59 protein-coding genes (2 of these 59 running past the window's edge) are annotated in these 54,927 nt (G+C 65.1%); 23 read left to right on the top strand and 36 right to left on the bottom strand.

The genetic code is table 11. The features are described from left to right. The 3 genes in view from M4578_RS17235 to M4578_RS17225 are tightly spaced (at most 39 nt apart) and all read right to left on the bottom strand, a layout consistent with a single transcriptional unit that may run on beyond the window. Positions 1 to 365, bottom strand: partial view of a carbon-nitrogen hydrolase family protein gene (locus M4578_RS17235; protein ID WP_258094535.1) — the 5' portion only. It extends 469 nt beyond the left edge of the window; the window shows 365 of its 834 coding nt (coding positions 1–365); it begins with the start codon at positions 363 to 365; the stop codon falls past the left edge of the window. After that, entirely contained in the window at positions 365 to 622 is a 258-nt protein-coding gene (grxC, locus tag M4578_RS17230; RefSeq protein ID WP_258094534.1) for a glutaredoxin 3, read from the bottom strand. The genes M4578_RS17235 and grxC overlap by 1 nt, the downstream gene beginning before the upstream one ends. 39 nt (positions 623 to 661) lie before the next feature. After that, the gene (locus M4578_RS17225; protein ID WP_258094533.1) at positions 662 to 1,390 is read right to left on the bottom strand and encodes a ComF family protein; all 729 of its coding nucleotides are present in this window, start codon (positions 1,388 to 1,390) and stop codon (positions 662 to 664) included. Positions 1,391 to 1,404: 14 nt separating this feature from the next. Here M4578_RS17225 and M4578_RS17220 point away from each other — a divergent pair, with 14 nt between their 5' ends. Together M4578_RS17220 and hemH are read left to right on the top strand one after the other, a co-directional pair. Then, positions 1,405 to 2,226, top strand: coding sequence for a methyltransferase domain-containing protein (locus tag M4578_RS17220; RefSeq protein ID WP_258094532.1), 822 nt, complete (start codon positions 1,405 to 1,407; stop codon positions 2,224 to 2,226). Between the two features lie 59 nt (positions 2,227 to 2,285). Continuing rightward, positions 2,286 to 3,347, top strand: coding sequence for a ferrochelatase (hemH, locus tag M4578_RS17215; protein ID WP_258094531.1), 1,062 nt, complete (start codon positions 2,286 to 2,288; stop codon positions 3,345 to 3,347). Between the two features lie 117 nt (positions 3,348 to 3,464). On the opposite strand, the gene M4578_RS17210 is transcribed toward hemH, so the two are convergent. Beyond that, the gene (locus M4578_RS17210) at positions 3,465 to 3,659 is read right to left on the bottom strand and encodes a ferrochelatase (protein WP_258094530.1); all 195 of its coding nucleotides are present in this window, start codon (positions 3,657 to 3,659) and stop codon (positions 3,465 to 3,467) included. 146 nt (positions 3,660 to 3,805) lie between these two features. Further along, a complete protein-coding gene (locus M4578_RS17205) occupies positions 3,806 to 4,396 on the bottom strand; it encodes a L,D-transpeptidase (RefSeq protein WP_258094529.1) in 591 nt (196 codons plus the stop codon). A gap of 193 nt (positions 4,397 to 4,589) precedes the next feature. Between M4578_RS17205 and dalA the strand changes: the two genes are divergently transcribed. After that, positions 4,590 to 5,153 (top strand): divisome-associated lipoprotein DalA, encoded by a 564-nt coding sequence (gene dalA / locus M4578_RS17200; RefSeq protein ID WP_258094528.1) that lies wholly within the window; start codon positions 4,590 to 4,592, stop codon positions 5,151 to 5,153. 21 nt (positions 5,154 to 5,174) lie between these two features. Here the strand turns inward: dalA and M4578_RS17195 are convergent, their stop codons facing one another. The 9 genes from M4578_RS17195 to hslO form a co-directional block, all read right to left on the bottom strand. Further along, positions 5,175 to 5,666 (bottom strand): L,D-transpeptidase family protein, encoded by a 492-nt coding sequence (locus M4578_RS17195; RefSeq protein WP_258094527.1) that lies wholly within the window; start codon positions 5,664 to 5,666, stop codon positions 5,175 to 5,177. Between the two features lie 81 nt (positions 5,667 to 5,747). After that, positions 5,748 to 6,971 carry a class I SAM-dependent RNA methyltransferase gene (locus tag M4578_RS17190; protein ID WP_258094526.1) on the bottom strand — a complete coding sequence of 408 codons (1,224 nt, stop codon included), beginning with the start codon at positions 6,969 to 6,971 and terminating at the stop codon, positions 5,748 to 5,750. After that, positions 6,931 to 7,506, bottom strand: a complete 576-nt coding sequence (locus M4578_RS17185) for a P-loop NTPase family protein (RefSeq protein WP_258094525.1) — start codon at positions 7,504 to 7,506, stop codon at positions 6,931 to 6,933. The genes M4578_RS17190 and M4578_RS17185 overlap by 41 nt, the downstream gene beginning before the upstream one ends. Next, the gene (locus tag M4578_RS17180; protein ID WP_258094524.1) at positions 7,503 to 9,338 is read right to left on the bottom strand and encodes an ABC transporter ATP-binding protein; all 1,836 of its coding nucleotides are present in this window, start codon (positions 9,336 to 9,338) and stop codon (positions 7,503 to 7,505) included. Before M4578_RS17180 ends, M4578_RS17185 begins: the two co-directional genes overlap by 4 nt. Continuing rightward, complete coding sequence (locus M4578_RS17175) at positions 9,335 to 11,179, bottom strand: ABC transporter ATP-binding protein (protein ID WP_258094523.1); 1,845 nt, start codon at positions 11,177 to 11,179, stop codon at positions 9,335 to 9,337. The genes M4578_RS17180 and M4578_RS17175 overlap by 4 nt, the downstream gene beginning before the upstream one ends. 43 nt (positions 11,180 to 11,222) lie before the next feature. After that, the gene (locus tag M4578_RS17170) at positions 11,223 to 11,807 is read right to left on the bottom strand and encodes a LysE family translocator (protein ID WP_258094522.1); all 585 of its coding nucleotides are present in this window, start codon (positions 11,805 to 11,807) and stop codon (positions 11,223 to 11,225) included. Further along, the gene (locus M4578_RS17165) at positions 11,804 to 12,952 is read right to left on the bottom strand and encodes a CCA tRNA nucleotidyltransferase (RefSeq protein ID WP_258094521.1); all 1,149 of its coding nucleotides are present in this window, start codon (positions 12,950 to 12,952) and stop codon (positions 11,804 to 11,806) included. Before M4578_RS17165 ends, M4578_RS17170 begins: the two co-directional genes overlap by 4 nt. Beyond that, on the bottom strand, positions 12,949 to 13,512 hold the full coding sequence (locus M4578_RS17160; RefSeq protein ID WP_258094586.1) for a CoA pyrophosphatase: 564 nt from the start codon (positions 13,510 to 13,512) through the stop codon (positions 12,949 to 12,951). The genes M4578_RS17165 and M4578_RS17160 overlap by 4 nt, the downstream gene beginning before the upstream one ends. A 38-nt stretch (positions 13,513 to 13,550) precedes the next feature. Beyond that, positions 13,551 to 14,528, bottom strand: a complete 978-nt coding sequence (hslO, locus tag M4578_RS17155) for an Hsp33 family molecular chaperone HslO (RefSeq protein ID WP_258094520.1) — start codon at positions 14,526 to 14,528, stop codon at positions 13,551 to 13,553. A gap of 77 nt (positions 14,529 to 14,605) precedes the next feature. On the opposite strand from hslO, the gene M4578_RS17150 reads away from it, so the two are divergent. Further along, positions 14,606 to 15,043, top strand: a complete 438-nt coding sequence (locus tag M4578_RS17150) for an NUDIX hydrolase (RefSeq protein ID WP_258094519.1) — start codon at positions 14,606 to 14,608, stop codon at positions 15,041 to 15,043. A gap of 5 nt (positions 15,044 to 15,048) precedes the next feature. Here the strand turns inward: M4578_RS17150 and M4578_RS17145 are convergent, their stop codons facing one another. Further along, entirely contained in the window at positions 15,049 to 16,302 is a 1,254-nt protein-coding gene (locus tag M4578_RS17145; RefSeq protein WP_258094518.1) for a PP2C family protein-serine/threonine phosphatase, read from the bottom strand. 147 nt (positions 16,303 to 16,449) lie between these two features. On the opposite strand from M4578_RS17145, the gene M4578_RS17140 reads away from it, so the two are divergent. Next, complete coding sequence (locus tag M4578_RS17140) at positions 16,450 to 16,785, top strand: Hpt domain-containing protein (RefSeq protein ID WP_258094517.1); 336 nt, start codon at positions 16,450 to 16,452, stop codon at positions 16,783 to 16,785. A gap of 4 nt (positions 16,786 to 16,789) precedes the next feature. On the opposite strand, the gene ilvA is transcribed toward M4578_RS17140, so the two are convergent. Together ilvA and M4578_RS17130 are read right to left on the bottom strand one after the other, a co-directional pair. After that, positions 16,790 to 18,016, bottom strand: coding sequence for a threonine ammonia-lyase IlvA (ilvA, locus tag M4578_RS17135; RefSeq protein WP_258094585.1), 1,227 nt, complete (start codon positions 18,014 to 18,016; stop codon positions 16,790 to 16,792). 37 nt (positions 18,017 to 18,053) lie between these two features. After that, the gene (locus tag M4578_RS17130; RefSeq protein WP_258094516.1) at positions 18,054 to 18,785 is read right to left on the bottom strand and encodes a hypothetical protein; all 732 of its coding nucleotides are present in this window, start codon (positions 18,783 to 18,785) and stop codon (positions 18,054 to 18,056) included. A gap of 132 nt (positions 18,786 to 18,917) precedes the next feature. On the opposite strand from M4578_RS17130, the gene M4578_RS17125 reads away from it, so the two are divergent. Together M4578_RS17125 and M4578_RS17120 are read left to right on the top strand one after the other, a co-directional pair. After that, a complete protein-coding gene (locus M4578_RS17125) occupies positions 18,918 to 20,138 on the top strand; it encodes an argininosuccinate synthase (RefSeq protein WP_258094515.1) in 1,221 nt (406 codons plus the stop codon). 166 nt (positions 20,139 to 20,304) lie between these two features. After that, complete coding sequence (locus M4578_RS17120) at positions 20,305 to 20,718, top strand: DUF1810 domain-containing protein (protein ID WP_258094514.1); 414 nt, start codon at positions 20,305 to 20,307, stop codon at positions 20,716 to 20,718. Between the two features lie 113 nt (positions 20,719 to 20,831). On the opposite strand, the gene M4578_RS17115 is transcribed toward M4578_RS17120, so the two are convergent. The 3 genes from M4578_RS17115 to M4578_RS17105 all read right to left on the bottom strand — a co-directional run bounded on the left by M4578_RS17115 (position 20,832) and on the right by M4578_RS17105 (position 22,960). Further along, a complete protein-coding gene (locus M4578_RS17115) occupies positions 20,832 to 21,245 on the bottom strand; it encodes an IS66 family transposase (RefSeq protein WP_258094513.1) in 414 nt (137 codons plus the stop codon). A gap of 105 nt (positions 21,246 to 21,350) precedes the next feature. After that, entirely contained in the window at positions 21,351 to 22,067 is a 717-nt protein-coding gene (locus M4578_RS17110) for a sulfotransferase-like domain-containing protein (protein ID WP_258094512.1), read from the bottom strand. Next, a complete protein-coding gene (locus M4578_RS17105; RefSeq protein WP_258094511.1) occupies positions 22,064 to 22,960 on the bottom strand; it encodes a D-amino acid aminotransferase in 897 nt (298 codons plus the stop codon). Before M4578_RS17105 ends, M4578_RS17110 begins: the two co-directional genes overlap by 4 nt. A gap of 132 nt (positions 22,961 to 23,092) precedes the next feature. Here M4578_RS17105 and msrA point away from each other — a divergent pair, with 132 nt between their 5' ends. Further along, positions 23,093 to 23,740 (top strand): peptide-methionine (S)-S-oxide reductase MsrA, encoded by a 648-nt coding sequence (msrA, locus tag M4578_RS17100; RefSeq protein WP_258094510.1) that lies wholly within the window; start codon positions 23,093 to 23,095, stop codon positions 23,738 to 23,740. Positions 23,741 to 23,743: 3 nt separating this feature from the next. Here the strand turns inward: msrA and M4578_RS17095 are convergent, their stop codons facing one another. Both M4578_RS17095 and M4578_RS17090 read right to left on the bottom strand, forming a co-directional pair. Next, positions 23,744 to 24,622, bottom strand: a complete 879-nt coding sequence (locus M4578_RS17095) for a ribokinase (protein ID WP_258094509.1) — start codon at positions 24,620 to 24,622, stop codon at positions 23,744 to 23,746. Between the two features lie 73 nt (positions 24,623 to 24,695). Beyond that, positions 24,696 to 26,951 carry an NADP-dependent malic enzyme gene (locus M4578_RS17090; protein WP_258094508.1) on the bottom strand — a complete coding sequence of 752 codons (2,256 nt, stop codon included), beginning with the start codon at positions 26,949 to 26,951 and terminating at the stop codon, positions 24,696 to 24,698. A 133-nt stretch (positions 26,952 to 27,084) separates the two neighbouring features. On the opposite strand from M4578_RS17090, the gene mutS reads away from it, so the two are divergent. Continuing rightward, positions 27,085 to 29,733: a DNA mismatch repair protein MutS gene (mutS, locus tag M4578_RS17085; RefSeq protein WP_258094507.1), complete on the top strand. Its 2,649-nt coding sequence runs from the start codon at positions 27,085 to 27,087 to the stop codon at positions 29,731 to 29,733. A gap of 81 nt (positions 29,734 to 29,814) precedes the next feature. Here the strand turns inward: mutS and M4578_RS17080 are convergent, their stop codons facing one another. Then, the gene (locus tag M4578_RS17080; RefSeq protein ID WP_258094506.1) at positions 29,815 to 30,372 is read right to left on the bottom strand and encodes a nucleotide exchange factor GrpE; all 558 of its coding nucleotides are present in this window, start codon (positions 30,370 to 30,372) and stop codon (positions 29,815 to 29,817) included. Between the two features lie 9 nt (positions 30,373 to 30,381). Beyond that, positions 30,382 to 31,452: a heat-inducible transcriptional repressor HrcA gene (hrcA, locus tag M4578_RS17075; RefSeq protein ID WP_258094505.1), complete on the bottom strand. Its 1,071-nt coding sequence runs from the start codon at positions 31,450 to 31,452 to the stop codon at positions 30,382 to 30,384. Positions 31,453 to 31,565: 113 nt separating this feature from the next. Here hrcA and rph point away from each other — a divergent pair, with 113 nt between their 5' ends. From rph to hemW, 3 genes are read left to right on the top strand one after another with little or no spacing between them, the layout of a single operon-like run. Continuing rightward, positions 31,566 to 32,279 (top strand): ribonuclease PH, encoded by a 714-nt coding sequence (gene rph, locus M4578_RS17070; RefSeq protein ID WP_258094504.1) that lies wholly within the window; start codon positions 31,566 to 31,568, stop codon positions 32,277 to 32,279. Then, entirely contained in the window at positions 32,276 to 32,887 is a 612-nt protein-coding gene (rdgB, locus tag M4578_RS17065) for an RdgB/HAM1 family non-canonical purine NTP pyrophosphatase (protein WP_258094503.1), read from the top strand. Before rph ends, rdgB begins: the two co-directional genes overlap by 4 nt. Then, positions 32,880 to 34,037: a radical SAM family heme chaperone HemW gene (gene hemW, locus M4578_RS17060; protein WP_258094502.1), complete on the top strand. Its 1,158-nt coding sequence runs from the start codon at positions 32,880 to 32,882 to the stop codon at positions 34,035 to 34,037. The genes rdgB and hemW overlap by 8 nt, the downstream gene beginning before the upstream one ends. 60 nt (positions 34,038 to 34,097) lie before the next feature. Here the strand turns inward: hemW and M4578_RS17055 are convergent, their stop codons facing one another. From M4578_RS17055 to rho, 6 genes are read right to left on the bottom strand one after another with little or no spacing between them, the layout of a single operon-like run. Further along, the gene (locus M4578_RS17055; protein ID WP_258094501.1) at positions 34,098 to 35,003 is read right to left on the bottom strand and encodes a ParB/RepB/Spo0J family partition protein; all 906 of its coding nucleotides are present in this window, start codon (positions 35,001 to 35,003) and stop codon (positions 34,098 to 34,100) included. 24 nt (positions 35,004 to 35,027) lie between these two features. After that, on the bottom strand, positions 35,028 to 35,837 hold the full coding sequence (locus tag M4578_RS17050) for a ParA family protein (protein ID WP_258094500.1): 810 nt from the start codon (positions 35,835 to 35,837) through the stop codon (positions 35,028 to 35,030). After that, a complete protein-coding gene (gene rsmG, locus M4578_RS17045) occupies positions 35,830 to 36,453 on the bottom strand; it encodes a 16S rRNA (guanine(527)-N(7))-methyltransferase RsmG (RefSeq protein WP_258094499.1) in 624 nt (207 codons plus the stop codon). Before rsmG ends, M4578_RS17050 begins: the two co-directional genes overlap by 8 nt. Next, positions 36,450 to 38,318, bottom strand: coding sequence for a tRNA uridine-5-carboxymethylaminomethyl(34) synthesis enzyme MnmG (mnmG, locus tag M4578_RS17040; protein WP_258094498.1), 1,869 nt, complete (start codon positions 38,316 to 38,318; stop codon positions 36,450 to 36,452). The genes rsmG and mnmG overlap by 4 nt, the downstream gene beginning before the upstream one ends. Positions 38,319 to 38,330: 12 nt before the next feature. After that, complete coding sequence (gene mnmE / locus M4578_RS17035; RefSeq protein ID WP_258094497.1) at positions 38,331 to 39,614, bottom strand: tRNA uridine-5-carboxymethylaminomethyl(34) synthesis GTPase MnmE; 1,284 nt, start codon at positions 39,612 to 39,614, stop codon at positions 38,331 to 38,333. Positions 39,615 to 39,633: 19 nt separating this feature from the next. Continuing rightward, complete coding sequence (gene rho / locus M4578_RS17030; protein WP_258094496.1) at positions 39,634 to 40,905, bottom strand: transcription termination factor Rho; 1,272 nt, start codon at positions 40,903 to 40,905, stop codon at positions 39,634 to 39,636. A gap of 531 nt (positions 40,906 to 41,436) precedes the next feature. Between rho and M4578_RS17025 the strand changes: the two genes are divergently transcribed. Genes M4578_RS17025 through dnaQ form a run of 4 tightly spaced genes read left to right on the top strand, consistent with a single transcriptional unit; the run spans position 41,437 to position 44,135 of the window. Next, complete coding sequence (locus M4578_RS17025; RefSeq protein ID WP_258094495.1) at positions 41,437 to 42,036, top strand: Maf family protein; 600 nt, start codon at positions 41,437 to 41,439, stop codon at positions 42,034 to 42,036. Further along, entirely contained in the window at positions 42,033 to 42,866 is an 834-nt protein-coding gene (locus M4578_RS17020; protein ID WP_258094494.1) for a shikimate dehydrogenase, read from the top strand. The genes M4578_RS17025 and M4578_RS17020 overlap by 4 nt, the downstream gene beginning before the upstream one ends. Further along, on the top strand, positions 42,863 to 43,453 hold the full coding sequence (gene coaE, locus M4578_RS17015) for a dephospho-CoA kinase (protein WP_258094493.1): 591 nt from the start codon (positions 42,863 to 42,865) through the stop codon (positions 43,451 to 43,453). The genes M4578_RS17020 and coaE overlap by 4 nt, the downstream gene beginning before the upstream one ends. Beyond that, complete coding sequence (dnaQ, locus tag M4578_RS17010) at positions 43,446 to 44,135, top strand: DNA polymerase III subunit epsilon (RefSeq protein WP_258094492.1); 690 nt, start codon at positions 43,446 to 43,448, stop codon at positions 44,133 to 44,135. Before coaE ends, dnaQ begins: the two co-directional genes overlap by 8 nt. Before the next feature lie 4 nt (positions 44,136 to 44,139). On the opposite strand, the gene secB is transcribed toward dnaQ, so the two are convergent. Next, complete coding sequence (gene secB, locus M4578_RS17005; protein ID WP_258094491.1) at positions 44,140 to 44,643, bottom strand: protein-export chaperone SecB; 504 nt, start codon at positions 44,641 to 44,643, stop codon at positions 44,140 to 44,142. Positions 44,644 to 44,701: 58 nt separating this feature from the next. Further along, complete coding sequence (locus M4578_RS17000) at positions 44,702 to 45,205, bottom strand: FxsA family protein (RefSeq protein WP_258094490.1); 504 nt, start codon at positions 45,203 to 45,205, stop codon at positions 44,702 to 44,704. Between the two features lie 103 nt (positions 45,206 to 45,308). Between M4578_RS17000 and M4578_RS16995 the strand changes: the two genes are divergently transcribed. Genes M4578_RS16995 through M4578_RS16985 form a run of 3 tightly spaced genes read left to right on the top strand, consistent with a single transcriptional unit; the run spans position 45,309 to position 47,607 of the window. Continuing rightward, positions 45,309 to 45,968 (top strand): Tim44/TimA family putative adaptor protein, encoded by a 660-nt coding sequence (locus M4578_RS16995; RefSeq protein ID WP_258094489.1) that lies wholly within the window; start codon positions 45,309 to 45,311, stop codon positions 45,966 to 45,968. 35 nt (positions 45,969 to 46,003) lie between these two features. Next, positions 46,004 to 47,011: a murein transglycosylase A gene (gene mltA, locus M4578_RS16990; protein ID WP_420854818.1), complete on the top strand. Its 1,008-nt coding sequence runs from the start codon at positions 46,004 to 46,006 to the stop codon at positions 47,009 to 47,011. Further along, entirely contained in the window at positions 47,008 to 47,607 is a 600-nt protein-coding gene (locus M4578_RS16985) for a Smr/MutS family protein (RefSeq protein ID WP_258094487.1), read from the top strand. Before mltA ends, M4578_RS16985 begins: the two co-directional genes overlap by 4 nt. 37 nt (positions 47,608 to 47,644) lie before the next feature. Here M4578_RS16985 and idi read toward each other — a convergent pair whose 3' ends face one another. Continuing rightward, on the bottom strand, positions 47,645 to 48,166 hold the full coding sequence (gene idi / locus M4578_RS16980; RefSeq protein ID WP_258094486.1) for an isopentenyl-diphosphate Delta-isomerase: 522 nt from the start codon (positions 48,164 to 48,166) through the stop codon (positions 47,645 to 47,647). 137 nt (positions 48,167 to 48,303) lie between these two features. On the opposite strand from idi, the gene M4578_RS16975 reads away from it, so the two are divergent. Continuing rightward, the gene (locus M4578_RS16975) at positions 48,304 to 48,726 is read left to right on the top strand and encodes a c-type cytochrome (protein WP_258094485.1); all 423 of its coding nucleotides are present in this window, start codon (positions 48,304 to 48,306) and stop codon (positions 48,724 to 48,726) included. 108 nt (positions 48,727 to 48,834) lie between these two features. Here M4578_RS16975 and M4578_RS16970 read toward each other — a convergent pair whose 3' ends face one another. Then, positions 48,835 to 49,953 carry a polysaccharide biosynthesis/export family protein gene (locus M4578_RS16970; protein WP_258094484.1) on the bottom strand — a complete coding sequence of 373 codons (1,119 nt, stop codon included), beginning with the start codon at positions 49,951 to 49,953 and terminating at the stop codon, positions 48,835 to 48,837. Between the two features lie 211 nt (positions 49,954 to 50,164). Between M4578_RS16970 and M4578_RS16965 the strand changes: the two genes are divergently transcribed. Next, a complete protein-coding gene (locus M4578_RS16965; RefSeq protein ID WP_258094483.1) occupies positions 50,165 to 50,776 on the top strand; it encodes a sugar transferase in 612 nt (203 codons plus the stop codon). A gap of 42 nt (positions 50,777 to 50,818) precedes the next feature. Here M4578_RS16965 and M4578_RS16960 read toward each other — a convergent pair whose 3' ends face one another. Beyond that, complete coding sequence (locus M4578_RS16960; RefSeq protein ID WP_258094482.1) at positions 50,819 to 51,487, bottom strand: YjbF family lipoprotein; 669 nt, start codon at positions 51,485 to 51,487, stop codon at positions 50,819 to 50,821. Next, a complete protein-coding gene (locus M4578_RS16955) occupies positions 51,484 to 53,592 on the bottom strand; it encodes a YjbH domain-containing protein (RefSeq protein ID WP_258094481.1) in 2,109 nt (702 codons plus the stop codon). Before M4578_RS16955 ends, M4578_RS16960 begins: the two co-directional genes overlap by 4 nt. A gap of 246 nt (positions 53,593 to 53,838) precedes the next feature. Here M4578_RS16955 and M4578_RS16950 point away from each other — a divergent pair, with 246 nt between their 5' ends. Both M4578_RS16950 and M4578_RS16945 read left to right on the top strand, forming a co-directional pair. Next, a complete protein-coding gene (locus M4578_RS16950) occupies positions 53,839 to 54,675 on the top strand; it encodes a flagellar motor protein MotB (protein ID WP_258094480.1) in 837 nt (278 codons plus the stop codon). Between the two features lie 103 nt (positions 54,676 to 54,778). Next, positions 54,779 to 54,927 carry the beginning of a flagellar hook protein FlgE gene (locus M4578_RS16945; protein WP_258094479.1) on the top strand. It continues 1,150 nt past the right edge of the window, so 149 of the gene's 1,299 nt are visible here — the first part of the coding sequence; its start codon is at positions 54,779 to 54,781; its stop codon lies off the right edge, out of view.

The raw sequence follows: 54,927 nt of genomic DNA, 5'->3' as shown, positions 1-54,927 counted from the left end.
ACCTGCACATCGAACATGTGCAGCTTGTCGTAGCGCGCGACAATGCCGCCATCGGGGCCGATCATGAAGGACCGGTTGGCAAAGCGCGTCTCGGGCGGGTCGGATTTCACCGCCAGCGAGCCGATCAGCAGCCAGACCCCCAGCCGCGCCGCCTCGTCGCGCAGCCCCGCAAGCACCGGATCGCTGTCCTCGGAGGTCAGCACCGCCTGCTGATGGCTGCGGCTGGACGAGACGCAGTTCGTCACCTCCGGCGTCAGCACAAAGCCCGCCCCGTCCGCGGCGGCGGCTTGCATCGCGATCCGCACCGTTTCAAGGTTCTCCGCCGGCGCATCCGACGAGGTGATTTGCAGCAGCGCGGCGCGCATCAGCCGGCCAGAAGCGCGTCGAGCTTGCCCGCGCGTTCCAGCGCATAAAGCTCGTCGCAGCCCCCCACATGGGTCGCGCCGATGAAGATCTGCGGCACCGTGCGCCCGCCATTCGACCGCTGCACCATCTCGGGACGGCGCGAGGGGTCTTCCATCACGTCGATCTCGGTATAGGCGGCACCCTTCGAGGTCAGCAGCCGCTTGGCCGCGTGGCAATAGCCGCAATAGGGCGTGGTGTAGATTTCGATCGGTTGCATCTGCGGTCCCTTCGGGAAGTTCCGGGCATTTGAAGGGATTTAGGCCTCCTTTGCAACGCGCGCCAGTACGCAGACACAAACTTCGCGCGCGCCGCCCGCCAGACAGGCATCCGCCGCCGCCCCCAGGGTCGCGCCCGAGGTCATGACATCATCGACCAGCAGCACCGGCCGGTCGCGGATCAGCGCCGCGCGTTTCGGCGCCACACGGATCGCCGCATCAAGCATCGTGAACCGTTCGTTGCGGGTCTTGCCCTCCAGCGCCGGGGTGTGGCGCGCACGCTCCAGCGCATCGGGGCTCCAGCCGATGCCCAGCCCGGTCGCCAGCCCGCGCGCCAGCAACGCCGACTGGTTGAAGCGCCGCCGCAGATGGCGCCGCAGATGCAGCGGCACCGGCACCGCGATCATCCCCTCGCGCAGCAGGGGCCGCGCCCGCCGCGCCATCCAGCCCGCCGCCGCGCCCGCGATGTCATAGCGGTCGCCATGTTTCAGCATCAGCACCAGCCGGCGCCCGTTGTCGCGGTAGAGCAGCGCCGCGCAGCCCTGCGCCCAAGGGCGCGGCGTCGTCAGGCAGTCGTCGCAGACCTCTGCCTCGTCCGAGGCCCCGGGCAGCGGCACGCCGCAGCAGGTGCAACTCAGCCCGGCCAGAAACGGCGTGTCCCGCCAGCACGGACCGCACAGGCCGAAATCGGTCTCGACCAGCCCGCCGCAGATCAGGCAGCGCGGTGGATAGACAAGGCGCAGCGCCGTTTGCAACCCGGCTCGCAACACTCTAATCAGCCTCCATGTCGACCCCGGCCCCCCTCATTGACCGCACCGCCCTGCTCCGCCATCGCGCGCGCGCCGCAGGCGACCCGGCGCTGTTTCTGCACGAAGCCGCCCGCGACGAGGTGCAGGATCGGCTCATGGTGGTTAACAGAGCCTTTACAACGCCGGCTGTGGTGACGCCTTTTCCGCAGCTCTGGCAGGGTTTTCTGCCCGATGCGCGGATCGTGCCCGACGACGAGGTTCTGGATCTGCGCGACGGCAGCCACGATCTGGTGATCCATGCCATCGCGCTGCACTGGGCCAACGACCCGGTGGGCCAGCTCGTGCAATGCCGCCGGGCGCTGAGGCCGGACGGGCTTTTTCTGGCGCTGTGCTTCGGCGGGCAGACCCTGCACGAGCTGCGCGCGGCGCTAGGACAGGCCGAGATCGAGGTCACCGGCGGGCTGTCGCCCCGGGTGCTGCCGATGGGCGAGATCCGCGATCTGGGCGCGCTGCTGCAACGCGCCGGGCTGGCGCTTCCGGTGGCGGATTCCTTCACCCTGACCGCCAGCTACCCCTCGGCCCTGCACCTGATGCGCGACCTGCGCGCCATGGGCGAGACCAACGCCCTCACCGGCCGGCTACGCCGCCCCACACGGCGCGCGGTGCTGCTGCGCGCGGCGGCGATCTATGCGGCGGAATTCGGCGATGCGCAGGGCCGCGTCCCCGCCTCTTACGAGATCGTCACCCTGACCGGCTGGGCGCCCGACGACAGCCAGCCCAAGCCGCTGCGCCCGGGCTCTGCGGCGCAACGTCTCGCCGATGCGCTGAAGACGCAGGAAACGCCTTTAAAAGATTGAACTCTTCTAAAGAAGCGATACCTAACAAAACCAATCAGGGACCAACCCAGGACAGGACCATGCTCGACGCCACGACCAAGGCCGCGCGCCCAGCGCATGCCCCCGCCGATCACCCCGCCATCGCCGGCCCAAAGGTGGGGGTGCTGCTCGCCAACCTCGGCACGCCCGACCATTATTCCTATTGGCCGATGCGGCGCTATCTGAACGAGTTCCTGTCCGACACCCGCGTCATCGACTATCCGAAATGGAAATGGCAGCCGATCCTTCAGGCGATCATCCTGACCAAGCGGCCCTTCAGCTCGGGCGAGGCCTATAAGTCGATCTGGAACGAGGATCTGAACGAAAGCCCGCTGATGACCATCACCAAGCGGCAGAGCGCCGCCATCGCCGCGCGGATGAATGAGCGCTACGGCGATCAGGTCACGGTGGATTTCTGCATGCGCTACGGCAATCCCTCGACCAAGTCGAAGGTGCAGGAGATGGTCAAGGCCGGCTGCCGCAAGATCCTGTTCTTCCCGCTTTATCCGCAATATGCCGGCGCCACCTCGGCCACCGCGAACGACCAGTTCTTCCGCGCGCTGATGGAAGAGCCCTGGCAACCCACCGCCCGCGTGGTGGACCCCTATTTCGATCAGCCGAAATACATCGAGGCGCTCGCCGCCTCGGTCGAGCGCGGCTATGCCGATCTGGCCGACAAGCCCGACATCCTCGTGGTCAGCTATCACGGGATGCCGAAACGTTATCTGATGCAGGGCGATCCCTATCACTGCCAGTGCCAGAAAACGACGCGCCTGCTGCGCGAACGGCTGGGCTGGGACGAGACGCAGATCACCACGACCTTCCAGTCGGTGTTCGGCCCGGAGGAATGGCTGAAACCCTACACGGTCGAGCATGTGGCCGAGCTGGCGAAGCAGGGGAAGAGGAAGATCGCGGTGATCGCTCCGGCCTTCTCTGCCGACTGCATCGAGACGCTGGAAGAGATCAACGAGGAGATCCGCGAGAGCTTTGAGCACGCGGGCGGTGAGCAGTTCACCTACATCCCCTGCCTGAACGACGATCCCGCGCATGTGGATGCGCTGTCCTCGGTGATCGAGGAGAACCTGGGCGGCTGGCTGGCGTGACGGGCGGCGCCCGGCGTCAGGCGCGCATGGCCTGCGGTTCGGGGCCGGTCTCCGGGCAATAAAAAAGGCGGTGCCGAGGCACCGCCTTTTTCATGTTCTTTGCGACGATCCGGTGGATCAGTCGGCCGAAGCAGCTGCTGCGACGACGGCGATCAGGATCAGCGGGATCAGGATGCCAGCGGACGACGAGCTTTGCTGAGCTTCTTCCACGACCACGACGGGCTCCATGACCACGTCGTCTTTGGCGTAGGAACCGGCCATTGCGGTCGAAGCGGTACCGGCGAGCACAGCGGCGAGTGCGAGTTTCTTCATGTTATCCTCCAGATAATCGCCTGACGTGGTCACAATTCTTCCACGACAAGCACCCAAGACTTACCTCGTGAGTCTGTCTAAGCAGCTATTTCAGAGGAATGCAAACCCAACTTAGCAATCGGTTTTTCCGCGCTGCGCAGATGTCGTCAAATAAGCAACACCTGCGTGCCGACTTGCGCCATGCCGTAAAGTTGCTCGATATGCTCGTTATAAAGACCGATGCATCCGTTCGACGAACGCCGCCCGATTTTGCGCGTGTCGTGGGTGCCGTGAATGCGGTAGTAGGTCCAGCTCAGATGCATCGCACGGGTGCCCAGCGGGTTGTCCGGGCCGGGACCGACATAGTCCGGCCACTCCGGATTGCGGATCTTCATCGACGGCGTCGGACGCCAGTCGGGCGACGGATCCTTGAGCGTGACCCGCGTGCGGCCGCGGCGGGTGAGATCCTCGCTCAGCGGTACCGAGCACGGGTAGAGATGGTAGGTGCCGCCCTCTTCCCAGTAATGCAGCGCGCGCGAGGTGATATCGACCAGGATCGCACCGTTGTTCAGCGAGTTGAAATACGGCTGCCACTCGAGTGTGCGGAAGCTCGAGATATTGCGCCGCACGGCCTGTGACAGATCGCGCTCGATCTCGACCGTTTCCGCCCCGTTTACGTTCTGCGCCAGAGCCGGCGTTCCGATCAGCGCCGCGCCGCCTGCCAGAAAGGCGCGGCGATCAAAACCTTTTTGTGCCATCTTGGTCATGTCCTCGTTGCACAAAGCCCAAAAGCCCCTACGGGGCGGATCATGTTCCTATGTTATGGCCCTAAAGCATCAGTCGCAAATCAAACAGCCCCGAAACGGCCCGCTCACAGCGATGTGCGTTTGATTAGCAACGCCGCACGCGGTAATCGACAAAAAACGAAACAAAAGTAAAAGAGGCAGGACAATGCAAAGACGCGCGTTTCTGATGGTTGCTGCGGCGCTGGTAGCGGCATCCTGCGGCCCATCGACCTCGACACCCGCACTGGGACCCGACGGCAAACCCCTGCCGAGAGCCTACAAGATCAGCCCCGGCACCGCCGCCAAGATCGAGTACCGGATGCTCGATTCGGTGAACGCGCTGCGCCAGGCCAAAGGCGTGCCGCCGCTTGCGCTCAACGCCAAGCTGAATGCCGCCGCCGCCACCCATGCCCGCGACATGTCGGTGCAGAACCGTCCCTGGCACTTCGGTTCGGACGGCTCTTCGCCGATCGACCGGGTGCAGCGCGTGGGCTATACCGGCCGGCTGGTGGGCGAGAACATCTCCGAGACCTACGAGACCGAGCTCGAAACCCTCGCCGCCTGGATGGAGGACGAGCCGACGCGCAACGTGATCCTCGATGCCTCGGCCCGCGATCTGGGCTTTGCCTGGTATCAGGAAGACAACGGCAAGATCTGGTGGACCCTGGTCACCGGCGCGCCTGACATGGCCCCGATCCCGGGCCTTGGCGCAACCGCGGCCCCGTCCTGACGGAGCCGCCCGGCGGCGCGGTCACGGGGCGATGCTGATCGGCGTGCCGTTGCGCACCATGGCATAGATGTCTTCCATCTCGCGATTGGTGACCGCGATGCAGCCCGCGGTCCAGTCGCGCCCGCCCTTGCGGTCCTTCCAGGGACGCCCGTGGATGAAGATGTCACCACCCGGGCTCTTGCCCAGATCCGCGGCAGCCATGCGGTCCACCGGATTGGGATAGGAAATCCCGATGCTCAGGTGATAATTCGAGTTCGGGTTGCGCCGGTCGATGAAATACATCCCCTCCGGCGTCTTGCCGTCGCCCTCGATCTGCTTGTGACCCTCGGGGGCAAAGCCCAGCCCGATGTCATAGCTCTTGAGCACCTCCTGATTGTGCAGGAGATACATCCGCCGCTGACTTTTCTGCACGACGATCTGAGTGACCTCCGGACCGTCGTAACTTTTGAACTTGCTGCACGCCGTGGCGCTGACCGCCACCGTGAGCACGAGAATTACCCTGAGAAACCGCATCTGTCCGCTCGTTGTTTTTTGTGACCTATACCGCAAAACGGGTCTTCGGAACAGATCTGCGATGCGCTTGCGGCGACCCGTTCACCGATCCGTGAGCGTCAGGCTTGCCACCAGCTCCACATGGGTCGACCAGCGGAACTGATCGACCACGCGCAACCAGTCGAGCGTGTAACCCGCCAGATCAAGCGCCGCCGCATCGCGTGCAAAGGTGACCGGGTTGCACGACACATAGGCGATGCGCGGAATGCCGGCGCGGGCCAGCTCGGCCACCTGCGCCTCGGCGCCCGCGCGCGGCGGGTCGATCACGGCGGCATCGAAGCGTTTCAGCTCGTCGGGCAGCAGCGGGTTGCGGAAGAGGTCGCGCGCCTCATGCGTCACATGGCGCAGCCCTTCGGCCATGCGCCAGCCCTTGTCCAGCGCCGCCATCATCGCCCTGTCGCCCTCGACCGCATGCACCCGCGCGGTTTCCGCCAGCGGCAGCGCAAAGGTGCCGCAGCCAGCGAAAAGATCGACCACATGCGCCGCATCGCCGGTGATCTCGCGCACGCCGGACAGCAGCGCCGCCTCGCCCTCGGGCGTGGCCTGAAGGAAAGCGCCGGGCGGCGGCACCACCTCGGCGCGGCCCATGCGCTGGGTCGGCGGACGGCGGGTCAGCGCCACCTCGTCGCCCCAGGCGATGCGCGCCACATCATGGGCGCGGGCGAGATCCGCCAGATCCGATTGCAGCGCCGGATCGAGCGGCTTGCCCCCGGTGACCGCAAGATCCAGCCCCATGAGACTCACCGTGACCAGCACCGACAGCGCGCCCTTGCGGCTGGCCCCCAGCACCGCCAGCTCCTCGACCAGCGGCAACGCGGCGGCGAGTTTCGGATCGACCAGCAGACAATCGGGCACCGGAACGATCACGTCCGAGCCCTTCATGTGGAACCCCGCCAGCGCCCCCTTCTTGGTCCGCCGCACGGAAAAGGCGGCGCGGCGGCGGCTTTGCGGCTTCGAGGTGGAACAGGGTCGAAATTCGGTCTCCAGCCCGTGCGCCGCCAGGGCCTGCCGCACAACATCCTGCTTCCAGCCCGCGACAAAATCGTCGCGCGCGTGCTGCAACTGGCAACCGCCACAGCCTTTCGCATGACGGCAGGGCGCGCGCACCCGCATTTCCGACGGCGTGAGAATGCGCGCGTCGCGCATCACCCCGCCGTCGATCTCGCCCTCTACCAGCTCGCCCGGAAGCGCCCCCGGCACAAAGACCGGCCCCGGCGCGATGCCGTCACCCTGATGCCCCAGCCGTTCGATCGTGACCTGTTCCATGCGCAGCCTCATGCCCCGAAACAAGCGCCGCGTCGAGCCCCGCCAGAAAGCGCCGCACCGCACGCGGCGAGCGCAAATGATGAACCGCCACCTCCGGCCCCGCCTGCCCGATCAGCGCGCGGTTCTTCTCCGCCCCCGTCCGGCGCGTGTCCCAGATCCATTTCCAGAACGCGGGATCGAAGCGCTCGGGGCAATTCTCCGGCAAATCGGGCCGGCTGCGCCCGTATTGGCCCAGCGTGCGCCGGAACACCCGCCAGGCGCGCAGCCACAGCGGCAGGTCGAGCACGATGAGCGTATCGGCGCGCGACAGGCGGTGCGGATAGTTTTCCGACAGCCCGCCCTCAAAGATCCAGGCGGCGCCCAACTCGACCTCGCGCGCCATCGCCAGTTTTTCCGCGCGGGGCCGCTCGACCCAACCCGGCAACCAGTGGATCATGTCCACATGCACCACCGGCAACCCAGTCCGGGCGCCCAGCTGCCGCGCCAGCGTGGATTTGCCCGCGCCGGGCTGACCCACGATCATGACGCGCTTCACTCGGCGGCCTCCTCCTCGGGGTTCACGAACCCGCCCGACTGCCGGTTCCAGTAGCGCGCATAAAGCCCGCCCTCCGCCAGAAGCGCGTCGTGGGTGCCCTGCTCGGCGATATGGCCCCGGTCGAGCACGATGATCCGGTCCATCTCGGAAAGGGTGGACAGCCGGTGCGCGATGGCCAGAACCGTCTTGCCCTCCATCACCCGCTCCAGCGCCGACTGGATCGAGGCTTCCACCTCGGAATCGAGCGCCGAGGTCGCCTCGTCCAGCACCAGAATCGGCGCATCCTTGAGGATCGCGCGCGCCAGCGCGATCCGCTGCCGCTGCCCGCCCGACAGCTTCACGCCGCGTTCGCCCAGATGCGCGTCGTACCCTTCGCGCCCCATATGATCCCTCAGCGTCAGGATGAACTCATGCGCCTCGGCCTTTTTCGCCGCCGCAATCACGTCGTCCATCGAGGCTCCGGGGCGACCGTAACGGATATTGTCCAGCGCCGAGCGGTTGAACATGGCGGTTTCCTGCGTGACCATGCCGATCTGCCGCCGAAGGCTTTCCTGCGTCACCTCCGACACGTTCTGCCCGTCGATGAAAATCCCGCCCTTTTCGGCGTCATAGAGCCGCAGCAGCAGCGCCACCATGGTGGATTTCCCGGCGCCCGAGGCACCCACCACACCGACTTTCTCGCCCGGTTTGATGTCGAGTGCGATATGCTCGACCCCGCCGCTTTCGCGGCCATAGGCGAAACCCACCTCGCGGAACTCGATCCGGCCCGCCGTCACCTCGAGCGGCGCCGCGCCCGGCGCGTCGAGCAGCGTATGCGCCGGCGTGATCGTGCGGATGCCGTCCTCGATCTCGCCGACATTGGCGTAGATCCCCATCAGCGTGAAACTCACCCAGCCAGTCATCTGCGACAGCCGCAGCGCCACCGCGCCGGTGGCAGCGATGTCGCCCGCCGATACAAAGCCCTGCGACCAGAAGAACAGCGCGCTGCCGATCATCACCACCGGCAGCGTCCCCGCCAGAGACATCAGCCAGAAACGGAAGGTCGCCGCCACATGGCCGAAGGCGATGAACCGGTCGCGATAGGTCGACATCGCGCCCAGCGCCGCCTGATCCTCGAAATCGTCATGGGCAAACAGCTTGACCGTCTTGATATTGGTCACCGTATCCACAAGCTGACCGGTCACCATCGCCCGCGCCGCCGCCCGCGCCTGCGAGCGCACGCGGATCTTGGGCATGAACACGCGGATCAGCAGCCCGTAGGCGATGATCCACAGCACCAGCCCGATGGCGATCCGCCAATCGACCGAGCCCACCAGCCACACCGACCCGATGACCGAGGCCAGCGCGAACAGCATCGCCTGCACCACCTCCGAGATCACATCGTTCAGTGCCCGCGCGGTCTGCATCTCCTTCTGCGAGATCCGTCCCGCGAAATCGTTGTCGAAGAAGGTGACGGAATGGCCCAGCGTATAGCGGTGCACGCGGCTCAGGATCAGGTTGAAGACGTTGGGCTGCATCATCACCGATTGCGTATAGGCCGAAAGCCCCAGAATCGCCGGCCGCAGCAGCATGAAGAAGCCCAGGCACAGCAGCAGGAACAGCCCGTGCTCGGCAAAGATCGTCGCGGGCGAGCCCGACAGCGCCCGGTCGATCACGTCACCCAGAAGTTTCGCGGTCAGAACCTCGGTCACCCCGCCCAGCACCGAAAACAGCGCCGCGGGCAGCAGCACCGGCCAGGCGCCGCGCAGCGCCCAGAGCGTGAAACGCCCCAGGGTCCGGGGCGGTGGCGTATGCGCGCGGGAAAAAGGGTCGATAAGATCGGATAAGGTCATTCCGCTGCCTGTGTGTCGGGATCGAGAAAGCCGCCGGACTGGCGGGCCCAGAACCCGGCATATAGGCCGGACTGCGCCAAAAGCACGTCATGGCTGCCTTGCTCGACAATGCGTCCGCGATCCAGCACGAGGATCCGGTCCATCTGCGCGATGGTCGACAGGCGGTGCGCGATGGCGATCACCGTCTTGCCCTCCATCATGCCGTAAAGCGTGTCCTGGATCGCCGCCTCGACCTCGGAATCCAGCGCCGAGGTCGCCTCGTCGAGCAGCAGCACCGGCGCATCCTTGAGGATCACCCGCGCCAGCGCGATCCGCTGCCGCTGCCCGCCCGAGAGCTTTACCCCGCGTTCGCCCACATGGGCATCGTAGCCACTGCGCCCCTCGGGGTCCCGTAGCCCGAGAATGAATTCATGCGCCTGTGCCTGTTTCGCGGCGGCGATCACCTCGGCCTCGCTGGCATCGGGGCTGCCGTAGAGCAGGTTGTCGCGCACCGAGCGGTGCAGCAGTGCGCTGTCCTGCTGCACCATGCCGATCTCGCGCCGCAGACTGTCCTGGGTGACCGTCGCGATGTTCTGCCCGTCGATCAGGATGCGCCCTTGCTCGGCATCGTAAAACCGCAAAAGCAGCTTCACGAGGGTCGATTTCCCCGCGCCCGAGCGCCCCACAAGCCCGATCTTCTCGCCCGGCGCGATGGTCAGGGAAATATCGTCGAGCCCGCCGCTGTCGCGCCCGTAGTGATGGCTGAGATGGTCGAGCACGATCTCGCCCTTTTCAAGCATCAGCGGCTTTGCCTCCGGCGCATCCACCAGCGCGATGGGCTGGGCGATGGTCTGCATCCCCTCGGCCACCACGCCAAGCTGCCGGAAGAAGGTGGTCAGCGCCCACATGATCCAGCCGGTCATGGCATTGAGCCGCAAGGTCAGCGCCGTGGCCGCCGCCACCACACCGACACTGGCGCTGCCCTGCATCCAGAGCAGCAGCGCCCAGCCCACAACACCCACGATCAGCAGACCGTTCAGCGTGACCAGCGCCACGTCCATCAGCGTAAAGAGCCGCATTTCCGCCTGAACCGTCTCGCGCGTGCGGTCGATGGCCTCTCTGGCGTAATCCAGCTCCTGCGCGTCCTGCGCGAACATCTTCACCGAGTGGATATTGGTATAGGCATCCACCACCCGCCCGTTGACGAGGCTGCGCGCATCCGACGCCGCCTTGGAGGCGGCGCCCACGCGCCGGATCGTCCAGCGCATCAGCCAGCCGTAAAGCCCCAGCCACAGGATCAGCGGGATCATCAGCCGCGGGTCCGCATCGCCCAGCATCACCGCGGCGCCGACCACATAGGCCAGCGCAAAGGCGATGGCGTCAAAGACATGGAACACCGCCTCGCCCGCCGCCGGGGGCGTCTGCATGATGCGATTGGCGATGCGGCCGGCGAAATCGTTCTCGAACCAGCCGACGGACTGGCGCAGCACCTGCGCATGCGCCCGCCAGCGGATCAGCGTGCCGAAATTCGGCATGATCGCATTGTTGAGCACCAGCACATCCAGCGCCTGCAACAGTGGGCGCAGCAACAGGACGAACAGCGCCAGCGCGATCAGCGTGGCGCCATGCGCCTCCCAGACCTGCGCCGGATCGCCCGCGAGGATGTCGACCACCCATCCCATGGCCCAGATCAGCCCGATCTCGACCAGCGCCACGACCACCGACAGCAGACCGGCCCAGACGAACAGGCGGCGGAAGGGCCGCGCATAGTCCATCAGGAACGGCAATAGCCGCGTCGGCGGATGATCCGTCGGCGGGTAAGGGGTGTAAGGGTCCACCAGGTTTTCGAAAAAGCGGAACATCGGGGCGAAATCCTCGGGGTGAGGGGGCAGTCTCACCGATTTCTTACAGGAAGACCATGACGGAAAAACTGCCCAGCGCCACGGCCATGATCCGGGTGAAGATCCGCCAGGCCGCCGGGGTGGTCAGCAGGTAGGTGAGCAACGCCCCGGCGCTGATCCACAACAGGCAGACCCCCAGATTGAGCCCCGAAAAACTCAAGCCCAGCCGCACCGCCTCGGCCCAGGGGCCGCCATCGCCGGGATAGGCCGAGGCGGCGGCCAGCTCCACCGCCCAGACCTTGGGATTCACCCATTGAAACAGCACCGCCTCGCCAAAGCGCATGGGCCGGTCGCGCTCGGCCCTGCCCCGGCGCCGCTCTGCGGTCCAGAGGCCCCAGGCCATGTAAAGCATCCACAGGCTCGCCGCGCATTTGAGCGCCAGCTCCAGCGCGGGCAGCCGTTGCAGCAGGGCAGCGATGCCGAGCCCGGTCAGCGCCGCGGTGAGGCCCACCCCCAGCACGACGCCGAAGACATGCGGCAGCGTGGGCCGGATGCCGAAACGCGCGCCCGAGGCGGTAAGCAAAATGACATTCGGCCCCGGCGAGAACAGGCCCAGAAAGACGAAACCGTAAAACGGATCGACGGTCATGCCAGCAGGTCGGCCCGGCTCAGCGTGAACCCCGAGGCGATCCAGCGCGCCTCCAGCGCCCGGAGCGCATCGCCCAGCGCTGCGCCCTGGAGCCCCGGCATCAGATCGCGCGGCCGGACCGGGAACACCGCCGCCGTCCCTTTCGCGATCTCGTCGGCCGTGTCCGGCGGCACCGGTTGTTCGAGGCTGGCCGCGCGCAGGGCGGCAATGTCCCAGGCCATCGCGGCACCGTGGCGATAGGCTGTCTCGGCCGGCCCTGCCAAATGGGAAATCAGGCTCTGATACGCCTCGAGTTGCCGTTGCCGCGCCTTCGAGAACCGCAGGGCGCGCCCGTCGAACACCCCCAGAACCGCCAGCCGGCGCATCGGGTCCGGTGCAAGGCCCAGCGCCTCTTCGATGGCGACCAGCGGCGCCAGCGACCGCGCGCTCGCTCCGGGCAGCACCCGGGCCAGCACCCCCACCTGCTCCATCACCGCGATCGAGGGCGCTGGATCGGGGGCGGAAAGCAGCCGCGCCAGTTCCTGCCCGACCCGCTCGGCCGAGAGGCTGGCCAGCCCGTCGAGATTGGCGGCAATCCCGGCAAGCGCTTCGGGATCGACGCCCATTTCGGGATCGCCATACCAGGCGGAGAAGCGGAAGAAACGCAGGATGCGGAGATAGTCCTCGCGGATACGCTCGCCCGCATCGCGAATGAACCGCACCCGCCGCGCCTCGAGGTCGGGCAACCCGCCCAGCGGGTCGAGCACCAACCCGCGCGCATCGGCATAAAGGGCGTTCATGGTGAAATCCCGCCGCATCGCGTCCTCGGCAATGTCGTCGGAATAGCGCACCACCGCCCGGCGCCCATCGGTTTCGACATCGGCGCGGAAGGTGGTCACCTCATGCCCGATGCCCTCCGCGACCACCGTCACCGTGCCATGGTCAATGCCCGTGGGCACGGGTTTCAGCCCCGCCGCTTCGGCCAGCGCCACCACCCGCTCGGGGCGCGCATCGGTGGCGATGTCCACATCGGCGACCGGCACCCCCATCAGCGCGTTGCGCACGCAACCGCCGACCACATAGGCCACATGCCCCGCCGCCTCGAGCATGGCCAGCACCTCCTGCGTGGAATCGCAGGTCAGCCAGTCTCCGGTGACCTCTGTCACGAGGCCATCCGGTCGGCGAGCGCCCGCAGCATCCGCGCCGTGGCGCCCCAGATGTAATAGGGTCCGAACGGCACGGTGTAATAGAGCCGCCACTGGCCGCGCCAGCGCCGCCGCTGCACGCTGAACCGCGCCGGATCGGTCACATGGGCAAAGGGCACGCGAAAGATCTCGGCCACCTCTCCGGGTTCGGGAACCGGAGTGAAATCGTCTCTGACAAGGCCCAGAACCGGTGTCACGAGGAACCCCGTCACCGTTTCATGCGGCGGCATCGTGCCCAGCAGCTCGACGGTCTCGGAAGGCAGCCCAACCTCTTCGTGCGCCTCGCGCAGGGCCGCGCCCGTGGGCCCGTCGTCGCCGGGGTCGACCTTGCCGCCGGGAAAGGCGATCTGTCCCGGATGATGCTTGAGCTTCGAGGAGCGCTTCGTCAGCAGCAGTTCCAGCCCGTCCCGCCCCGGCAGAAACGCCGCAAGCACGCCTGCGGGGCGCAGCTTGCGGGTCTCGGGCAGTACGGTTTCGGGGTTCAGATCGAAATCCGACGACGGCGCGCTGTCCGCCGCCATCGCCCGGCGCAGCGCCGCGATCTGATCCCCGCTGACGCTCACTTCTTCGCCTCGAACCCCACGGTCTCGGGGTCGAGCTCGTAATGGGCGCCGCAGAACTGACAATCGGCGGTCACCAGACCCTCGGGCGTGGTCATCTTCTGGATGTCCTTCGCCGAGTAGATCGACAGCGACTGCCGCACGCGGTCTTCCGAGCAGGTGCAGCCGAAGCGCACCGGCTGGGCATCGAAGACCCGCGGCTGTTCCTCGTGAAACAGCCGGACCAGCAGGTCGGTGGGCGGCAGATCGGGCCCGATCAGCTCGAGCTCGTCCACCGTATCGACGTGGAAATTCACCCGCCGCCAGTTCTCTTCCTCGTCGCCATGCACCAGATCCTCGGCGCGCAGCAGCCCACCGTCGCCCGAACCGCCGCCCTGCGCAAAGGGCGAAGCCTTAGGCATCGACTGGATCATTAGCCCGCCGGCGCGCCATTCGCCGCTGCCGTCGGCGTTCATCACCTTGCCGTAGTTCAGCGCGAACCGGGTGGGAATCTGTTCGGACTGGGCGAAATAGGCCTCCGCACAGGCGGCCAGCGAGCCGCCGGCCAGCGGTGTGATCCCCTGATAAGGGGTCGTGCCCTTGCCCTGGTCGATCAGGATCGCGAAATAGCCGCCCTCGAGCTGTCCGAAGGCCGGGGCAGAGGTCACCTTGGATGCGTCGAAACTGGCATAGGCGCGGATACGGGCCGGCTGGCCCTCTTTCTCGGGAGCGAAATAATCGGTGGCGATCATCCGCAGCGCACCGCGCGTCTGCACTTGCAGCGACAGTTTCCAGCGCAGCTTGACGGTCTGCCCGATCAGCGCGGTGAGCAGCGCCATCTCGGCCACCAGCGCCTCGACCGGTTCGGGGTAGTCGTGCTGACTGAGGATTCCGTTCAACGCCCCGTCGAGCCGCGCCACCCGGCCACGGATGTCGGAAAGGTCGAGCTGAAACGGGAGGACGGTATCGTCCCAGGCGAGTTTGCTGCCGATGGTCATGGGGTTTCCTTATCTGCCGCGCGTTGGCATACCGGCAGCATATAGAGCAGGACACGGCGGGAACCAAGGGGACCGGTATGATCGCACGCTACGGAGAACCGCCCGAGGCCGGGCGCCGCTACAGGCTGCGTCCCGGAGCCTATGCCATCCTGCCGCGCGGCGGCGCGCTGCTGCTGACGCATCAGGACGAGCCCTGGCCCGAGTTCCAGCTTCCCGGCGGCGGCATCGACCCGGGCGAATCGCCCACCGCCGCGCTGCATCGCGAGGTCTATGAGGAAACCGGCTGGCACATCGCCCGACCGCGCCGGCTGGGCGCATTCCGGCGCTTCACCTACATGCCCGAATACGATCTCTGGGCCGAAAAGCTCTGCGTCATCTACCGCGCCGAGCCGGTCTATCCGCGGGGCGCGCCCATAGAGCCGGGGCATAGTGCGCATTGGGTCGCGCCGGACATCGCCGCCGAGCTGCTGGGCAACCCCGGCGACCGTGCTTTCGTGGCGCGCCACGCGGTCTGAGCCCCTCAGCCCTGCACCCCGTCGAATTCCACCAGCGCGGCAGAGACATCGTCTTCGAGACTGGTGCCCGCGCGGGTGATCTGGCTGAGCCGCCAGTAAAGATCGTCGAGAAACTCCGTCCCGCGCGCCGCGCCGCATTGGACGACCAGCTTGCGCAGCCCCTCTTGGTCGAGCATGCGGCCGTCCTTCAGCACCGCCTCGGTGAAGCCGTCGGAATAAAGCAGCAGCCGGTCGCCCGGACCGAGCGTCAGCCGGATTTGCTCGTAAGACACGTCACCCACCAGACCGACGGGCAAACCGCCCTTGCCGATGAATTGTGTCTCTCCACCGGCGCGAATCAGCAATGGCGGCGGGTGGCCCGCCTGCACCAGCCGCACCTGCCCGGTGCCGAGATCGAGCGTGAGATAAGCCATTGTAAGGTACTCTAATACCCCAGGATCGGCGGACAGCCGGCGGTTCAGCCGGTCGGCCACCTCTTCGGGCGGGTAGAAGCCGAGCAGCCGGTCGCCACGCCGCTCGAGCGCGATGTTCTGATCGGGAAAATCCGCGCCCAGATAGCCCGCCACCCGCGCCGTCATCAGCGCCGAAGTGATGCCATGGCCCGAAACGTCGATGCTGTAGACGCCGACCCCGGCGCTGTTCGGGCTGAACATGCCGACCAGATCGCCGCCCACATGCCCGCAGGGTTTCAGCAGCAGGCTGACCCGGGCGGCGCCGAAATCGCGGCTGCGCTGGGGCACCAGCGCCTCTTGAATCGTGCGCGCCTGGCGCAGATCGCGGTCGATCGCGTCATAGGCGGCGCGCAGCCGGTCCAGCGTCTCGGTCAATTGCCGCTCCATCGACAGGATGCGCGCGCCCGCGTTGATCCGCGCGCGCAGCTCGTCGGCATTGACCGGCTTGGTGAGGAAATCGTCGGCCCCCGCATCCAGCCCGCGCGCGATCTCGCCCTTCTCGCTCTTCGAGGTGAGCAGGATGAAATAGCCATAGCTCTCGCGCGTCAGCGCGCGGAACCGCCGGCAGAATTCCAGCCCGTCCATCCCCGGCATCATCCAGTCGGACAGCACCGCATCGGGCACCACCTCTTTGCAGAGCGCCAGCGCCTCCTCGCCGCTTTCCGCCTGCCAGACCTCGACCCCCCAGCGCCGCAGCAGCGCGGTCAGGATCTTGAGTTGAACGGGGCTGTCATCCACCACGAGCACGCGCTGGACAAAAGCCGCGGACGGCGACGCGGCAGGCGTATCCACGGATTTCGGAAGCAAGCGGACTCCAGACAGAGGGACGATCTACCGGAGGGTTTAGCGGATGCTCTGTTAACGCCGCCTTTAGTCTAAAACTGTCGCCGTCTCGCGTGGCCGGAAAGACAATCTTCACCTTTGCGCCCTAGTCCTGAAAACAGGAGGTACGCCATGATCGACTGGACGCGTGTCGCCGAACTGCGCGACGAGATCGGGATCGAAGATTTCGACGAGGTCGTGGACCTGTTCCTGCAAGAGGTCGCAACAACGCTGGCCACCCTGCCCGGGCTTGCCGGCCAGCCCGCCGAGATCGAGGCCGGTCTGCATTTTCTCAAGGGCAGCGCGCTGAACCTGGGCTTTGAAAGCCTCGCGCAGCTTTGCCAGAGGGGCGAAGATGCCGCGCGCCGGGGCATGGCGGGCAGTGTCGATCTCGACGGGGTTGTACGGTCTTACGAACAAAGCCGCGCGGAATTCCTGCGCGACTTGCCGGCCCGGCTCGCCGCCTGAGCGCTCAGATCAGGAACTGCGCCAGAACCTCGTCATCGGTGATGTCGCGATAGGTATAGCCGTGGCTGTCGAGCCGGGCATAAAGCGCATCGAAATTCGCCGGATCCGAGGTTTCGATCCCCAGCAGGACCGACCCGAAGTTGCGCGCGGATTTCTTGAGATACTCGAAACGGGTGATGTCTTCCTCTGGGCCGAGGAAACTCAGGAAATCCTTCAGCGCGCCGGGGCGCTGCGGCAGCCGCAGGATGAAATATTTCTTCACCCCCGAATAGCGCTGCGCGCGTTCCTTGACCTCGGGCAGCCGCTCGAAATCGAAATTCCCGCCCGAGGTGACGCAGACCACCGTGCGGCCGCGAATCGACTGGCCCAGATCCTTGAGCGCATCGACCGACAGCGCCCCCGCCGGTTCCAGCACGATCCCCTCGACATTCAGCATCTCGAGCATGGTGGTGCAGAGCCGGTCCTCGCTGATGGCCAGCGTGTTCGCCAGCCCCACGCCCTTCAGCCGCTCGAAGGTCTGCGCCCCGATCCGTGCCACCGCCGCGCCATCGGCAAAGGTGTTCACGCTGTCCAGCGTCACCGGCCGCCCCGCCGCCAGCGCCGCCCGCAGACAGGCGCCACCCGCAGGCTCCACAAAGGTATACTGGCAGTCGTTGCCGAAATAGCTGAGCATCCCCGAACCGAGCCCGCCGCCGCCCACCGGGATCACCACATGATCCGGGGCGCGGCCAAGCTGTGTCTCGATCTCGACGGCCACGCTGGCCTGTCCCTCGATCACGTCCTCATCGTCGAAGGGCGACAGGAAATGCCCGCCCTTCTCCGCGCAAAACCCCTGCGCCGCAGCCAGCGTGTCGTCGAAATAATCGCCGGTCAGTACGATCTCGACCGCATCGCCGCCGAACATCCGGGTTTTCTGGATCTTCTGGTCGGGCGTCGTCACCGGCATGAAGATCACGCCGCGCTTGCCGAAATGCCGGCACATATAGGCCACGCCCTGGGCGTGGTTGCCGGCGCTGGCGCAGACGAAAAGCTCGGCCTCGGGGCGCTTGCGCATGGCATTGAACGCGCCGCGCAGCTTGTAGCTGCGCACCGGGCTCAGATCCTCGCGCTTGAGCCAGACATCCGCGCCGAAGCGGTCGCTCAGATGGGCGTTGCGCAAGAGCGGTGTCTCGGGGAAAACCGCGCGCATCGCCACCGCAGCGGCGCGGGCCTTGTCATGAAAACTGTCCATCCGCGAGAGTTGGCGCATCGCTTCGCACAAGGCAAGCCTAGTCGATCGACCGGCCCTCGATGAAATAGCCGTAAAGCGTGGTCAGCGTGGACACCCCGATCATCATCGCGAACCAGTCGACCACCAGCCGGTAGATCAGACTGATGACCGAGCCCGTCTCGCCGTCGATCATCGCGGGCAGGCCGATGAGGAACTGCGCCGCGATCACCAGCAGCGCCAGCACGACCAGCGCCTTGTCGTCCCGCCCGGTGGCCTCCCAGGACTCGCGCAGGCTCAGGCTTTCGCCCAGCGCCGCCGCGGGCAGGATCAGACCGACCCGGAAGAAGACATAGCTTGCCAGCCCCACCACCCCGAAGCCCAGAAGCCCGAGCAGCATCGGAACCGCCGAGATCGCGGCGGCCACAAGACCGGCCACCACCCCGATGCCCAGCCCCAGCAGCAATCCGATCATGAACGACCGCCCGAGATAGCCCAGCAGTTCCGGCCCGTGCCAGCGCGGCAGCCAGCCGTTCGGCGTCTCGCCGGTCAGCACGTAGCGGTGCCAGCCGACGGCGATCCAGAGGCTGGCGAGCAGCGTCAGAAGCGAGGCGATCATCAGATTGCCGACGCTTCCGGGAGAGACGGGCCCTTCGCCGGCGCCCTGCATGCTGAAGAACAGCATGATCTGAAATCCCGCCTGCACCATGTAGAGCAGCAGCGACACCCGCAGCGCCGCGTGAAGGTTGTCCACAACCATCCGCACCGAGTGCACAAAGATCTTCCAACCCATCACTTTGCCCGCAATTCCATCCGATATCCCGGCAGGGCTAGCACACAGCGCCCCGCGGTCAACGGGCGATCCTTGCCCCTGCGCGGAAAAGGCGATACTCCGCCCCGCAGATTTCACGTGAGGAAATGTCCGATGTCCGCGCCCAAGAAAGTCGTCCTGGCCTATTCCGGTGGCCTCGATACCTCGATCATCCTGAAATGGCTGCAAACCGAATACGGCTGCGAGGTGGTGACCTTCACCGCCGATCTCGGCCAGGGGGAAGAGCTGGAACCCGCCCGCAAGAAGGCCGAGATGCTGGGTGTGAAGGAGATCTATATCGAGGATCTGCGCGAGGAGTTCGTGCGTGACTTCGTCTTCCCGATGTTCCGCGCCAACGCGCTTTACGAAGGGCTCTATCTGCTCGGCACCTCCATCGCCCGTCCGCTGATCTCGAAACGACTGATCGAGATCGCCGCCGAAACCGGCGCCGATGCGGTCTCGCACGGGGCGACCGGCAAGGGCAACGACCAGGTGCGGTTCGAACTCTCCGCCTATGCGCTCAACCCCGACATCAAGGTGATCGCACCCTGGCGGCTCTGGGATCTGACCTCGCGCACCAAGCTCATCGACTTCGCCGAGAAGAACCAGATCCCGATCGCCAAGAACAAGCGCGGCGAGGCGCCCTTCTCGGTCGATGCGAACCTGCTGCACACCTCCTCCGAGGGCCGCGTGCTGGAGAATCCCGCCGAAGAGGCCCCCGACTACGTGCTCCAGCGCGTCGTGCCGGTGGAACAGGCGCCGAACGAGCCCGAATTCATCGAGGTGAGCTTTGAAAAAGGCGACGCGGTGGCGATCAACGGCGAGGCGATGTCGCCCGCAACGATCCTGACGAAGCTCAACGAGCTGGGCGGCAAGCACGGCATCGGGGTGCTGGATCTCGTCGAGAACCGCTTTGTCGGCATGAAGTCGCGCGGCATCTACGAGACACCCGGCGGCACCGTGCTGCTGGAGGCGCATCGCGGCATCGAGCAGATCACGCTCGACAGCGGCGCGGGCCACCTCAAGGATTCGATCATGCCGCGCTATGCCGAGCTGATCTACAACGGCTTCTGGTTCTCGCCCGAGCGCGAGATGCTCCAGGCGCTGATCGACAAATCGCAGGAGCATGTCACCGGCACCGTGCGTCTGAAGCTCTACAAGGGCTCGGCCCGCACCGTCGCCCGCTGGTCGGAGCATTCGCTTTACTCCGAGGCGCATGTGACCTTCGAGGACGACGCCGGCGCCTACGATCAGCAGGACGCGCAGGGCTTCATCCAGCTCAACGCGCTGCGGCTGAAGCTGCTGGCGGCACGGGATCGTCGGCTGAAGGGCTGAGCCTCAGGCCCTGCAAATGCATCCCCGTCGGATTTGCCTCCGGCGGGGATATTTTTTTGCCAATGGAAGAGCCATGCGCTTTCCTGTGTTTCCATTGGCCCCAAATATCCCGGGGAGTCCGCGCAACGCGCGGACGGGGCAGCGCCCCAAAAATCCGGAGAGCGGCATGGCAGAGCTTCAAGATTTCCTCGACGCCCAGAACCAGCACTGGCCGCAGATCGTGGCCGAGCTGCGCGACGGGCGGAAGGTGACCCACTGGATCTGGTACGTTTTCCCGCAGCTGAAAATCCTCGGCCGCTCCGGCATGGCACGGCATTTCGGCATCGCGGATCTGGAGGAGGCCAGCGCCTATCTGAGCCACCCCGTTCTCGGCCCCCGTCTGGAGGAGGTGGCGAGCCTTCTGCGCGCCCACGCGGGCACCGATCCGGTCGAGATCCTCGGCCCCGTGGATGCGCTCAAGGTGAAATCCAGCATGACGCTGTTCGAGGCGGTGCCCGGTGCGGCGCCGGTCTTCTCACAGGTTCTGAACAGTCTCTATTCCGGCGCAAGATGCCCCGTCACTCGGGACGCGCTGCGATGAAAAATGCCGCCCCCGCGCGAGACACGGGGGCGGCGCGAGGGCCGCGGTAAGGGTTGGAAAGACGGCCCCCGCAACTCGTTACGCAAAACGCGATACTCGCTACCGGGCAAAGCCTATTGCGCGGTGATGGTGGTCATCACGAGATTGCCGTCGACGCGGATCGGGCCGTCTTCCTTGGCGCCCAGCGTGTATTCGAAGACGCCGGTCTGCATGCCGCCCGCTTCGCCATGCACCATCAGCATGAGCATGTCGCCCGGCGCGACCGCTTCGCTCAGGATCGCGGCCACATCCATGGTCTCACCCGCGCGCAGCGGCGCATATCCGACCACCGGGCCCGGCTTCATCGCGGAATCGGTGCGGTGCACCACCAGCCAGCCGTTCTCGTCCGCCATCACCTTGGCGGCGCTCACCACGCCGTTGGCGACGCTCTGGTCCATCGCCTCGACCATCGGGCCCATGGGCTGGTTGGCAAGGGCGGTGCCCGCGCTGAGGGTCAGGGCGGCGGCGGCAAAAACAAAACGCTTCATAAGGTCTCTCCTGTCGGTTCAAAGCGACCGGGCGGCAGCCTGCCACCCGCGACACCCATAGACACGCAGGCCGGAGAAAAAGAGTTTCAGAAAAAAGTTTTCTTTTCAGATCAGTGTGCTGGCGCGCATCTTCTCGTAATGCGGCATCGCTTCACCTGCCAGATCCGCCGCCGCGCCGCTCAGCTCCGGCAGATCCCCCTCCGGCCCGGCAAAGCCGGTCGAGCGATGCACCGAGCCATACCAGTGCGGCGCCCAGACCCCGTCCTGAGCGTGCCCGCCCGCAGGCCAGGAGAGCATCGCCGGATCGAACTCCAGCCCGATCGCCGCGCAAAGCGCCCGCAGCTTGCCCTCCGGGTCATGGCGAATATCGGCGCTGTCGATCACATAAGGCGTCAGCCCCAGCGACAGCACGTAATCGTAAAGCTCCGCCTGCGCCGCAAAGCCGATGTCGGCGGCGGTGGGGTTCTCATAGCCCTTGGAAAAACTCGCCACGACCCGCGCGGGATGACGCAGCAGGAAGACATTCACACAGTGCGCCATGAAATCGCGCGGCATGCCGTCGATCATGTGCTGGCACATATGCTTGTGATAGGCATGCGGCTTGCCCTCCGGGATCGGCCCCAGCATTTGCGCCTGCACCGCCTCGGCGCTTTCGGGACGGCTGGCCTTGATCTCTTCGGCCATCGGATGCGGCAACCCGGTCCTGCGCAGATAGGGGCCATAGAACGGTTCATCCACCACATGGAAATCCGCCCGGTTGCCGAAGGCATACATCATCGCGGTGGAAAGATTCCGCGGCCCCGACCACATGGCGATCCTCATTCTGTCACCAGCTCCTTGTAAAGCGCGCGCAGGCGCTGCGTCACCGGCCCCATCTCCCCCGTGCCGATCACGCGCCCGTCGATCTCGCCCACCGGGGTCTGCGCACCGAAGGTGCCGGTCAGGAACGCCTCGTCGGCACCATAAGTATCGACCAGCGAATAATTGCGCTCGTAAACCGGGATACCGTTGGCGCGGCAAAGGTCGATGACCTTCTGCCGGGTGATGCCGTTCATGCAGTAATCGCCGGTCGAGGTCCAAACCGCGCCCTTGCGCACGATGAAGAAGTTACAGGCGTTGGTGGTGTTCACGAACCCATGCACATCCAGCATCAGCGCCTCGTCCGCCCCCGCCTTTTCGGCGGCGATGCAGGCGAGGATGCAGTTCAGCTTGGAATGCGAGTTGAGCTTGGGATCCTGCGTCATCGGCAGCCCGCGCAAATGCGGCACGGTGGCAAGCCGGATCGGGCGCGGGATCGAGGGTTTCGAATGCTCCATCAGGATCACCACGGTCGGCCCCTGCACCGAAAGGCCCGGATGCTGGAACGGCCGGGTCTTCACCCCCCGCGTCACCATCAGCCGACAATGGGCGTCGGTGACCATGCCATTGGCCTCTTGCGTCTCTGTTATGGCGGAAATGAGCTCTTCGCGGCGCATGCCGATGTCGAGGTCGATGGCCAGAGCCGCCTCGAACAGCCGGTCGAGATGCTCGCCGAGGAAAGACCAGCGCCCGTTATAGAGCCGCAGCCCCTCCCAGATCCCGTCTCCCAGCATAAAGCCGGAATCATAGACCGAAACCAGCGCCTGCGCCTTGGGCTTCAGCGCGCCATTGACCCAGATGAGGATCTCTTCGTTGCGGGCGTCTTCCGCCGCCTGATGTGTCGTGACCTTGTCCATGACCGGCACGCTAGGAATGTTTCACGGGAAACGGAAGGGGTCACGCGGGCTCACCATGCGGTGACATCGCGTTGCAGCGGATTGATCGAAGCGCCGCTCGGGCGCAGCCTTCAGACAAAAGGGAGGTGCCCCATGATCCGTAGTGTCCTGCTATCCGTTCTGATCCTCATCGGTCTCGCCGTTCAGTCTCACCGCGCCGAGGCGGGCGAGCGCCGCGACATCGTGGTCGCCGGTGGCTGTTTCTGGTGCGTCGAGGCCGATTTCGAGAAAGTGCCCGGCGTGATCTCCGCTGTCTCGGGCTATACCGGCGGCTCGGTCAAGAACCCCGGCTACAAGCAGGTGAGCCGGGGCGGCACCGGCCATTACGAGGCGGTCAAGATCACCTATGACAGCGCCCGCGTGAGCCGCGACCAGCTTTATGCGATGTTCTTCCGCTCGGTCGATCCGACCGATGCGGGCGGGCAGTTCTGCGACCGGGGCGACAGCTATCGTACCGCGATTTTCGTCTCTGATCCGGCGGAAAAGGCCGCCGCCGACAGCGCAAAGGCCGAGGCTCAGGCCGCGCTGGGGCAAAAGATCGTCACCCCGATCCTTCAGGCCGATACCTTCTGGAAAGCCGAAGACTATCACCAGAATTATTACAAGGGCGACAATATCGTGCTGACCCGCTTCGGCCCGATCAAACAGTCGAAAGCCTATAAGCGCTATCGCGATGCCTGCGGCCGCGATCAGCGGGTGCGTCAGCTCTGGGGATCTGCCGCGCCCTTCGCGGGCGGCTGAGCCTCAGCCAAAGCGCGCCGCCTGCACCTCTTTCAGATCAGGAATCACATCGGCGGTGCCGTGGCGGGTAACCATCAGCGCCCCTGCCCGGCTCGCCAGATCCACCGCCTGGCGCAGCGGCATGCCCCGGTCGAGCCCTGCCAACAGGTAGCCGGTGAACGTATCCCCCGCCCCGGTCGTATCCACCGGCGTGACCTTCGGCGTCTCGAACCGCTCCGCCTGCCAGCCATTCGCCGCCAGATGCAGCCGCCCGCCCCGCGCCCCTTCGGTGACGATGACGGTCTCCACCCCCATCCCGGCCAGATCCAGCCCCGAGGCGGCCTGAAGCTGCGCCATCTCGATGGCGTTCAGCACCAGAATATCGCTCAGCCCCAGGACCGCGCGCGCCGCCTCCGCCTCGAAAGGTGCCGCCGCATAGGCCACCCGCAGCCCCAGCTCGCGCGCCATCCGCGCCGCTTCGGGCTGCAACAGGGTCTCGTTCTGCATCAGCAGCAGATCGCCGGTCTCCGCCTCCGACAGCGCCCGGCCCAGCAGATCTTCGGGAATGGCATGGTTGGCGCCGTGGTGAATGACGATGGAATTCTCGCCCTGCGCGTCCAGCAGGATGATCGCGTGGCCCGTCGGCTCCTCGACCTCGGCGATATGGCGGGTGTCGACGCCATATTCCATCAGCCGCCGCACCGCCCAGCGCCCGTCCGCGCCAACCGCGCCGAGATGCACGACCCGCGCCGCCGCCCGCGCCGCGGCCACCGACATATTGGCCCCCTTGCCCCCCAGCCCCCGGATCAGCGAAGACGCCGCCAGCGTCTCGCCCGGCGCGGGCAGATGCGGCAGGGAATAGGCAAGGTCGACATTGATCGAGCCGAGATTCCAGATCGCCATCCCGCCTGCCCTTCTTCTCTTTGACAAATACGCCCGCCGGAGGCGGTCCCGCCCCCGGCCAGAGGCGCTGCGGTCAGCCCACCTTGCAGGCCGCCAGCACCGCCATGTTCAGAATGTCATTCGCGGTCATATTGGTCGAGCAGATCTGGATCGACTTGTCGACACCGGCGAGGATCGGCCCGATCACCGTCGCCCCCGCCATCTCCTGCATCAGCTTGACCGAGATCGAGGCGGAGTGCCGCGCCGGCACCACCAGAATATTCGCAGGCCCGGTCAGGCGCTGGAACGGATAGGCCTCCTGCGCCCTGGGGTTCAGCGCCACATCCACGGTCATCTCGCCTTCGTACTCGAAATCCACCCCGCGCTTGTCGAGGATCTCGGGCGCCACATGCATCTTCAGCGCCCGCTCCGAGACCGGGTAACCGAAGGTCGAGAAGGAGACGAAGGCCACCCGCGGCTCCAGCCCCAGATGCCGCGCCACATCGGCGGCACGCTCGGCGATGGTCGCCAGATCCTCTTCTTCCGGCCATTCATGCACCAGCGTGTCGGTGATCAGCACGATCCGCCCGTTATGCAGCAGCGCGGTAACCCCCACCGCGCCGTGATGCGCGTCGGCATCGAAGACGTGGTTGATCAGCTCCATCACATGCGCCGATTTCCGGGTCGCGCCGGTGATCAGACCATCCGCATGGCCATGCGCCAGCATCAGCGAGGAAAACACATGCCGGTCGCGCGCCGCGAGCCGGTGAATATCCTGACGGTCGTAGCCCTTGCGCTGGAGCCGCTGGTACAGGAAGTTCTTGTAGGCATCGAGATGCCGGGTGTTGGCGGCATTCACCACCTCCAGCTCGCGCACCGCATCGCCAAGACCGCTCTCTTCCAGCTTCTTGCGCACATCGTCCTCGCGGCCCACCACCAGCGCCTTGCCCAGCCCGTTGCGCTGATACATGACGGCGGCGCGCAGCACGCGCGGGTCGTCGCCCTCGGCAAAGATGATACGGGCCTGCGCCTGACGCGCCCGGTTGTTGATGCTGCGCAGGATCGGCGCGGTGGAGTCCATCCGGCCCTTGAGCGTTTCCTTATAGGCCTCCATGTCGATGATCGGCCGCCGTGCGGCGCCGGTATCCATGCCCGCCTTGGCGACGGCGGGCGGAATCCGGTGGATCAGACGCGGATCGAAGGGCGTCGGGATGATGTAATCGCGCCCGAAGCTGAGCTGCTTACCATAGGCAAGCCCCACCTCGTCCGGCACATCCTCGCGGGCGATCTCGGCCAGCGCATGGGCGCAGGCGATTTTCATCTCGTCGTTGATCGCACGGGCGTGAATATCCAGCGCCCCCCGGAACAGGTAGGGAAAGCCCAGAACGTTGTTCACCTGGTTGGGGTAGTCCGAGCGCCCGGTGGCGAGGATCGCGTCGGGGCGCACCGCATGCGCCTCTTCCGGGGTGATTTCGGGATCGGGGTTCGCCATGGCGAAGATGACCGGGTTCTCGGCCATGCTCGCCACCATCTCCTGCGTGACCGCGCCCTTGGCCGAAACGCCGAGGAAGACATCCGCCCCCACCATCGCCTCTTCCAGCGTACGCAGCTCGGTCACCGCGGCGTGGGCCGATTTCCACTGGTTCATGCCCTCGGTGCGGCCCTGGTAGATCACTCCCTTGGTGTCGCACATGATGCAGTTGTCGTGCCGCGCGCCCATGGTCTTGACCAGTTCGAGACAGGCGATCCCCGCCGCCCCCGCGCCGTTCAGCACGATCTTGCACTCCTCGATCTTCTTGCCCGACAGATGCAGCGCATTGATCAGCCCCGCCGCGCAGATCACCGCCGTGCCGTGCTGATCGTCGTGGAAGACCGGAATATCCATCTCTTCCTTGAGCCGCTGCTCAATGATGAAACACTCCGGCGCCTTGATGTCTTCGAGGTTGATGCCGCCGAAGGTCGGACCCATCAGCCGCACGGCATTGATGAATTCGTCGGGGTCCTCGGTGTCGAGCTCGATGTCGATGGAGTTCACATCGGCAAAGCGCTTGAAGAGCACCGATTTGCCCTCCATCACCGGCTTGCCGCCCAGCGCGCCGAGATTGCCGAGCCCCAGCACGGCGGTGCCGTTCGAGATCACCGCAACCAGGTTGCCCTTGTTGGTATAATCATAGGCCAGCTCGGGGTTTTCCGCGATCGCCTCGCAGGGAATGGCAACGCCGGGCGAATAGGCCAGCGACAGATCGCGTTGGGTGGTCATGGGGACGGTGGCCTGCACCTCCCATTTGCCGGGCGAGGGTTCGTGATGATAGGCCAGCGCCTCTTCACGGGTGATTTTGATCTTGGCCATGCGCAACACTCCTCCGCTTCGGCGAAATTGCTCTTAGCGCAGCGGAAAGCCCGGCTCAACAGCGCGGTTTTCGCCTTTCACCCCCCGCACCGGCTTTGATATGCCAAAGCGGAACGGGCATTCGGGGGAAAGCATGACGGCAGTCACGCCGATGATGGCGCAATATCTGGAGATCAAGGCAGACCATCCCGACGCGCTGCTGTTCTACCGGATGGGCGATTTCTACGAGCTGTTCTTCGACGACGCGGCGGCGGCTTCCGAGGCTTTGGACATCGCGCTCACCAAGCGCGGCAAACACGCGGGCGAGGATATTCCCATGTGCGGCGTGCCGGTGCACGCGGCCGAAGGCTATCTGCTGACGCTGATCCGCAAGGGGTTCCGCGTGGCGGTCGGCGAACAGCTGGAAAGCCCGGCGGAGGCGAAAAAGCGCGGCGCCAAATCCGTGGTGAAGCGCGGGGTGGTGCGGCTGGTGACCCCCGGCACGCTGATCGAGGATACCTTGCTCGAAGCGCGGCGGCACAATTATCTGGCGGCTTTGGGCAAGGTTCGGGACGAATGGGCGCTGGCCTGGGCGGATATTTCCACCGGCGCGTTTCATGTGATGCCGCTGGGCCAGGCCCGCATCGGCGCCGAACTGGCGCGGCTCTCCCCCTCGGAACTGCTGACCTCTGACACGGTCGCGGAAGAGCTGCGCGCGGTGCTGGGCGATCTCGGCATCGACCCCACCCCGCTGGGCCGCGCCTCCTTCGATTCCAGCGGCGCCGAGGCAAGGCTCTGCGCGCTTTACGGCGTGCAGACGCTTTCCGGCTTCGGGACGTTCTCGCGCGCCGAACTGGCGGCAATGGGCGCGCTGGTCGACTACCTCGACATCACCCAGAAAGGCCGGCTGCCGCTGCTGCGCGCCCCGCAGCGCGACGCGATCTCTAGGCTGCTGCAAATCGACGCGGCCACAAGACGCAATCTGGAACTGACCCAGTCGATGAACGGCGGCCGGCAGGGCTCGCTGCTTTCGGTGATCGACCGGACGGTGACGCCCGGCGGTGCCCGCTTGCTGGAACGGCGGCTCTCCTCCCCATCGCGCGAGCTGGGCGCCATCTCGCAGCGCCTGGACGCGCTGGACTGGGCCATCGAGAGCGGCCAGGGTCCGGCACTGCGCGACAAGCTGCGCAAGGTGCCCGATCTCGACCGGGCGCTGTCGCGGCTCGGGCTCGACCGGGGCGGTCCGCGCGATCTGGCCGCCGTGCGCAACGCGCTGGAGCAGGCCGAGGAGATCGCGCAGGCGCTCGACGAGGTCCCCCTGCCCGAACTTCTGACCCAGGCGCGCACCGCCCTGCGCGGACATGACGCGCTGCTCGCCTTGCTCGACGCCGCGCTGGTGGCCGAACCGCCGCTGCTTACCCGCGACGGCGGCTTCATCGCGCCCGGCTACGATACCGCGCTGGATGAGGCGCGCACCCTGCGCGACGAGGGCCGGGGCGTCATCGCCCGGATGCAGGCGCAATATGCCGAACGCGCGGGCGTCTCCTCGCTGAAGATCAAGCACAACAACGTGCTGGGCTATTTCATCGAAACCACCGCGACCCACGCGGAAAAGATGATGTCCGCGCCGCTGAACGAGGTCTTCATCCACCGCCAGACCACCGCCAATCAGGTGCGGTTCACCACCGTAGAGCTGACCGAACTGGAAACCCGCATCCTGAACGCGGGCAACGAGGCGCTGGAGATCGAAAAACGGCTCTATGCCAGCCTGAGGGGCGCCATTCTCGACCACGCCGCCACACTGTCGGAAACAGGCCTCGCGCTGTCGGAATTCGATCTGGCACTGGGGCTGGGCGATCTGGCAAAGGCGCAGGACTGGTGCCGCCCGCAGGTGGACGACAGCCGCGCCTTTGCCATCGAGGGCGGGCGCCACCCGGTGGTCGAGCGCGCGCTCCAGGCCCAAGGGTCCGGCCCCTTCATTGCCAATGATTGCGGGCTGACCACCGAAGGCGAGAGCGCCGCCATCACCCTGCTCACCGGGCCGAACATGGCCGGTAAATCGACCTATCTGCGGCAGAACGCGCTCATCGCCCTTCTGGCGCAGATGGGCTCCTACGTGCCCGCGCGGCGCGCCCATATCGGGCTGGTCAGCCAGATCTTCAGCCGCGTCGGCGCCTCCGACGATCTGGCGCGGGGCCGCTCCACCTTCATGGTCGAAATGGTGGAAACCGCCGCCATTCTCAACCAGGCCGACGACCGCGCGCTGGTCATCCTCGACGAGATCGGGCGCGGCACCGCCACCTATGACGGGCTCTCCATCGCCTGGGCCACGCTGGAACACCTGCACGGCGTCAACCGCGTGCGCGGCCTCTTCGCCACCCATTACCACGAGCTCACCGCACTGGCGGGCAAGCTCGGCGGCGTGACCAACGCCACCGTGGCGGTCAAGGAATGGGACGGCGAGGTGATCTTCCTGCACGAAGTGCGCGACGGCGCCGCCGATCGTTCCTATGGCGTGCAGGTGGCCCAGCTCGCGGGTCTGCCGAAAGCGGTGATCGCCCGCGCCCGTACCGTGCTCGACGCGCTGGAGAAAGGCGAACGCGAGCGCACGTCCCCCAAAGCGCTGATCGACGATCTGCCGCTCTTCTCCGCCGCCGCCCAGCCCGCGCCGCAACCCGTGGCCAAAGCCAGCGGGCCCTCCCCCGTGGAGGAACGGCTAGACGCCCTCCTTCCCGACGAAATGACCCCGCGCGACGCCCTCCAGGCGCTTTACGAGCTCAAAACCCTGCTCACCGAAACATAAAAGCGGCCCCCGAACCCGGGCGCCGCTCTGCATCTTCTTCTCTTTGCCAAATACGCAAATCCGGCCTTGGCCGCCCGCGCCTCAGCTTGCGGGCATCGAGCTCACGCCGACCTGCGCCGGACGCAGCAGCCGGTCGTAAAGCATGAAACCCTCGGCAGAGACCTGGATGATCTCGCCCGCCTTGGTCCCCGGCAGCGGCGCCTCGAACATCGCCTCATGCTGCTGCGGGTCGAACTTGTCGCCGACCTCGGGCTTGATCGCGGTCATGCCGTGTTTCGAGAACACGTTCAGCAGCTCGCGCAGGGTCAGCTCGATCCCCTCGATCAGCGCCGCGGCGGCGTTTTCGTCGCGTGCCGCGTTCAGCGCCCGCTGCAAGTTGTCGTAGACCGGCAGCAGATCGCGGGCGAGCCGCGAGCCGCCATATTGCTGTGCTTCGCGGCGGTCCTTGTCGGCGCGCTTGCGGGCATTCTCCGCATCGGCCAGCGCGCGCATGAAGCGGTCCTTCAGCTCGTCGCGTTCGGCGCGCAGCGCATCCAGCTCGATCGCTTCGGGGTCGAGCTCTTCCGCATCCTCTGCGTAGGCTTCGGCCTCGGCGGCTTCGATGTCATCGAGAAACTCGTCGTTCTTCGGGTCTGCCATTCTTCACCTCTAGCTCCGCTCGGCAATCAGCCTGCCGACCAGCTGCGCCGTATAATCCACAATGGGAACGATCCGGCCATAGTTGAGGCGCGTGGGTCCGATGACGCCCACCGCGCCGATGATCTTACGATCCGCGTTCATATAGGGAGAGACCACCAGAGAGGAACCCGAAAGTGAGAAAAGTTTGTTCTCGGAGCCGATAAAAATGCGCACACCATCGCCGCTCTCGGCCAGTTCGAGAAACTCGGCAATGTCGCGCTTGCGCTCCAGATCGTCGAACAGGCTGCGGATACGATCCAGCTCGTCGCTTTCCGCCTCGCCTCCCAGAAGATTCGCCCGGCCGCGCACGATCAGCCGCGCCGAGGTATCCGCATCGCCCTCCCAGGTGGCGATGCCCGCCTCGATGAGATCGGCCGCCAGGCTGTCGATCTCCTGACGGCGGCGGATAATCTCGTCGGCCATCACGCGGCGCAGTTCGGCCAGGGTTTTGCCCTCGATCAGCGCGTTGAGAAAATTCGCCGCCTCGCGCATCGAGCTGGGGGTCTGCCCCGGCGGTGGCGTGAACAGGCGGTTTTCCACATGGCCGTCGGCGAAGACGAGCACCACCAGCGCCCGGTCATGGCCGAGGCTGACAAATTCGATATGCTTGATCGGCGCTTCCTGTTTCGGGGTCAGCACCAGCGAGGCCCCCCGGGTGACCCCGGACAGCGCCGCGCCCACCCGGTCGAGCACTCCCGAGACATCGTCTCCGCTGCCACCCGGCCCCAGCGTCGCGTCGAGCTTTTCGCGATCGGTGTGGTCGAGATCGCGGACCTCGAGCAGACCATCGACAAACATCCGCAGGCCCATCTGCGTCGGGATGCGCCCGGCGCTGACATGAGGGCTGTCGAGCAGCCCGAGGAATTCCAGATCCTGCATCACATTGCGGATCGTCGCGGCAGAGACCTTTTCGCTGAGCGCGCGGGTGAGCGTGCGCGATCCCACGGGCTCGCCGAATTCGAGATAGCTCTCGACGACCCTGCGGAAGACTTCGCGTGAACGATCGTTCAATTCTTCGAGGAGATGTGTACCCTCTTTCATCCTTTTCTCTCCGCGTCCTGCGGTCATTAAAGGCGCCTGTTGCGCGCCGTCAATCGGGGTTGCGGGGATCGCGAGGCATCAGTATCCCGGTCGCAACCGAGAAAGGGGCGCCGATGAGACCGTCAGGACGAGATTTAAGCGAAATGCGGACCGTTTCAATCGAAACGGGTGTGACAAAACATGCGGAGGGCTCGTGCCTGATCAAGATGGGCGACACGCATGTGATCTGCACCGCCTCGATCGAAGAGCGCGTTCCGCCCTTCATCAAGGGCTCGGGCCTGGGCTGGGTCACGGCGGAATACGGCATGCTGCCGCGCTCGACCGGGTCGCGCATGCGGCGCGAGGCGGCAAGCGGCAAACAGGGCGGCCGGACCGTGGAGATCCAGCGGCTGATCGGACGGAGCCTGCGCGCCGGGGTCGACCGGGTGGCGCTGGGGGAACGCCAGATCACCGTGGATTGCGATGTGATCCAGGCGGATGGCGGCACGCGCTGCGCCTCGATCACCGGCGGCTGGGTGGCGCTGAAACTGGCGGTGAACAAGCTGATGAAGGCTGGCGACGTGATCACCGATCCGCTGATCTCGCCGGTGGCGGCGGTGAGCTGCGGGATCTATGCGGGCCAGCCGGTGCTGGATCTAGACTATCCCGAGGACAGCGAGGCCGGTGTGGACGGGAATTTCATCCTGCGCGGCGACGGCCAGCTCATCGAGGTGCAGATGTCGGCGGAAGGCGCTGTCTTCTCCCGGGCGCAGATGGCCGAGCTCATGGATCTGGCCGAGGCCGGGGTCGCGCAGCTTGTGGCAGCGCAGAAAGCGGCGGTGGCATGAGCCGGCGCTTCGAGGGTGACCGCCTGTTGGTGGCCACCCATAACGCCGGCAAGCTGGTCGAGATCGCCGATCTGCTGAAACCTTTCGATGTCGCGGTGGTCGGCGCCGCCGAGATGGGGCTGCCGGAACCGGAAGAAACCGGCACGACCTTTGTCGAGAACGCGCGGATCAAGGCACATGCCGCCGCGCAGGCGACAGGGCTGCCGGCCCTGTCGGATGACAGCGGCATCGAGATCGACGCTCTGGGCGGTGCGCCGGGGGTTTATACCGCGGATTGGGCCGAAACAGAGACGGGTCGCGACTTTGTCATGGCCATGGAGCGGGCGCATCGCGAGCTGCTGGCCTCGGGCCAGCCGGAACCCTGGACCGCGCGCTTCTGCTGCACCCTGGTTCTGGCCTGGCCGGACGGGCATGACGAGGTGTTCCCCGGCGTGATGGAAGGCCGCGTCGTCTGGCCGATGCGGGGCGATCAGGGGCATGGCTACGACCCGGTGTTCCAGCCGCAGGGATATGACATCACTTTCGGCGAGATGGATCGCTGGGAAAAGAACCGCATCAGCCACCGCGCCGATGCCTTCGCAAAATTCGTGACGGGCTGTTTTGGCTGAGACCTGGCGCGACGGGGGCTTTGCGCTTTATGTGCACTGGCCGTTTTGCGAGGCCAAATGCCCCTATTGCGACTTCAACAGCCATGTGGTGGCGCAGGTCGATCAGACCCGCTGGGCGGAGGCGCTGGTTCGCGATCTCGCCCGCTATGGCGAAATCACCTCGGGCCGCGTTCTGAACTCGATCTATTTCGGCGGCGGCACGCCCTCTCTGATGCTGCCCGAAACCGTTGGCGCCGTCCTGCGTGCCGCGCGGGATCACTGGGCCTGGGCCAATGACATCGAGATCACGCTCGAGGCCAATCCCCGTTCGGTCGAAGCGCGGAAATTCGAGGGCTTTGCGCTGGCCGGCGTCAACCGGGTCTCTCTCGGGGTGCAGGCGTTGCGGGCGCCGGATCTGCGGCGGCTGGGGCGTCTGCACGATGTGCGCGAGGCACTGGCCGCGCTCGACATCGCCAAATCGGTCTTTGACCGGGTGACCTTCGACCTCATCTATGCCCGACAGAACCAGAGCCTGAAGGATTGGGAAGAGGAGCTGCGCGAGGCGCTCGCGCTGGCGGGCGATCACCTGTCGCTTTATCAACTCACTGTGGAGGAAGGCACCGCCTTCTGGGACCGGGCGCAGGCCGGGAAGCTGCGGGATCTGCCCGATGAGGATCTCGCCGCGGATCTCTATCTTGCCACCCAGGAGATTTGCGAGTCCGCCGGGTTTTCGGCCTATGAAGTATCGAACCATGCCGCGCCCGGCGCCATGTCGCGGCACAATCTGGTCTATTGGCGCGGCGGCGATTACGTCGGGATCGGACCCGGCGCCCATGGGCGTCTGACGCGAAACGGCCAACGAGCCGCGACGGTGGCCTATCGCCAGCCCGGCGCCTGGCTGAGCGCGGTGGAACAGGGCTCGGGCGAGGAAAGCGCCGAGACGCTGTCGCCCGAAGACATCTGGACCGAATATGTGATGATGGGGCTTCGGCTGTCGGAAGGGCTCGACCTGGAGCGGGCGGCGCAGATCGGCGGTGAGCGAGCGGCCCGTCTGCCGCTGGAGCGGTTGCGTGAGATGGGATTGATCTGGACGACGGGTGAGCGCTTTGGCGCGACCTTGCAGGGGCGCATGGTGCTGAACGCGCTGCTTGCGGACCTTTTGTCCGAGTAAGCTCGGACTGTCCGCGCCGTGGAAGACCCCCGGCGCGGACAGATGATCAGCGGGTGGCGCTCAACGCGCCGCGCTCAGGATCATGCAGAGCGAATCCAGTTCCTCGAAGGACCCGTAGGAGATGCTGAGCGTGCCGGATTCCGCGCCCGGCTTGTGCGACACCGTGACCTTCATGCCAAGCGCGGCGGAGAGATCGCCTTCGAGCGCCTTGGTATCCGCGTCTTTCTCCATCACGAAGGAGGCCGCCGGCGTCTTGCGCTGAGGCGGCTGCGTCTCGGCGCGCAGCAGCGCTTCGGCCTGCCGCACCGAGAGCTTTTTGCGAATAATCTCTTCCGCCATGCGCTCGGGATCCCGAGCAGTCACTAGCGTCCGCGCGTGGCCGGCGCTCAGATCGCCGGCGCGCACATGTTCCTGAACCGGCTCCGGCAGGTTGAGGAGCCGCAGGAGGTTGGCGATATGGCTGCGGCTTTTGCCAAGCGCCTCGGCGATCTTTTCCTGCGTATGCCCGAAGCGATACATGAGTTGCCGGTAGCCCGCCGCCTCTTCGATGGCGTTCAGATCCGCGCGCTGGATGTTCTCGATGATCGCGATTTCGAGCATTTCCTGATCGTCTAGATCGCGCACCAGCACCGGCACTTCGTGGAGCTGCGCCATCTGCGCCGCACGCCAGCGCCGTTCGCCCGCCACGATCTCGAACTGACCCTCGCCGCCCGGCGCCGGCCGCACGATGATCGGCTGAAGGATCCCCTTGGCGCGGATCGAATCCGAAAGCTCCTGAAGCTGCTCAGGGGTAAAGCTCCGGCGCGGCTGATCCTTGTTCGGCGCCAGCTTCTCGATCGGGACCAGGCGGTCGGGCGTTTTCGGAGCGGCCTCGTCGCTTTCCGGCGCCGGGCGCATATCCACATCCGACATCAGCGCGGAAAGGCCACGGCCCAATCCTCGGCGGGTTTCCTTCTTATCAGCCATATCTGCTCTTTCTTGTTAGGTCTCTCAGGCCGCCAGGCGGGCGTTCTTGCGCAGAAGCTCGTCGGCCAGCGCGCGATAGGCGGTCGCCCCTTTGGACTGCCCGTCATAGGACAGCACCGGCATCGCAAAGGACGGCGCCTCGCTGACGCGAACGTTGCGCGGGATGACCGTGGAAAACACCAGATCGCCGAGGTTTTCGCGCGCGTCGTCCTCGACCTGGCGCGACAGGTTGTTGCGCGCGTCATACATGGTGAGCACAACCCCTTCGATCCGCAGGTTCGGATTGGCCGTCTGGCGCACCTCACGAATGGTCAGCATGAGCTGCGACAAACCTTCCAGGGCGAAAAATTCGCTTTGCAGCGGCACCAGAACGGAATGCGCCGCCACCATGGCGTTCACCGTGAGAAGGTTCAGCGAGGGCGGGCAGTCGATCAGGATGTAATCGAAGCCGAAGCGGTCCATCTCGGTCTGGCGCAGCGCATCGTGCAGGAGGAAGCTGCGCTTTTCATTGGCCACCAGTTCGATATCCGCCGAGCTGAGATCCACCGTCGCCGGGATCAGGTGCAGCTTGTCCTGATCGGTCTTCAGGATCACCTGATCGAGCTCGATGTCTTCCAGAAGCAGTTCGTAAGTGGTGAACTCGCGGTCGTCGGGTTCGATCCCCAGCCCCGTCGAGGAATTGCCCTGCGGATCGAGATCGACCACCAGGATGTTGAAGCCGCGTTCAGCCAGAGCGGCCCCCAGATTGATCGTCGTCGTGGTTTTGCCGACGCCGCCCTTCTGGTTAGCAATGGCGATGATTTTGGGGCCGCTGGGCCGCGACGGATCAGACATGAGTCAGAGCTCCGATGGTCAAAACGACTGCGTTGGGATCAGTAATGCTTGTACGCTGCGCGCAGCGAAACTTCCACGATTCCCGGGCAGCATCGAGTTCTTTTTTCCAGTTGGCACCTTTCAGGAACACCCCCTGACCGGTTGTCGCGAGATGCCGGTCGGCAAACCCCATGAGCGTGGAGAGATCGGCCAGCGCACGGGCGCTCAGCACGTCGGCATTCAGCGGATCAATCTCTTCGATCCGGCCCACGAGAACCCGCGCGCTTACCCCGGTTTCGCGCAGGACCGACCTCAGGAAGACGCCCTTGCGTTGATCGCTTTCCACCAGAACCACCTCGAGATCCGGCGCGAGCTCTTGCGCGAGGATCGCCACGACCAGACCGGGGAAGCCACCGCCGGCCCCGAGATCGGCCCAGCGCCCGCTGCGCCGGTCGGGAATCTGAAAGACCTGCGCCGAATCCACAATGTGACGGCTCCAGCTTTCGCTCAGCGTGTTGCGCGACACCAGATTGATCTTTGGGGACCACTTTTCCAACAGATCGACAAAGTGGGTGAGCCGGTCGAGTGTTTCACGTGAAACATCGAGCTCCGGCAGGCGCGGATCTATCAGTGTCATGCGGTTTTGGCCTGGCCATGACGGCGGACCCGCAGCAAGAGCAAGGAGAGCGCCGCAGGCGTCATGCCATCCACCTTCCCCGCTTGCGCCAGATTTTCCGGGCGCGCCAAGGCGAGCTTGTGTTTCAGCTCGTTCGACAGCCCTTCGATCCCCGCGAAATCGAAGCCGGTCGGAATCGTCATCGCCTCGTCTCGCCGCAGCGCTTCCACATCCCGCTGCTGCCGGGCGATGTAGTTGGCGTAGAGCGCATCGCGCTCAAGCTGCTCCGCAATCTCGAGGTCGATCTCACCGAAGCCAGGTTCGCCCGCCTTCAACGTGGCCATGGTCACATCCGGGAAGGCCAAAAGCTGGAACCCGTTCCGCTTCTGCCCATCCGGCGCAACCTGGATCCCCAGCGCGGTGACATCCTTCGGGGTAAACTGGCGCTCTTCCAGAGCGGCCCGACCGTTCTTCAGCTTGTCCATCTTCTCGTTAAACCGCGCGCACCGGTCGTCCGAAACGCAGCCCAGCGCCATCGCCTTGGGCGTCAGTCGCTGGTCGGCGTTATCCGCGCGCAGCGACAGCCGGAACTCGGCACGGGAGGTGAACATGCGATAGGGCTCGGAAACCCCGCGCGAGGTGAGATCATCCACCATCACACCGATATAGGATTCCGAGCGCCCGAAATGCACCGGCTCCGCGCCAAGCGCCTCGCGCGCGGCGTTCAGACCGGCAACCAGCCCCTGCGCCGCAGCTTCCTCGTATCCCGTCGTGCCATTGATCTGCCCGGCCAGGAACAGCCCCGCAACCGTGCGCACCGCAAGACGCAGGTCCAGCGAGCGCGGATCGACGTAATCGTATTCGATGGCATAGCCCGGCTGAAGGATCTCGGCCTTCTCAAGCCCGGCGATCGAGCGCACGTAGTCCACCTGAACATCCACCGGCAGAGAAGTGGAAATTCCGTTCGGGTAGATCGTGTGATCGTCGAGCCCTTCGGGTTCCAGGAAGATCTGATGCGAGGTCTTGTCGGCAAACCGCACGATCTTGTCCTCGATCGACGGGCAGTAGCGGGGACCGACCCCTTCGATATGTCCGCCATACATGGCGGAACGACCGAGATTTTCTCGGATAATCTCATGCGTCCGGGTATTTGTGTGGGTGATCCCGCAGCTCACCTGCCGCGCGACGGGCGCTTCCGACAGGAAGGAAAACATCACCGGTTCGTCATCTCCCGGCTGGTCTTCAAGCTGCGCCCAGTCGATGGTCCGGCCATCCAGCCGCGGCGGCGTTCCGGTTTTCAGACGGCCAAGCTCCAGCCCAAGATCGTCGATGCGTTCCGCCAACCGCACAGAAGGCTTGTCGCCAATCCGCCCCCCGGGCCGCGACTGATCGCCAATGTGGATGACGCCGCGCAGAAACGTCCCCGTCGTCAGAACCACCGCTCCGGCCGCGAGCTGCGTTCCGTCCTCGAGGACGACACCCCGAACCTGATCTCCGCTAAGCAGCAAATCCACCGCTTCGCCTTCAACCACGGTCAGGTTCGGCGTTGCGCGCATCTCGCGCTGCATCGCTTCCCGATAGAGCTTGCGATCCGCCTGCGCGCGCGGTCCTTGAACCGCCGGCCCCTTTCGACGATTGAGCAGACGGAATTGAATCCCTGCCTGATCCGCGACGCGGCCCATGACCCCGTCCATCGCGTCGATCTCGCGCACGAGATGCCCCTTCCCTAACCCGCCAATCGCCGGATTGCAGGACATCACTCCGATCCCCGCCTCGGACAACGTGACCAGGGCCGTTCTGGCGCCAAGACGGGCAGAGGCCGCAGCCGCTTCCGCGCCCGCGTGCCCGCCCCCGACAACCACCACATCGAAGTCGCGATGTTTCACGTGAAACACTCCTCACTTCCCGAGACAGAAGCTCGAAAAGATTTCGTCCAAAAGATTTTCGACATCCACCCGGCCAATCAACAGCTCCAAGCTGCGAATCGCCGCGCGAACTTCTTCCGCTGCCAGATCATACCAGTCCGGACCCCGCTCCAGCAGCATCATCGCCTGCTCCAGCCCGGCTTTTCCATCCTGAAACGCGACGCGATGGCGCTCCCGCGTCGCCAAACCGGCATTCTGTACCTTTTCGGAGAGTCGCGCACCGATCTCGGCAATCAACCGATCCATGCCCTGCCCCGTCACCACAGAGATCCCACTAGCATCCCCAGTCAGATCGGCCTTGGAGGGCAGAACCAGATCTTCCTCCGACAACAGCACATCGGGTAGCCCGCGTGCGTCCGTCAGAACCACCCGCAAGTCTGATTGCTCGGCCCGCTGCAACGCGCGCGCAATCCCGATCTGCTCCACAGGATCCTGCGTTTCCCGCAAACCTGCGGTATCGAGCAGGGTCACCGGTAGACCGGCGATTTCCATACGCACCTCGATCACGTCGCGGGTCGTCCCCGCAATATCCGAGGTAATCGCCGCATCCCGTCCGGCCAGTGCATTCAGCAGGCTCGACTTGCCCACATTCGGCGCCCCGACAATCGCCACCTCAAAGCCCGAACGAATCCGCTCCGCCGCGTCCATCCCGCGAAGCTGTTCGGCAAGCGAAGCGCTGACTTTCAACAGCAGTTCCCGCACCCGGTCCGACACATCGACCGGAACCTCTTCATCCGCGAAGTCGATGGTCACTTCCAGAAGCGACGCCGCCTCGATCAAATCCCGTCGCCAGCTTTCGACCTTTTCGCCGAGCGCCCCGGCAAACACCCGCAGCGCCTGCGCCCGCTGGCTTTCGGTTTCCGCCTCGATCAGATCCGCAAGCGCCTCGACCTGAGTCAGATCCAGCCGGTCGTTTTCCAGCGCCCGCCGGGTGAATTCCCCGGGCTCCGCCAGACGCAGCCCTTCGACCGCGTCCAGGGCGCGCAACACCGCGCGCTGGATCGCCGTGCTACCATGGATGTGAAATTCCGCAACCGGATCGCCGGTAAAGCTCGCGCCTTCGGGAAACACCAGCACAAGTGCCTCGTCCAGCACCTGCCCCATGGCATCGCGCAAATGGCGCAGAGCGGCCTGCCGCGGGGCCGGCAAACGGCCCGCCAAGGCCCCCGCCGCTTCCCAGGCTTTCGGCCCGGAAACGCGGATCACAGCCACCCCGGCTTTTCCCGGCGCGCTTGCTAGGGCAAAGATGGTATCCAACCCTGCCTCCCGGCCGGTCTTAGCTGTTCATGGAATCGAAGAATTCAGAGTTCGTCTTGGTCTGTTTCAGCTTCGACAGCAGGAACTCGATGGCATCGGTGGTGCCCATCGGGTTGAGAATGCGCCGCAGCACGAAAGTCTTCTGCAGATCCACCTTGTCGGTGAGCAGGTCTTCCTTCCGCGTGCCCGACTTGAGAATGTCGATCGCCGGGAAGACCCGCTTGTCCGCCACCTTCCGGTCCAGCACGATCTCGGAGTTGCCGGTGCCCTTGAATTCCTCGAAGATCACCTCGTCCATCCGGCTGCCGGTGTCGATCAGCGCGGTCGCGATGATCGTCAGCGATCCGCCCTCTTCGATGTTCCGCGCGGCCCCGAAGAACCGCTTCGGCCGCTGCAGCGCATTTGCGTCCACACCACCGGTCAGAACCTTGCCCGAGGACGGCACAACTGTATTGAACGCTCTACCAAGTCTGGTGATCGAATCGAGAAGGATCACAACATCTCGTTTATGTTCCACCAGACGCTTGGCTTTTTCGATGACCATTTCCGACACGGCCACATGCCGCGTCGCGGGCTCGTCGAAGGTCGAGGAAATCACCTCGCCCTTCACCGAGCGCTGCATATCCGTCACCTCTTCCGGCCGTTCGTCGATCAGCAGGACGATCAGGTAACATTCCGGATGGTTTTTCTCGATGCTCGTCGCGATGTTCTGAAGCAGCACCGTCTTACCGGTGCGCGGCGGCGCCACGATCAGCGACCGCTGCCCTTTCCCGATCGGGGCCACCAGGTCGATGATCCGGGCCGAGCGATCCTTGATTGTCGGATCCTCGATCTCCATCTTCAGCCGTTCGTCGGGATAGAGCGGCGTCAGGTTGTCGAAGGCGATCTTGTGCCGCGCTTTTTCCGGTTCCTCGAAATTGATCTTCGAGACATCCACCAGCGCGAAATACCGCTCTTCGCCATCCGGCGCGCGCATCTCGCCCTCGATGGAATCCCCCGTGCGCAGCGAGTATTTTCGGATCATATCGGGCGAGACATAGATATCGTCGGGACCCGGCAGATAGTTCGCCTCGGGCGACCGCAGAAACCCGAACCCGTCCTGAAGCACTTCCAGCACCCCGTCGCCGAAGATCTGCCAGTCCTCATCCGCCCGCTCGCGCAGGATCTGGAACATCATCTCGCCCTTGCGCATGGTCGAGGCGTTCTCGATCTCGAGCTCCTCCGCCATCGCGAGAAGATCCTTCGGGCTCTTCGCCTTCAGGTCGGCAAGGTTGAGCTTCTCTGTGCTCATACAGGAATCCTTCCGGGCCGATGCTCTGGCCCCGTATCTGGCAGTCTCTGGGAAAACGACACACCCGGACGGGCGTCGCATGTCACCTAATCATCCCGCCCGTCCGAGTCAATCTTTCTCCGGAGAAGCGATCCGGCTGGAGGAAACCATTCTTTAAGAAAGAAAGAAGAAAGATGATTTTGATATTAGGACCGGGCTTGCGCCGTGGATTATTGGTTTATGGCGGATTTGTCCCAAAGAAACAGGGATGTGGAAAATTCTGTGAGTGTTCGCGGGGGCCATGACCTGCCCCGCACAGAATACGACATGTAATCAGCGGATTGATGCCAACGAGGGGGGCCGGGAAAACATCGGGATAAGAAGCCGCTCCTCCCCGGCATCCCCAGACCGAAGTTATCCTGTTCCACAGCCGGATGATTTGTCGTGAGCCGGGCTGAACCCTGCGGGTTGTCCCCGTGCTTGCATGTCCTGGCGATTTTCCTCAGAACAATCCCCTGACAAGACCCCGCAGCTTTCGACAGGTTTTTCCACATGGTGCCGCCGCTCATCCTGGCGTCCGGGTCGCAAATCCGGGCAGAGATGCTGCAAAAGGCGGCTTTGCCTTTCCGAATCGAGCCGCCCCGCGTCGATGAATCCGCCATCCGCGAAGCGCTTGCCGCCGAAGGCGCGGGCCCGCGCGACATGGCCGATGCCCTGGCCGAATTCAAAGCCCGCCGCGTCTCGCAACGCAACCCCGGGGCCTTCGTTCTCGGCTGCGATCAGATCCTGTCCCTCGAGGGCGAGATCTTTGCCAAGCCGGAAAGCCCCGAGGAAGCGCGCCGCCAGCTTCTGCGCCTGCGGGGTGTCCGGCATCACCTTTATTCGGGTGCGGTGATCTATCAGGACGGCGAACCGGTCTGGCGCCATGTCGGGGTCGCGCGACTGACCATGCGCGCGTTCGGCGAACCTTATCTCGACGATTACATCGTCCGAAACTGGGACAGCATCCGCCACTCGGTCGGGGGCTACAAGCTCGAGGAAGAAGGCGTTCGCCTCTTTGCCCGGATCGAAGGCGACCATTTCACCATTCTCGGGCTGCCCTTGCTCGAACTGCTTGCGTTTCTGTCGGTCCGGGGGATCATTGCCGCATGACACTCTCACGTATTCCGCTGGCCGGCGTGATCGGGGCGCCGGTCGCTCACTCCCGGTCGCCCCGGCTGCACGGTTACTGGCTCGGAAAATACGGGCTTGCCGGTCATTACATCCCGATGGAGATCGCGCCGGACAAGCTCGACGCCGCGATGCGCCTGCTGCCCGATCTCGGGTTCGTCGGCGTGAACGTCACCATTCCCTACAAGGAAAAGGTGATGGAGATCGCCGATCTGGTCTCGGACCGCGCCACGCTGATCGGCGCGGCCAACACGATCATCTTTCGTAACGATGGCCGCATCCATGCCGACAATACGGATGGCTACGGGTTCATCGAAAATCTGCGCCAGGGGGCGCCGGGATGGGATCCGAAGGCTGGGCCCGCCGTGGTGCTGGGCGCGGGTGGGGCTGCCCGCGCGGTCATCGCCTCGCTGCTCGAAGTGGGCGTGCCGGAAATTCGCTTGTCGAACCGCACCCGCCTGCGCGCCGAGAGCCTGCGCGACGATTTCGGCAACCGTATCCAGGTGGTCGAATGGGTGCAGGCGGGCAATGTGCTGGAAGATGCCGCATTGGTGGTGAACTCCACCTCGCTTGGCATGGTCGGCAAAGCCGAGCTGCGCGTGCCGCTCGATGGGCTGCGCCCCGGCACCGTTGTGACCGATCTGGTCTATACGCCGCTGCAAACCCGCCTTCTGCGTGTGGCGGCGGAACAGGGTTGCACCTGTGTCGATGGGCTCGGGATGCTGATCCATCAGGCGGTGCCCGGTTTCGAACGCTGGTTCGGCCAGCGGCCCGAGGTCGACGATGCCACCCGCGCGGCCGTTCTGGGATGATCTTTCGCCTTGGCCTGACCGGCTCCATCGGCATGGGGAAATCCACCACCGCCGGGCTTTTCGCCGAGGCGGGCTGTCTGGTCTGGGATGCGGATGCCGCCGTGCACCGGCTTTACGCGCCCGGTGGCGCCGCGGTGACACCGATGCAGGAGGCGTTTCCTGATGTCATCGAGGACGGCGCGATCTCGCGCGAGCGGCTGCGCGATGTGATTGCTGCCGATCCAAGCGCCCTGCCCCGGATCGAACGGATCGTGCATCCGCTGGTCCGTCAGGACCGCGATGCCTTTGCCCATGCGCATGACGACAAGATCCTGGTCTTCGACATCCCGCTGCTTTTCGAGACCGGCGCCGAGGCCGAGATGGACGCGGTCGCCTGTGTCACGATTCCGCCGGAGCTTCAGCGCGAGCGGGTGCTGGCCCGGGGCACGATGAGCCCCGCGGATCTCGACCGGATCCTCGCGCGGCAAATGCCGAATGCCGAGAAATGTGCGCGCTCGGATTACGTGATCGAAACCGACACGCTTGAGCACGCGCGCGCGCAGGTGCATTTTGTACTGGAAGACATCGAAAGGCGGCGCCATGCGTGAAATCGTGCTCGACACCGAAACCACCGGCTTCGAACCGGATCAGGGCGACCGCATCGTCGAGATCGGCGCGGTGGAGCTGTTCAACCACGTGCCCACCGGCAACACCTATCACCAGTATATCAACCCCGAACGCTCCATGCCGCAGGAGGCGTTTGCAGTGCATGGGCTGGGCGACGATTTCCTGCGCGACAAGCCGGTCTTTGCGAAGATCGTCGATGATTTTCTGGCCTTCATCGGCGACGCCAAGCTGGTGATCCACAACGCCGCCTTCGACGTGAAATTCCTCAATGCCGAGCTGGGCTGGACCAACCGCCCGCTGCTGCCCCGGGATTGCGCCATCGACACGCTCGAAATCGCACGGCGGCGGTTTCCCGGGTCGCCGGCTTCGCTGGATGCGCTGTGCCGCCGCTTCGGCATCGACAATTCGTCGCGGACCCTGCACGGCGCCTTGCTCGACAGTGAAATCCTGGCCGAAGTCTATCTGGAGCTGATCGGTGGCAAGCAGCCCGATCTGGTATTGAGCCCGGTCCGCCAAAACCGCGGCGGCGGTGAGGCGGATGAAAGCTGGCGCCCGTCCCGCCGGCCTGTGCCGCTGCCGCCGCATATCACCGAAGAAGAAAAGGCGGCTCACGCCGCCTTTGTCGAAAAAATCGGGGAAAACGCCCTCTGGAACCGGGGCTGAGCGCTCAGGCGTCGAGCTTCTGCTCGCCGCCGGCCGAAGCCTGCTGACGGCGCGCCAGCTCGGCGCGGTACAGCGCGACGAAGTCGATCATTTCCAGATTCAGCGGCGGGAACCCCCCATCGCGGGTCACGTCCGAGATGATCCGGCGCGCGAAGGGGAACAGCATGCGCGGGCATTCGATCAGCAGGAAGGGGTGCATCTGCTCGTCCGGCACGTTTTCGATGTGGAAGACGCCGGCATAATCCATCTCGAGCAGGAACAGCATCGAGTCCGAGCCCTTGGATTTGGACTCGACCTTCAGCTTCATCACCACTTCGTACTGATGTTCGGCGGTCCGTTTCTTGGCGTCGAGATTGACCTGCACCTGAACGTCGGGCTGCACCTCGCCCGCGCTGCCCTTCTGCGCGAGGATGTTTTCGAAGGACAGATCGCGCACGAACTGCGCGAGCACGTTCATCTTCACCGGCGCCGGCGCTTCGCTCGCGCCGTTCTGGGGGGTATCTGCCATGATTTTCTCTCTCCTGGACACGAGGTTTGCACTGCCATAGCAGCCCTACCCCCGCGCCTCAATGCTTCGTCCAGCCGGAACCGGGATGATTGGGCTTCTTGCCCTGGGGCAGCTCGGTAAACTCGCCCTCGATGACATCGCTATCGCTCCTGTCACGCGGATCGGGCCGCATGTCGGGCCGCGGCGGCATTTCGCGGCCCATCTCGAACCGCGCCACTGTCACCCGCCGCGACATATAGCGCATCACTGCCAGCCGCACCGGCGGCGCCAGCAGTGCGAAGCCGACGGCGTCGGTGAAAAATCCCGGCGTGAGCAGCAGCGCGCCGGCCAGCAGGATCATCGCACCATGGGCCAGCGGCGCCGTCGGATCCTCGAGCCGTGAAAACGACCCCTGAAGATCGCCCAGCGCCCGCAGCCCCTGCGAGCGTACCAGCCAGGTGCCGAGGATCGCGGTCAGCATCACGATGGCCAGCGTCGGCCACAGGCCGATCAACCCGCCGACCTGAATGAACAGCGCGATCTCGATCAGCGGCACCATGAGGAATAACAGAAAAAGCCACATGACGGGTCTCCCTTGCGTCCGGGCGCCGGTAGACTTGCCCGTGCCCAGCCCCTACATAGGGTTGCAACAGTGAAACTTCCACGTATGCACGCATGAGGTGCCGATGAACACGCCGATCGTCCAGCTTCTGGTCCTTGCCGGGATCGCGATTTTCCTGATCCTGCGCTTGCGCAGCGTTCTGGGAACACGTGACGGGTTCGAAAAACCCCCGGTCCCCGCTCAAAGCCGGCGCGACGACACCAAGCGCGATTTCGAAGTGATCGAGGGCGGGCCCGACCGCGACATCATCGACCACGTCCCCGAAGGCAGCCCCGCCGCCGAGGCGCTGGCCAAGATGAAGCGCGCGGAACCGTCTTTCAGCGTCAGCGAATTCCTCTCGGGCGCGCGCGGCGCCTATGAGATGATCCTGATGGGGTTCGACAATGGCCAGATCGAGGATCTGCGGCCCTTCCTCTCCGAAGAGGTCTATGAGAGCTTCGAACAGGTGCTTCAGGCGCGGGCCGAACAGGGCCTGACCATCGAGGCGGAATTTGTCGGCGTGCGTGAGCTGACGCTGGTCGATGCGACTTTCGACGATGATCAGCGTCTGGCCGAGATCACGGTGAAATATGTGGGCGAGCTGACCTCGGTGGTGAAGAATGCCGAGGGCGAGATCGTTGAAGGCAGCGCGACGACGGTCAAGCGCCAGAAGGATGTCTGGACCTATGGCCGCAACATGGGCAGCGACGATCCGAACTGGCAACTGGTCGCGACCGACGAGTAATGCGGAAGGCGATCCGTGTCGCGCTTGTGGCAGGCATGGCAATGGCAGGCACCATGAGCGCGGCGGAAACCGAAACCACTTACGAGATCCTCGATTTCGCCGATCTGGATGGATGGGCGGAAGACGATCACGCCGCCGCCCTGTCGGTGTTTCTGGAAACCTGCGGCGACATGCGCGAGCCCGATTGGGTTAGCCTTTGCGCCGTTGCCCGTGAAACCACCGACGCGCGCGGCTTTTTTGAACTGTTCTTTCGTCCGGTGCAGATCGGCGACGGCAAGGAAGGGCTTTTCACCGGCTATTTCGAGCCCGAGCTCGACGGGTCGCTGTCGCCCAGCCCGCGTTACCGCTATCCGATCTACCGGATGCCCTCGGAGGCGCGCGATACGCGGCCCTGGTTCACGCGGCGCGAAATCCTGACGTCGGGCGTGATGGAGGGGCGTGGGCTCGAAATCGCCTGGGTCGATGATCCGGTTGAGCTGTTTTTTCTGCAAATTCAAGGATCTGGACGTATCCGCCTGCCAGATGGGCGCCATCTTCGCGTGGGCTATGGCGGCGCCAACGGGCAGCCCTACCGCTCCATCGGGCAAGAGCTGGTGCGGCGCGGCACTTTCGACGCGCATCAGGTCTCGGCGCAGCGGATCAAGAGCTGGGTGCGAAGCAACCCCTTCGACGGGCAGGAGCTGTTGTATCACAACCCCTCTTACGTGTTCTTCCGCGAGGTGAACGAGGTTCCGGCGGAAAAAGGCCCGCTGGGTGCGATGAACCGGTCGATCACCACGTTGCGGTCGATCGCCGTGGATCCGGCCTATACGCCGCTCGGGGCGCCGGTCTGGATCGAGAAGGCGGGCAAGACGCCGTTGCACCGGCTGATGATCGCGCAGGATACCGGTTCGGCCATCAAGGGCGCGCAGCGGGCCGACATCTTTTTCGGATCCGGAGATCAGGCGGGGCGGCAGGCCGGGCGGTTGAAAGACCCCGGGCGGCTTGTGGTCTTCCTGCCGATCCAGCGCGCCTATGCGCTGTTGCCGGAATCGGTCTTATGAGCAAACGCCGCTTGCGGCCGGACGAGCTGGAACTCTGGCAGCAGGTGGCGAAGACCGCCAAGCGCCTGCCGGGCGGACACAAGACCGCCGCCCCGCAAGCCAAGACGCCGCCGGAGCCGGTGATACGGGCGGCGCAGCCCCCCAAGCCGCAGCCGCTGTCGCCCTTCTCGCTTGGTGCCGGCGCGCGCCCGGCCCCGGAAAGCCACGATTTCCTTGGCACGACCTCGGATCGTCTGGCGCGCGAGCCGGTGTCGATGGATGCCAAGGCTTTCACCCGGATGAAACGCGGCAAGCTCGCCCCCGAGGCGCGGCTCGATCTGCACGGGATGACGCTGGATCAGGCGCATCCGGAGCTGGTGCGTTTCATCCTGACCTCACAGATGCGCGGGCTGCGGCTGGTGCTGGTGATCACCGGCAAGGGCCTACGCGAAGATCCGCACGATCCGATGCCCCGGCGGCGCGGTGTGCTCAAGACGCAGGTCCCGCAGTGGCTGCGCATGCCGCCTGTGGCGCAAGCGGTGCTGCAAGTGAGCGAGGCGCATGGCAAGCATGGCGGCTCGGGCGCGTATTACGTCTATCTCCGGCGCCGGCGCTGAACCGGCAGGCACCCGCTTTCCCGAAACTCGGAAACGCCTAGCGCCCGGCCAGGATCTGTGGCGCGTGGTCGCTCAGATAGATGCGCAGCCAGGGGGTGAAGCGTTCCGGATCGCGCGCCGTCTGCGCCGCCAGATCGTCCAGAGAGATCCAGGCCACATCCATGACTTCCGCAGGGTTCGGCTCGATCTTCAGGCTTTCCGAAGCCTCGGCGACGAAGATGTCGACCAGCTCGTGTTCGGTCATTCCGCCACCCACCTCGGCGCGGTATTCCACCTGTCCGCGCGGTTGCAGCGCGAGGCCACGGATGCCCAGCTCTTCCTCGAGCCGCCGCTGGGCACAGTGTTCCGGTGTTTCCTCCCAGTGCGGATGGGTGCAGCAGGTATTCGCCCAAAGCCCCGGTGTGTGGTACTTGCCCAGTGCCCGGCGCTGGATCAGCACACTGTCTCCACGCAGCACAAAGACCGACACGGCCTTGTGGCGCAGGCCGCGCAGATGGGCGTCGATCTTGTCGACCGGGGCAAGGGTTCCGTTCACCCAGGCGGGAATGGTGCTGTTCATGGCGCCTGTTTCTCTTCAAGCCGCGCCAAGGTCAAGAAACCCTCGTCATATGGTCGCATGTGAGGGCCCTGACTATTGTTGACACGCGCGTCGTTGCGCTAGTTTTCAGAACGGAGACGTGTCACGGGAGACAATAGATGAAATTCAAGATAGCCATGGCGATCGCCGCAGTGACTCTTGCGCAGTCGGCCTATGCTCAGGACGCCGGCGAAGGGGAGAAGATCTTCAAGAAGAGCTGCCGGTCCTGCCACATGATCGTGGACGATGCCGGCGAAGCCATCGTCAAGGGCGGCAAGACCGGCCCGAACCTCTACGGTGTGATCGGCCGTCATGCGGGCTCGGAAGAGGGTTTCCGCTACAAGAAGTCGATCGAGGATGCCAAGGACAAGGGTCTGATCTGGGACGAGGCCACCTTCGAGGAATACGTCCAGGATCCGACCGGGTTCCTGAAATCCTATCTCGACGATTCCGGCGCGCGTTCGGGCATGACCTTCAAGCTCAAGGATGGCATGGCCGACGTTTATGCCTATCTCGTTTCGGTCGCGCCGCCGGCCGAATAAGCCGGGGTCGCGGGCGGCAGATTGCCGCCGCTGCGAAAAAGCGAAAGGGCGCATCGGGGGATGCGCCCTTTCTGCTGTCTGCTGTCAGATCCGCCGGGTGACGGCGGATCAGTTCGCCAGGGTCGTGGCCTGCCGCGTCAGACCGAAGACGCTGCCCACCAGATTGAAGACCGTCTGGGTCTTGGTGATCGGGGATTCCGTGGCCAGAATGGTGTCGTTCGGATTGATCAGGAATTTCCGCGCGGCAAAAAGCCCATCTGCCGAGGTCAGATCGAAGGTGAAGACCACCTGCTGCATGCGCGGTGCGCTGCCGTCCGAGCGGAGATGCTTCACGCGGTATTCGCGCAGCACCAGAACACCTTTGGGATCGGCGCGCTGGTCGGTGAGCCCGCCCATCAGCGACACCGCTTCCAGCGCGGTCAGGTCGTCCTTGGGGAAATAGATCAGATCTTCGGTGCCGGAGGCGCCCAGCGCGGTGAAGCTATGGTCGTCCTGCTCGACGATCACGGTGTCGCCGGGGCGTAGCAGCGCATTCCGTGCGCCGCTTTCCAGCAAGGTGCTGGCCGAGGTTTCATAGGTCGTCCCGCCGCGAATCAGCCGCACCTGCGGGTTGCGCAGCGTGGGAACGATGCCGCCGCCATCGGCGATCAGCCCCAGAACCTTGTAGTTGCGCGAGGGCATCGGATAGGCGCCGGGCCGCGACACGCCGCCCACCAGCTCGACTGAGTTTCCACGCCCTTGCTTGAGGCTGAGCTGCACCTGCGCCGAGGGGGCGATCTGGACCAGCTTGTCCTGCACGCGCGCGCGGGCCGCAGCGGGTGTCAGGCCGCGGATATAGACCTCGTCGACGTAAGGCACGAACACCGCGCCATTGGGGCCGACCTCGACCTCGGTCAGCGAGGTCGATTTCTCGGAGGCATTGGTCAGCAGCGAGTTTTCCTGGCTGTCCCAGATGGTGATGTCGACCCGGTCACCGGTCTGGATCACGTTTGAATTCGCGCCGTTCGAGGTGCCGGGCCAGCCGAATTCGTTGTCCCAGCCTGTGCGCGGCCAGGAGGCGATCGACGGCATGTTGGCGCGGGTGACCGCGACGACCTGAAAGGTCGGGACGTCGTTGGAGGATTCCTTGAGCACTTCCGATTGCAGCGCGGCGCCGCGCGGCAGTGCGCAGCCGGCCATCACCACAAGCGTTGCAAAAGCGACAAGAGTATTGCGCAGTCTGACCAATGCAGTTTCCCCCCCGGGACAATCATCCAGTCTATCTTGGGCTTTCTTAGCGGTTGTCGCTGGTGATAGACAGCCTCTTGTCGCCGGAAAATTCAAATGGACGGTTCAACGTGACGGTTACACATCAACAGCCAGCCGATGAGCGGGAAATAGCCGTTTTTCGGACGGTGATGCCGGGGTTTGAGGCGTCCGGAAGCGGGATGCGCGGCGCATGACTCCGGCTAAGCGTCTGCTGGACATCGCCCTGTCGCTGACCCTGATCGTGCTGCTGTCGCCGCTCATCGGGGTCATCGCGGCGATGATCCTGATCCGCGACGGCCGGCCCGTTCTGTATCTTTCCGAACGGATGAAGACCCCCGACCGGGGATTTCAGCTCTGGAAGTTCCGGACCATGCATCCGGACAAGGACGATTGTGGCGTGTCGGGCGGCGACAAGGCCGGCCGCATCACCCGCACCGGTGCCCTGCTGCGCCGCTACCGGCTCGACGAGCTGCCGCAGCTCTGGAACATCCTGCGGGGCGATATCAGCTTTGTCGGGCCGCGCCCGCCGCTGCGCCGCTATACCGAGATGTTCCCCGAGCTTTATGCCGATGTGCTGCAATCGCTGCCCGGCGTGACCGGCCTGGCGACGCTGGCCTTTCACCGCACCGAAGAGCGGCTGCTGGCCGAATGCGAGAGCAAGGAAGAGACCGAAGCGGTCTATTGCCGCCGCTGCGTGCCCCGCAAGGCGCAGCTCGATCTCATCTACGCGAAAAAGCGGAGCCTGTGCTACGATCTCAAGCTGATGGCGGCGACAGTGCTGCGGCGGATCTCGTTGCACTGATCTGATCATTGCCCCGGGCGTCGCGCCGCCGGGGGCGACCCGTCAGCGTTGCAGCATATGCATCGCACCATAGCCGATGTGCCGGCCCAGCCACTGCCGCGAGGCGACGATTTGGCCGGAGGGATCCACCACATAATAATCCACGAAGGGCGGACCGTCGGGGCTTTCGCAGGCCGCGACCATTTCTTGTGCGGGGGTGTTCACCAGGCCCATCGCGACATCGACACGTTTGTCCGGCTCGACTCCGCAGCGATAGGTCAGCACCTCGGTGATGTCCTCGGGGGTGAGGAAGCGCTGGATATAGACCACATCGCCGGTGCCCCGCGCGCGCACCAGATCGAGCAGCGGACCCTCGTCGACCGACATCAGATCGCCGCCGAGCCCGCGTGTGCCTGTGATCATGCCGTCGCGCATGACCACGGCCTGACGGGTCGCGGTGGCAAAGGTCCGATAAGGGCCGTTGGTTTCGATCTGGATCAGCAGGGTCTGCGAGTCCCGGTCGGCCACGTCGAAAAACGCCACCGGCAGATCGGTCGCCGCGAGGGTCTGGAGAATCTGCTGCTGCGTAAGTGCCGTTGGTTTCTGTTTTCCTTTGAAAACAGCATCATAGACGGTCGTGATCGGGTTCACGAAATATGGGTCGTTGCTGCAACCGGCCAGCGCCGCGAGGCCGAGCGCGGCCGTGAGGCCCAGAAATGCGCGGGTCTTCATCGCCAGAACCTTCCCCAGGAGTTGGCCACATTCGGCTCGTGCCAGGTCCGTACCTGCTCGTAGAGACGGCTCGACACGTTCAGCCGGGCGCCGCCGTCCCGCTGCACCGACCGGATCACCGTGGTGTTGGACTGGCGCGAGGGCGTGCCGATGCCGACCGACAGCGGGATGGTGATCAGGATGCCCTTGTCGAAGGAGCCTTCGCCGAAATCCTCTTCCGAAACGTCGGTGAAGGTCGCAAAGGCGCCGATCCGCCAGCCATTGGCGAACTCGCGATGCACGGTGAAGGTCGCACCGTAATCGCCGGCGAGATAGCGGCCGACATCGAGCTGCCCGTGGAACCCGTTGCCAAAGGCGTAATAGGCCGAGACATGCCCGTTCACGTCCGGGATCTCGCGTTTGATCCCCGAGACGGGATCGGTGGTCACATTGTCCAGCAGCCCGAACATCAGGTCGTAATCGCGGCGGCGGACATAGTTCAGCTCGGCCCCCAGCGCAAAGCGGCTGTCCACCGGTTTCCACAGCAGCTCTGCCGAGACGCCGGCATACATCTCTTCGAGATAGCCCATCGACAGCCGGCTGTAGAGGTTCCGGCCCGGCCGGCCGTAGAAATCGAGCGTCAGCGTGTCGATCGCGGGGTCGCCTTCGCGGGCGTAGTAGCCGTAGTTCGTGCGCACGCGCGGCAGCTTGGATTCATCCACGCGGGTGATCTGGTCGAGGTTGCCGACCAGCTTCTTCTTGACCGAGCCCGACAGCACGATGTTCGGGGTGATCTGGACCGAGCCGCTCAGCCGTGCGCCAAGGTCGATGCGCAGCGGGTTCTGGGGGTCGAAGGTCGAGTAGGAATAATAGGGCGTGAGCGACCAGGTGAATTTCGGATATTCGGTGAGATCGGATTTCGGCGCCCGTCCGAAGGCATCGACGATGCTGGTGCGGGCCAGCATCTCGACCGCCGCGTCGTTCTCGAGATTTTCCAGATCCGAGCGGCGCAGGGTGATCGCCGACATCGGCATCCCGTTCTCGGAGGGCACGATGACGAATTCCTCGACCGAGGCGGGCAGCACCCGGGTCATCACCCGTGCCGCGCGTCCGATGGCCTGCGCCGAGGCGCCGTAGGTGGGGTTGCGCAGCCGCAGCGTGGCGCGCTGCGGTTGCAGGTCAAAGCCTTCGACCTCGAGCTTTTCGCGCTCCAGGCTGCTGATCAGGCGCTGTTGCGTGCTCGCTTCGGCGCTGTCCAGCGCCATCGTCCAGCCCAGGTCGCGCGCATCTCCGGGCGCCCGCCGCTTGACCGGCAGACCGCCGGTTTCGTTGCCGCCGGGCGAGCCCGCGGTCTTGGGGTTGATCGGGAAGGTGACCTGAGCGCCCAGCGTGTTGCCATAGGCGTAATAGAGCGAGAACTGCGCGCCGTTCTTCAGCCGGTAATCCATGCCCAGGTTGATCGGTGAGCTGTGCTCGAACCCGCCCGAGCGAGTTTCTTCGTCATACTGGTCGGAGGAATATTCCAGCTTGAAGCTCAGCCGGTCGTTTGGCGCATAGCTGATCCCGGCGAAGGGCGCGACATCGCCGCGGAACCAGCGGTCGTAGGTGGGCACGCCGCCGGTGCCCAGAATGTCATTCGACCGGGTGCTGATCGTGGCGATCGGGTTGTAGCTGCCCAGACGGCCCCAGCCGAGACCGGCCGAAACCTTGAGCCCGGGGGTCAGCGTCTTGGTCGCGACGACATATTCGCCGCTGTAGATGCCGGTGCCGATGAAATCCTGAAGACCCACCGCCACCGCCGGGCGGATCTTGCCTTCGGTGAACAGCAGGTAACGGAGATCGAAGCTGCGGTCGTAATAGACGCCGTCGACGCTGGACGGGTGGTTGAAGTTCTGGATGCCGGTATAGCGGAAGGCGCCGATCAGCCGGGGGGTGATCTGGAAGATCAGCGTGCCGCGGTTGCTGTCGTGAACCCGCCCATAGGTCAGGCCCAGCGTCGCGTCGGGCGCCATCTCGGCGGTGGGCATGTCGATGAGGCCGGGCTGGCCGTAAAGGTTGAAGCTGGGGATCGCTTCCTCGGCAGCGGCGCCGGACAGGGCGACAAGGCCCGCGATCGCGGCGGCCATGCCGATCCGCCCTGCTCGATATACTGCCCCCGCCGTCATGCAACCGACCTCGTGATGAAAACGTCTTCGGGTAACAGCTATTCGGATTTCGCGGCCCTGTCTATTCACCCGAGCCACGGCAGGCGGCGCTGTGGGATAATCGGCACGTCTTTGCCGCTACGTTAAGCTGACATTTTGAATCGTTAAGCCAGATGTAACGGCTGTGCCTTTAAAACCGCCTCCGGGGTGTAAGAAGAGGTGGTGGAAATGGCTGTCGACAGCAATGTCGCGCCGGTCATCATCAAGAGGAAAAAGGTCTCGGGCGGGGACGGGCACCATGGCGGTGCCTGGAAGGTCGCCTACGCCGACTTCGTGACGGCGATGATGGCCTTTTTCATGTTGATGTGGCTGCTGAACGCGACAACCGAGAAGCAGCGCAAGGGGCTGGCCGACTATTTCAGCCCGACGGTGGCGATCAGCCGGGTGTCGGGCGGCGGCGATGGCAGCCTGGGCGGCGACAGCGTGTTCTCGGAAAACACCCTGCCGCGTGTGGGCCATGGCGCGACCAGCCTGCGCCCGACCTCGGAACGTGCTGCGCGCGGGGCGGTCACGCCCGGCGCCGCACAGGATCCCGCCGAGGGCGAGGAGACGCTGAAAGAGGTCGAGGATCTGCTCATGGGCCGCGGCGGCGAAAGCATGGTCGATGACGGCTTGCTGCGCCATATCGTGACCCGGGTCACCGATGAGGGGCTTGTCGTGGAGCTGTTCGAGACCGAGGATGCGCGGCTTTTCGACGAGGAGGGCAACCCGACCGAGCTGCTGCGCGCCCTGGCCGGGGTGATCGTGAGGGTGTCGGGCATGGTGACCAACCCGCTGGCGGTCGAGGGCCATGTCGGCGCCTATCCCATCGTCCTGGCCCGCGATCCCGCCTGGGAGGTGTCGACGCGCCATGCCGACCGCTTCCGCGAGCTGCTCTTGTCCAGCGGTCTGCCGAAACGGCGGGTCGACCGCGTGACCGCCCATGCCGACCGTGAACCGACCGAGCGCAACCCGATGGATCCGCGCAACAACCGCATCGAGGTTGTCTTCCTCAGAACCTCCTGATCCGCCGTGTTATCGTTTGCATTTTAGCTGTTAGCGCCGCGTTAAGCCGGGGTCCGTAACTGTTGTTCCGAGATTCCTGATCGAGACAGCAGAAAGGCGTGTCATGACCATTTCTTCGTCCCTCAATGCCGGTGTTTCGGGGCTTTCGGGCAATGCCAGCCGGCTGGCCGCGATTTCCGACAATATCGCGAACTCCTCGACCTACGGCTATCGCCGGGTCGAGACGGATTTCACCGCGCTGGTGCTGTCCGG

It is taken from the genome of Salipiger pentaromativorans (assembly GCF_024721115.1).
GTDB classification, from domain to species: Bacteria; Pseudomonadota; Alphaproteobacteria; order Rhodobacterales; family Rhodobacteraceae; genus Salipiger; species Salipiger pentaromativorans.
The sequence above is the reverse complement of the archived record's forward strand: the minus strand, read 5'-3'. Positions and strand labels throughout refer to the sequence as shown.

Coding starts and splice junctions, on each gene's coding strand:
- dalA (WP_258094528.1), top strand. CDS start 4,590: ATGCAAAGACGCGCGTTTCTGATGGTTGCTGCGGCGCTGGTAGCGGCA.
- M4578_RS16950 (WP_258094480.1), top strand. CDS start 53,839: ATGGCTGTCGACAGCAATGTCGCGCCGGTCATCATCAAGAGGAAAAAG.
- grxC (WP_258094534.1), bottom strand. CDS start 622: ATGCAACCGATCGAAATCTACACCACGCCCTATTGCGGCTATTGCCAC.
- M4578_RS17140 (WP_258094517.1), top strand. CDS start 16,450: ATGATCGACTGGACGCGTGTCGCCGAACTGCGCGACGAGATCGGGATC.
- M4578_RS16995 (WP_258094489.1), top strand. CDS start 45,309: ATGAACACGCCGATCGTCCAGCTTCTGGTCCTTGCCGGGATCGCGATT.
- M4578_RS17170 (WP_258094522.1), bottom strand. CDS start 11,807: ATGACCGTCGATCCGTTTTACGGTTTCGTCTTTCTGGGCCTGTTCTCG.
- hemH (WP_258094531.1), top strand. CDS start 2,286: ATGCTCGACGCCACGACCAAGGCCGCGCGCCCAGCGCATGCCCCCGCC.
- M4578_RS17120 (WP_258094514.1), top strand. CDS start 20,305: ATGGCAGAGCTTCAAGATTTCCTCGACGCCCAGAACCAGCACTGGCCG.
- rph (WP_258094504.1), top strand. CDS start 31,566: ATGAGACCGTCAGGACGAGATTTAAGCGAAATGCGGACCGTTTCAATC.
- M4578_RS16960 (WP_258094482.1), bottom strand. CDS start 51,487: ATGAAGACCCGCGCATTTCTGGGCCTCACGGCCGCGCTCGGCCTCGCG.
- M4578_RS17160 (WP_258094586.1), bottom strand. CDS start 13,512: ATGGCGGCGGACAGCGCGCCGTCGTCGGATTTCGATCTGAACCCCGAA.
- rsmG (WP_258094499.1), bottom strand. CDS start 36,453: ATGACACTGATAGATCCGCGCCTGCCGGAGCTCGATGTTTCACGTGAA.
- msrA (WP_258094510.1), top strand. CDS start 23,093: ATGATCCGTAGTGTCCTGCTATCCGTTCTGATCCTCATCGGTCTCGCC.
- mutS (WP_258094507.1), top strand. CDS start 27,085: ATGACGGCAGTCACGCCGATGATGGCGCAATATCTGGAGATCAAGGCA.
- M4578_RS17020 (WP_258094494.1), top strand. CDS start 42,033: ATGACACTCTCACGTATTCCGCTGGCCGGCGTGATCGGGGCGCCGGTC.
- hslO (WP_258094520.1), bottom strand. CDS start 14,528: ATGACCATCGGCAGCAAACTCGCCTGGGACGATACCGTCCTCCCGTTT.
- mltA (WP_420854818.1), top strand. CDS start 46,004: ATGGCAATGGCAGGCACCATGAGCGCGGCGGAAACCGAAACCACTTAC.
- M4578_RS17095 (WP_258094509.1), bottom strand. CDS start 24,622: ATGGCGATCTGGAATCTCGGCTCGATCAATGTCGACCTTGCCTATTCC.
- M4578_RS17175 (WP_258094523.1), bottom strand. CDS start 11,179: ATGTTCCGCTTTTTCGAAAACCTGGTGGACCCTTACACCCCTTACCCG.
- M4578_RS17080 (WP_258094506.1), bottom strand. CDS start 30,372: ATGGCAGACCCGAAGAACGACGAGTTTCTCGATGACATCGAAGCCGCC.
- M4578_RS17110 (WP_258094512.1), bottom strand. CDS start 22,067: ATGAGGATCGCCATGTGGTCGGGGCCGCGGAATCTTTCCACCGCGATG.
- M4578_RS16985 (WP_258094487.1), top strand. CDS start 47,008: ATGAGCAAACGCCGCTTGCGGCCGGACGAGCTGGAACTCTGGCAGCAG.
- M4578_RS17195 (WP_258094527.1), bottom strand. CDS start 5,666: ATGCGGTTTCTCAGGGTAATTCTCGTGCTCACGGTGGCGGTCAGCGCC.
- M4578_RS17000 (WP_258094490.1), bottom strand. CDS start 45,205: ATGTGGCTTTTTCTGTTATTCCTCATGGTGCCGCTGATCGAGATCGCG.
- M4578_RS17115 (WP_258094513.1), bottom strand. CDS start 21,245: ATGAAGCGTTTTGTTTTTGCCGCCGCCGCCCTGACCCTCAGCGCGGGC.
- M4578_RS17105 (WP_258094511.1), bottom strand. CDS start 22,960: ATGGACAAGGTCACGACACATCAGGCGGCGGAAGACGCCCGCAACGAA.
- M4578_RS17125 (WP_258094515.1), top strand. CDS start 18,918: ATGTCCGCGCCCAAGAAAGTCGTCCTGGCCTATTCCGGTGGCCTCGAT.
- M4578_RS17050 (WP_258094500.1), bottom strand. CDS start 35,837: ATGTCTGATCCGTCGCGGCCCAGCGGCCCCAAAATCATCGCCATTGCT.
- M4578_RS17210 (WP_258094530.1), bottom strand. CDS start 3,659: ATGAAGAAACTCGCACTCGCCGCTGTGCTCGCCGGTACCGCTTCGACC.
- M4578_RS17220 (WP_258094532.1), top strand. CDS start 1,405: ATGTCGACCCCGGCCCCCCTCATTGACCGCACCGCCCTGCTCCGCCAT.
- M4578_RS17130 (WP_258094516.1), bottom strand. CDS start 18,785: ATGGGTTGGAAGATCTTTGTGCACTCGGTGCGGATGGTTGTGGACAAC.
- coaE (WP_258094493.1), top strand. CDS start 42,863: ATGATCTTTCGCCTTGGCCTGACCGGCTCCATCGGCATGGGGAAATCC.
- hrcA (WP_258094505.1), bottom strand. CDS start 31,452: ATGAAAGAGGGTACACATCTCCTCGAAGAATTGAACGATCGTTCACGC.
- M4578_RS16965 (WP_258094483.1), top strand. CDS start 50,165: ATGACTCCGGCTAAGCGTCTGCTGGACATCGCCCTGTCGCTGACCCTG.
- rdgB (WP_258094503.1), top strand. CDS start 32,276: ATGAGCCGGCGCTTCGAGGGTGACCGCCTGTTGGTGGCCACCCATAAC.
- M4578_RS17205 (WP_258094529.1), bottom strand. CDS start 4,396: ATGGCACAAAAAGGTTTTGATCGCCGCGCCTTTCTGGCAGGCGGCGCG.
- M4578_RS17055 (WP_258094501.1), bottom strand. CDS start 35,003: ATGGCTGATAAGAAGGAAACCCGCCGAGGATTGGGCCGTGGCCTTTCC.
- M4578_RS16955 (WP_258094481.1), bottom strand. CDS start 53,592: ATGGCCGCCGCGATCGCGGGCCTTGTCGCCCTGTCCGGCGCCGCTGCC.
- dnaQ (WP_258094492.1), top strand. CDS start 43,446: ATGCGTGAAATCGTGCTCGACACCGAAACCACCGGCTTCGAACCGGAT.
- M4578_RS17190 (WP_258094526.1), bottom strand. CDS start 6,971: ATGGAACAGGTCACGATCGAACGGCTGGGGCATCAGGGTGACGGCATC.
- M4578_RS17025 (WP_258094495.1), top strand. CDS start 41,437: ATGGTGCCGCCGCTCATCCTGGCGTCCGGGTCGCAAATCCGGGCAGAG.
- secB (WP_258094491.1), bottom strand. CDS start 44,643: ATGGCAGATACCCCCCAGAACGGCGCGAGCGAAGCGCCGGCGCCGGTG.
- M4578_RS17180 (WP_258094524.1), bottom strand. CDS start 9,338: ATGACCTTATCCGATCTTATCGACCCTTTTTCCCGCGCGCATACGCCA.
- rho (WP_258094496.1), bottom strand. CDS start 40,905: ATGAGCACAGAGAAGCTCAACCTTGCCGACCTGAAGGCGAAGAGCCCG.
- idi (WP_258094486.1), bottom strand. CDS start 48,166: ATGAACAGCACCATTCCCGCCTGGGTGAACGGAACCCTTGCCCCGGTC.
- M4578_RS17150 (WP_258094519.1), top strand. CDS start 14,606: ATGATCGCACGCTACGGAGAACCGCCCGAGGCCGGGCGCCGCTACAGG.
- M4578_RS17090 (WP_258094508.1), bottom strand. CDS start 26,951: ATGGCCAAGATCAAAATCACCCGTGAAGAGGCGCTGGCCTATCATCAC.
- ilvA (WP_258094585.1), bottom strand. CDS start 18,016: ATGGACAGTTTTCATGACAAGGCCCGCGCCGCTGCGGTGGCGATGCGC.
- M4578_RS16975 (WP_258094485.1), top strand. CDS start 48,304: ATGAAATTCAAGATAGCCATGGCGATCGCCGCAGTGACTCTTGCGCAG.